Genomic DNA, 55,281 nt, shown 5'->3' with positions numbered 1-55,281 from the left:
GGCTGCTATCGCCGTGCCAGCCGTCGAGCAGCGGGGTCACGTCGATGTTGAGGATGTCGCCGTCCTTGAGCGTCTTGTCCGACGGGATGCCATGGCACACCACGTGGTTTATCGAGATGCAGCACGAATGCTGATAGCCGCGGTAGCCGAGCGTTGCGGGAACGGCGCCCGCATCGAGGGTCATCTCGCGCACCTTGTCGTCGATCGCGGCGGTGGTCACGCCCGGCTGCACCATGTCGGCGATCTCGTCGAGGATCTCGGCGGCGAGTCGTCCGGCCTTGCGCATGCCTTCGAACGCTTCTGCGCCATGCAGCTTGATGGTGCCGTCGCGCAGGACGGCCTGGTCGTCAGGTTCCACAGTCTGGTATTCGGTCATGCCCCTCCCATAGCGGGAGGGGGCGCGAAATGCGAGAAGATCTCAGTCTGGTATCGAAAAACTGGCGCGGTACTGCGGTTTGAGCGCGCGCATCACGGCGCCGTCGACGGGCAGGGTGATCTCGTAGCTGCCCTCGGCGTAGGGCCCCGCCTCGTAAGGCGCGATCTGGAAGCCGATGCGGTCGAAGGTGGCGCCGTTGGAGGAGCCCAGCAGCACCGTCTGGCGCACCGGATCGATGCACTCGCTGAAAGTGCCCTCGGGATCGAGCGGGCCGCCGCGCCTCTCGATGCGCTTGTCGTCGAGCACCTTGCAGAAGCGTTTGCGCAGGGCGCCCGAAAGCGCCTCGGGGCTGGTGAACAGGTCGGTCGCGCGCTGGAGCGTCCCGGTCTTGCGGTTCCACACCCGCGCATTGAAGCCGCTCATGCCGTGGGCGCCGCCGGTGAAAGTGTAGAACTCGGAGGAAAGCGAGAGCCAGTCGGGCAGGTCAGTGACCACCTGCCAGTTCGCGCCGAAGCTGTGGGGGCGGAAAGGATAGCCGCTCTTTTCCGCCTCCTCGCGGTCGCGCTCGGACGAAGTTGCAAGCTCGCGACGCGCGGCCTCGCGGCGCGCCTCGAACCAGGATTTGAGCTCGGGGATGGCGGCTGCCGCAGCGGGGTAGGCGAACTGGAACTCGTAGGTGTCGGTCTCGTCCTCGATGGCAAGGTCCGCGGCCTCGACGAGCGGGCTCTCCACCTCGCTCGCCGCGGCGCTGGGGGGCGCTTCGGGAGGTGCCGGTCGGACACTGGCGCCCGCGGCGGGTGGGCCTGCGGTCGCCTCCGTGTCCGGGGCCGCGGCCCCGCTGCATCCGCCGGCCATCAGTGCCAGCGCTCCTGCGCATCCCAGTGCCAGCTTCGCGCGCATTGTCCCTCGTTCCTGCCCTTGTCCGGTGTTCGTGGCGCCCGTTAAGGCGCTGAAGAGGGAGCATGAAGCACGCGGTGAGCTGAATCCAGCCTGAGCGTGCGCCCGCTGGGGACAGCGCACGCGCATTGGGCAATTGCCCTTTGCCGGACCTGCGGTCTAGATATGCGCCATGAGCGACAAGAACGCATTGATCCAGCCCGACCGCGGCCAGAGCGCGGTTTCCCTCCACCTCGTCGACAAGGAGGGGCTCGACGCCTTCCGCAAGGGACTGAACGCCGCCCAGCGCACCGTGCTCGAAGCGCAGCGCTTCGAGGGTGACGCGGGCGGCCATGCCATCCTTCCGGATGGCGAGGGCTGGATGGCCGTGGCCGGTGTCGCCGATGTCCAGAAGCTGTCTAGCTGGTGCATGGCCAAGCTGGCCGAGACGCTGCCCGCGGGCACCTATCGCCGTATCGGCGGCGAGCCGGGTGCGGCGATGTTCGGCTGGGTCACGGGGCAGTACCGTTTCGACCGTTACGTCTCCGAACCCAAGGACGAGGGGCCGCGCGTGCTTCTGACGGGCGAGGTCAAGGCGATCGAGCCGATCCTCGCCGAAGCCGAGGCGGTCATGCTGGTGCGCGACCTCGTCAACACGCCCGCCGAGGACATGGGTCCCGCCCAGCTCGAGGCCGAGGCGGAGAACCTGCACAAGGCCTACCGCGCCGAGATCCGCGTGACCCGGGGTGATATGCTCGAACATGAGTTCCCGATGGTCCACGCGGTGGGGCGCGCCGCGGCGCGCAGCCATGCGCCGCGCATGATCGAGCTGGAATGGGGCAACCCCAAGCACCCGCGCATTGCCATCGTGGGCAAGGGCGTGTGCTTCGATTCAGGGGGGCTCGACGTGAAGCCCAGTGCGGGCATGCTGCTCATGAAGAAGGACATGGGCGGCGCGGCCCACGCCCTCGCGCTGGCGCGCCTCATCATGCAGGCGCAGCTGCCGGTGCGCCTGCACCTGCTGGTCCCGGCGGTCGAGAACGCGATTGCGGGCAACAGCTTCCGGCCGGGCGACATCCTGAAGTCGCGCGCGGGGATCTCGGTCGAGATCGGCAATACCGACGCGGAAGGGCGCCTTGTCCTGGGCGATGCGCTCGCGCGCGCGGGCGAGAACGAGCCCGAACTGGTGATCGATTTTGCGACACTGACGGGCGCTGCGCGCGTGGCTCTGGGGCCGGACCTGCCCGCGCTCTTCGCGCGCGAGGATGCCACCGCCAATGCCCTGCTCGAAGCCGGGATCGCGACCGACGATGCCTGCTGGCGCCTGCCGCTCCACGAAGGGTACCGCGAGTACATGAAGTCGGATATTGCCGACATCAACAACGCAGGTTCCGGCGGGGGCTTTGCAGGCTCCACCACGGCCGCGTTGTTCCTGGACCGTTTCGTGCCCAAGGGCGTGGACTGGGTCCACTTCGACACCTTCGCCTGGCGCCCCTCGGCCAAGCCTGGCCGCAGCAAGGGCGGCGCGGCGCTGGGGCTGCGCGCGGCCTGGCAGATGCTCCGCAATCGCTATGAGGAGGCCGGTTAACGGCGTGTAACTCTCTGTTTAGCAGATGTTTCCAGACGTGGTTACCGCATCGTTAGTTATGTGAGATCAAAGTCAGGAGATGGCGAATCGGACTAGTCCCCGCGTGTCCAACACGCAGGGACAAGGAGCCATCCATGACATTCGAACCGACAGGAGCATTCCACGAGGTCGCCCTCGATGACCTGTTCTTCTCGACGACCGATTCCAAGGGGGTCATCGAGCAGGCGAACCAGGTGTTCGTCGAAATGGCGCGTCTAGATCGCGACGATCTGATCGGTGCGCCGCACAACCTCATCCGCCATCCCGACATGCCGGGCGGCGTCTTCCGTTTGATGTGGGAGACGATCGGGGCCCGCCGCGCGTTCAGCGGCTATGTCTTCAACCTGGCGGGTGACGGCAGCAGCTACTGGGCGCTGGCGACCGTCTCGCCGCTCGGCAAGGGGTATATCTCGGTGCGCGCGCGCCCGATTGACCTGGGCATTCGCGACACGGTCCACACCGTCTACGAGGCCGCCCGCGAGGCCGAGGTCCAGGCGATGGCTGAGGGCGAGAGCGCGGGCCGCGCGGCGCGCATCGGCGAAGAGGTGATCCTCGCCGAACTCGCCAAGCTGGGGTACCCGAGCTACGAGGCCTTCCAGAACGCCTTCCTCCCGCGCGAGCTGGAGCTGCGCTTCCAGGCCGGCGTCACCATCCCCACCCGCCCGTCCGCAAAGGGCGGCGCCCGCGCGCTGCTCGACGCGGGGACCGCGATCGAGGGGCAGGTGCGCACCCTGGCCGAGGGGCTGGCCAACGCCGATCACCTCGCCGAAGCGCTCGACGCGCGCGTCGCCAAGGCGGTCCATAGCCTGGGACGGCTGGAAGAGGCGGTTGCCAACGCGCGCTTCGTCGTCACCGGCAATGCCAAGGTCGAGCCGCACGTCGCCAAGGCGGCTCCGGCGCTGGAAGAGCAGTGCCACAAGGTCGCAGCGACGATGCAGGGCGTGCTCGATGCGGTCGACCAGACCTGCCTCCAGCGTCATGGCCTGCGCGCGTCGGTCAGCATCGCGCAGCTCCAGGCCGAATCGGTCTGCCGTTTCGCCGCCGACACCATCGATGGTCGTGAGGACCCGGAAACCTCGAGCGCGGCCACCCAGGCCCTTGTCCAGGCGCTCGAGAACGGCATCGATTCGATGCACACCAGCCTCGACGATGACCGCGACCAGGCCCGGCACATGAGCGCGCAGATCAAGGCTACCGAGAGCACGCTCAAGGTCACCACCCTCTTGCTGCGCAAGTGGCGCAGCCTGATCGAGAAGTCGGACATTCGCCATGAAATGGAAGCCCTTCTCCCGGTCCTCGACGACGCGCTGGCGGGTCTTGTCGACGAACTGGCAGGGCTTCACGATACCGCCGAAGCCTTTGCAGGTGGCGTCGTGGCCTTCGAGAGCGCCGAACTCCAGCGCAGCCTCGATACGATTCTCTCGCTCAACACGGTTGCCGCCTGAGACGCTCGGGCCCGACCATTCCCCCATCGAACCATCTCTCGCGCCGAGCGCTGCCCCTGACAGTGCGCGCAGCCGGGCCGAGGCACAGCTTTCAAGGATTTACACCATGGATTTCGAAGCCAAGCTCGCCGAACTCATGACCATCAACGGCGCCATCGCGGCCGCCCTCGTCGATAGCGCAAGCGGCATGACCATCGCGACCGTCGGCGAAATGCGCGACGGCGGGGACCTCGATCTGGCCGCAGCGGGCAGCAGCGAGGTGATGCGCGCGCAGATGAACGTGCAGGATCTCCTCAAGCTCAACGACCCGGTCGAGGACATGCTCATCACGCTGGGCGAACACTACCAGCTGATCCGCCCGCTCACGGACGATTCGGGCGCGGGCCTGTTCGCCTACCTGCTGCTCGACCGCAAACAGGCCAACCTCGCGCTTGCCCGCATCAAGCTGCGCTCGGTCGAAGCCGAACTCGCGATCTGAACCTGATCGAACCGCCCGGCGCACTTCGAAAGCGCCGGGCCACGCGTCCCTGCGTGAGGGAGGGGGCCGCATGACTGGACATGCGGCCCCCGACTTGTGTTCGGCGTTGGTGAGGTTTCGAGAAGGGTAGGATTTAGCAAAATGATGTATCCGAGGGCCATCGCTCTCGGGCTCCCCAAACTGTCGACCTCAAGGCTCTCGCACTGCCGTGGCTGAGAATGGTGAGGTCGCCCGGTATGGGGTCAAGGGGCGATGGCCCCTTGGAAAAGGTCTTCCTTCTTCCGTTCTCGCCCTTTTCGGGTTTGCGCCTTGGGTCCGCTGGTCGCATCCTCCTCATCCAACCCGGCGCGCACGCAACGAAGGAGAGCCGATCCCTATGCTGTACCGTTTGAAGGCCCAAGCCGGGCAGGGGGCGATTTGCGCTGCGGGCCCTGTGAAACTTGCGTATTTGCGATGAGCGGGATAAGCGCCCCAATCTTCCGTTTCACCGATGGCCTCAACGTGACCGAACACGACACTTATACACGCACTCTCCCGCTTGACGGCATGCTGGCGATGACCGGCCCTTCGGTGACGGCCGAACCGGGCTGTCTGCCGGTGCGCGGCGATCTTGCGCACATCAAGCTCGCAGGGCTGTGCTTCGTGCCGCACTACGCGGTGCCGGTCGCCTACACCGCGAAGGCGGGCGCGCAGCTGGTCTCGGCGCCCACCACGACGGGCGAAGTCCTGGCAGAGCTGGGCGAAGGCGCGGTCTTCAACGTGCTCGACATTGCAGGCGTCTGGAGCTGGGGGCAGATCGGTGAGGATGGCCTTGTCGGTTACGTGGCGCTCGATCAGATCGAAGCGCCTGAGGCAGGAGAATAAGCGCAGATGGCACAGACGGTCTTCATCGACGGCGCGGCCGGAACCACGGGTCTGGAGATCGCCGATCGCCTGAGTGCCCGCCCGGAGTTCGAGCTGGTCATTCTCGATGACGCGCGCCGCAAGGACGATGCCGCGCGCGCTGAGGTGCTCAACGATGCCGATTTCGTGATCCTGTGTCTGCCCGACGAGGCGGCGAAGGCCGCGGTTGCGATGATCCGCAACGACACCACGCGTGTGATCGACGCCTCTTCGGCGCACCGCACCGCGCCCGGCTGGGCTTACGGCTTTCCGGAGCTTGTCGGGCACGAGACGATTGCGGGCGCGCGTTTCGTCAGCAATCCGGGCTGTTACCCCACCGGCTTTCTCAGCCTCGTCGCGCCGCTCGTGCGCGCAGGCCTGCTGCCCGCCGACTGGCCCTATGTCTGCCACGCCGTCTCTGGCTACTCGGGTGGCGGCAAGGCGCTCATCGCGCGTTTCGAGGAAGAGGGCGACATTGCCTTTCGCGCCTATGGCCTGGCCATGGGCCACAAGCACCTGCCCGAGATGAAGGCGCATTCCGGGATCACCCACGATCCCGTCTTCGCGCCTGCCGTGGTGCCTGCGCACCGGGGCATGCTGGTTGAAGTTCCGCTGCACCTTGCGATGATGGACAAGGCGGGCAGCGCCGACACCCTGCGCGCCGCGCTGGCCGACTTCTATGCCGGTAGCCCGGTCGTCTCGGTGCTTGACGAAGAGCCGGGTGAACTGCTCCTGCGCAGCGCGATGGAGCCGAGCGACGCGCTCACCCTGCGCGTCTTCGGCGCGGCGGATGGAAGCCAGGCACGCATGGCCGCCATGCTCGACAACCTGGGCAAGGGGGCGAGCGGGGCGGCTGTGCAGAACCTCAACATCATGGCCGGTCTCGACGAGACCGCGGCCTTGCGTCTCTGACATTGGCGCCGGGTCCTTCGGGACCTTCTGGAAATAGTGTATCCCGTGCGGCCGACAGGGCTCTGCGCGTTAACCTTCGTGCGCGCAGGCGCCGGGGGCTGCGCGCGTGCGCCGAGCGCCCCTCTCTTTGCGATGATGTGCGATTGCACAATTTTCAGGCAGCAATTGCCTGAAACTTGCACACACTCTTGCGGGCCTTGCTGTTAAAACTTTGCGAAAAAGCCACCCTTGCGGGGCAAATCATGCAAATCCGGTCTTTTCGCGCCTGCGCAGTTGTCCTACGACTGTATGATATCCAATGGCACGATTCTTGTTAGGATCGGCAGCGAGGAATCTGGGTCCCGGACGGGATCCTCGTGAATGCAGTCCGGGCGCAAAGGCAAGAAGGTCCAGTCAGGCGTGAAGAAGATCGAAGCTATCATCAAGCCCTTCAAGCTCGACGAGGTCAAGGAGGCGCTGCACGAAGTGGGCGTATCCGGGATCACCGTGACCGAAGCCAAGGGCTTTGGCCGTCAGAAGGGACACACCGAACTCTATCGCGGCGCGGAATACGTCGTCGATTTCCTGCCCAAGGTGAAGCTGGAAGTCGTCGTTTCGGATACGCTGGCCGAGCGGGTGGTCGAAGCCATTGCCGATGCGGCACAGACCGGACGCATCGGCGACGGCAAGATCTTCGTCGTTCCCGTCGAGACCGCGATCCGCATCCGCACCGGAGAGCGCGACGACGAGGCTCTGTGAGCGCCACGAACCACACCGTCCGGACCATCAGGCTCCGGGCATAACCATTCTGGGCCGGTTCGCCGGTCGGATACTCGGGAAAGCTACCGGCAGGGGGCCCGGCGCGTTCCCGGACAGCGCATCCACCCCTATGCCTTTTCCCGAGGCGGAAAAGTAAGATTGGAGAACCACACATATGGCTACTGCAAAGGACGTCCTTGCCAAGATCAAGGACGAGGAGATCGAATGGGTTGATCTGCGCTTCACCGATCCCAAGGGCAAGTGGCAGCACCTGACGATGTGTGCGGGCGTCCTGGGTGAAGACGAGCTCGAAGACGGCCTGATGTTCGACGGTTCCTCGATCGAGGGCTGGAAGACGATCAACGAGTCGGACATGATCCTCAAGCCCGACCTTGAAGCCGTCTACACCGACCCGTTCTCGGCCACCCCGATGCTGATCGTGTTCTGCGACATCGTCGAGCCCTCGAACGGCGAACTCTACGCCCGTGACCCGCGCTCGACCGCGAAGCGCGCGGAAGCCTTCGTCAAGTCGGCCGGTTTCGGCGACACCGTGTTCGTCGGCCCCGAGGCCGAGTTCTTCATGTTCGACGACGTGAAGTTCTACGACGGCTACGACGGCAACGGCTTCAAGATCGACGACGTCGAGCTGCCGACCAACACCGGCCGCGACTACGACACCGGCAACCTGGGCCACCGTCCGCGCGCCAAGGGCGGCTACTTCCCCGTCGCGCCGGTCGACAGCTGCTCGGACATCCGCGCCGAGATGGTCACCACCATGCTCGAAATGGGCCTGCCCTGCGACAAGCACCACCACGAAGTGGCGGCTGCCCAGCACGAGCTCGGCCTGACCTTCGGCACGCTGACCACCACCGCTGACCGCATGCAGATCTACAAGTATGTCGTGCAGATGGTTGCGCAGGCCTACGGCAAGTCGGCCACCTTCATGCCCAAGCCGATCCAGACCGACAACGGTTCGGGCATGCACACGCACATCTCGATCTGGAACGACGGCGACAACACCTTCGCGGGCAACGGCTACGCTGGCCTCTCGGAGACCTGCCTGTACTTCATCGGCGGTGTCGTGAAGCACGCCAAGGCGCTCAACGCCTTCACCAACCCGACCACCAACAGCTACAAGCGCCTGGTCCCGGGTTACGAAGCTCCGGTTCTGCTCGCCTACTCGGCGCGCAACCGTTCGGCCTCGTGCCGCATCCCCTACGGTGCCGGCACCAAGTCGAAGCGCGTGGAATTCCGTTTCCCCGACGCGATGGCCAACCCCTACCTGTGCTACTCGGCGCTGCTGATGGCTGGCCTCGACGGCATCAAGAACAAGATCCACCCGGGCGAAGCCATGGACAAGAACCTCTACGACCTGCCGCCGGCAGAGCTCGCCGAAGTTCCGACCGTCTGCGGTTCGCTGCGTGAGGCTCTTGAAGCCCTGCAGGCCGACCACGCGTTCCTGCTCGAAGGTGACGTGTTCACCGCCGACCAGGTCGAAGCTTACCTCGAACTCAAGTGGCCCGAAGTGCTGCGTTGGGAAACCACGCCCTCGGCGGTCGAGTTCGACATGTACTACAGCGCCTGATCGCGCATTTCTCTCCCCTTCGCGGGAGGGGCAAATCGGTTCGCCGAGTGGGGCGCCTGGAGCAATCCGGGCGCCCTTTTTGCATGCCGTTTCGGGGCATGAAGAGGACCGGGGGCGAGCGTGCATCGCGACCTTGCGGGGAACAGGCGCGGCGATTGCCGCGTTGAAAGTCCCCGAAAGGAGATTTTCGATGCGGCAGGCGCAAACGATTTTGGCCGGAACGGTTGCGGGGTTTGCCCTCGTGGCTGGCGCGGCGCTCGCCCAGCCCGGGAACGGCAATGGCAACGGGAAGGGCAATGGCGGCGGCAACGGCGGCGGTCCGCCGGCCGCGCAGGAGCGTGGCAACGGCGGAGGAAATGGCGGGGGCGGCCCCGGAAACAACGGCGGCAACAACGGTGGCAATAAGGGCGGAGGTCCGGCCAAGGCCCAGAATCGGGGCGGCGGTCCCGACCGGAGCGCTGGCAATGGGCAGGGCAACGGCGGCGGTAAGGGACCGGGCGGCGGCGCCCCGCAAGCCCGCGCCGACAAGGGCCCGCAAGGCAACGGTCGGGGCGGCCCCGGGAACGGTAACGGCGGCGGCAACGGCAACGCTATCGCCAAGGGACCGGGCAACGGCCCTGCGCGCGGGAACGGAAATGGCAATGGCAATGGCAATGGCGGGGGCAACGGGAAAGCCCCGCCCATGGCGGGCGCACCGGGGAACGGCAACAGCGACGCGCGGCTGCGCGGCAATGCCCATCCCTCCAACGTGGCGCACCGGCCCGAGCGCGGCGACATTCGCCGTGTCAGTTACAGCGGTCCGGGCGGACGCGATTTCATCGTGCCCACCAACGAGCGCGTGCGTGTACTGACGCGGGATCGCACCATCGACTGGGGCCGGATCGACCGGCGCCGGGTCTACGATGGTTGCCCGCCGGGGCTCGCCAAGAAATACAATGGCTGTACCCCGCCCGGGCTCGACCGTGGGCCGCGCATGTCGTGGTCGCGCCCCGACTGGTACTGGAGCGGCTTCAACCGCGGCGGCAACTACCGCTATCTTGATGGCTACATGGTGCGCATGGGCTCGGGCTCCTCGATCCTCGATTACATCCCGCTGCTCGCGGGCGCGCTGGCGATCGGCAACGTCTGGCCGGGTTCGTACGACAGCGTGGCGATGCCGGACTACTACAACAGCTACTATGGCCTGGGTGGTGGCAACTCGTATCGCTACTACGATGACACGCTCTACCGCATGAACCCGGGCTCCTCGCGGATCGATTCGATCGCGGGGCTCCTGATGGGCAGCGACATCGCGGTCGGCCAGCCGATGCCGCGCGGCTATGACGTCTACAACGTCCCCTACGGCTATCGCGACCAGTATTACGACACCCCCGACGCACACTACCGCTACAGCGACGGCTATATCTACCAGCTCGATCCGACCTCGCGCCTGGTTCAGGCCGCCATCGAACTGCTCGTTTGAGCCCCCGAGGAGAGACCCCCAAGATGACACAGATTTCGCACCGCGTGTCCGGCCTTCGGGCCGGGACGCTCACGCTGATCGGCGCCTGCGGGCTGGCTCTGGCGGGCTGTTCGGGCGAGACCCCGGCGTCCGATGAAACCGGCGCGGCCGTGCTTGCCGAGCCGGCCTCGGACCCCGTGCCCGAACTCCTGGACGATACAGACGGCATGGAGACCGTGGCCGATGCGCTGGAGGATACCGGCCTTGCCGGTATCTTTGAGGGCAACGCCAGCTACACCCTGCTGGCCCCCGACGATGCCAGCTTTGCCGCGCTGGGCGAAGAGGGCGAGGCCCTCACGCAGGGCGAGGACAAGGCGGCCATGGCCGCGCTTCTCAAGCAGCACCTACTGCCGGGCTACCTCATGCCTCGTGACATCGAGGGCGCAATCGAGCGTAGCGACGAGGGCTCCGTCACCATCACCAGCCTGGCTGGGGAAGACCTGACCTTCCGCCGCAACGGCGATGCGATCGTCGTGACCTCGCCGGACGGCGCGGAGGCGACATTCAAGGGTGAGGCACTGGCGGGAGGCGCGAGCGTTGCGATCCCCGTGTCAGGGCTGCTGCGCAAGGCGGAGAGTTGAAGGCGAGCGGGGAAGAAGGAAGTGCTTTTCAAGGGGCCATCGCCCCTTGACCCCAAAATGGGCAAACTCACCTTACTCAGCCACGGCGGCGCGCGGGAGGTGAGCCAGACATTATGGGGAGCCCGAGGGCGATGGCCCTCGGAATCATCTTTCTTCTTGTCCCGCAGCCCAATTCCCAAGCTTCAGAAGCAGAGCACGGCCTCACCGATGGCATCCCACACGGTGGCGAGTTCCTCGTCGGTGATGCCATAGGGGGGCATCACGTAGACCGTGTTGCCCAGCGGGCGCAGCAGCACGCCGCGTTCGCGGAAGAAGGCCATGAGCCGGGGCGCCAGGTCATTCATGTAGCCGGTCGCCCCGTCACTCTTGAGGTCGAGCGCGGCAATCGTGCCGAGGCTCCGTGCGTTGTTGAAGTGGTAGACCTGCCCCAGTTTGTCGAGCCAGGATGCCTGCTTGGCGCTCAACTGTGCGATGCGTTCGCGCACGGGTTCCTCGCGCCAGATCGCCAGGTTCGCGGCGGCCGCGGCGCAGGCGAGCGGATTGGCGGTGTAGCTGGAGGAGTGGAAGAACATGCGCGCGCGGTCGGTGGAGAGGTGCGCTTCGTAAATCGCCTCGCTCGCCATCGTCACGGCGAGCGGCACCGCGCCGCCTGTCAGGCCCTTGGACAGGCACAGGATGTCGGGCTCGATGTCCGCCTGTTCGCACGCGAGCAGCGTGCCGGTGCGGCCCCAGCCGGTCATCACTTCGTCCGCAATGAAGAGCACGCCATGCTCTGCGCAGATCGCGCGCATCTGGCCCAGGACCTCGGCGCTGTAGAACAGCATACCGCCAGCCCCCAGCACGAGCGGCTCGACGATCAGCGCGGCGGTGTCGCCCATTCGGCAGAAGCTCTCAAGGGCTTCGAGCGTCGCCTCTTCGTGGCCCGCTGCGGGAAAGGGAATGCGTCCGACATCGAAGAGCAGCGGGTCGTAAGGCTGGTTGAACACGCCGCGCTCGCCCACCGACATCGCGCCGATGGTGTCGCCGTGGTAGGAATTTTCCATGACGAGGATGCGCGAGCGGGCCTCACCCTGCCAGTGCCAGTAGCCGAGCGCCATCTTGAGCGCGACCTCGACGCTGGTTGATCCGGAATCGGAGAAGAACACGCGAGTCAGGCTTTCGGGCATGATCTCGCGAAGGCCTCGGGCCACCTCTTCGGCGGGGCCATGGGTCCAGCCTGCAAAGATCATCTGGTCGAGCTTGCCCGCCTGCTCGGCGATTGCGGCCATGATCCGGGGGTTGCAGTGCCCGTGCGTCGTTACCCACCAGGACGAGATCGCATCGATCATGGAGCGCCCGTCGGCGAGGTGCAGCACCGCACCCTGCGCGCTGGAAACCTCGGGGATCGGCTCGCCCAGGCCGTGCTGGGTGAAGGGGTGCCAGATCGATGATGCGGGGGGCGTGGAGCTCATGGGGCGAAGTCCTCCAGGTTGAAGTTCGCAGCGAAGGCGGCAGCAAGCGCCTCGGGGCTGAGCGGATCGAGGCGTGGCAGGCGGCCCAGCCGCTTCGCGCCGCCCATGGCGCAGATGATCTCTTCGCTGTCCTTTACTTCCTCGCCCACGAAGGCAACCCCGAGCACAGGGATAGCGCGGGCGCGCAGCGCCTCGAGCGAGAGCAGCGTGTGGTTGATCGTGCCCAGCTGCGTGCGGGCCACCAGGATCACCGGCGCGCCCCAGCGCACGAACTGGTCCGCATAAGTCTCGCGCCGTGAGATGGGAACGTGGACGCCGCCCGCACCTTCGACCACCAGCGGGCCGGACACGGCGGGGAGGGACAGACGCGCCGGGTCGATCTCCACCCCGTCGATCTCGGCGGCGAGGTGGGGCGAGCAGGGGGTGGCGAGGCGGTAGGCTTCGGGCAGGATCTTTTCGCGCTCCAGACCGGAGAGCCCTGCGACGCGCAGCGCGTCGGTTTCGCCAAACGCGTCCTCGGGCTCGACCCCGGCCTGCACGGGTTTCCAGTAGTGCGCGCCAAGGGCGCCCGCCAGCGCGGCGGCGAAGACCGTCTTGCCGATTTCGGTGTCGGTGCCGGTGACAATCAGGGTGTGGCGGGCGGAAGGCAGGTCGGTCATCGGTACAATCACCTTGTCCGGATCGGGGGGCGGGTCAGGTGGATCGTCACGACTTCGTAGGTGGCCGTGGATCCGTTAATGTCGAATTGCGCCATGACCTCGCGAAGTTGCGTAGGGGTGAGCGGCGTGTGGGCGCCATGCGCGGTACCTGCGCCGATTGCCTTGACGCTGCGCAGGAAGGCGCGCGCGTCCGCGCTGCGCTGGACGTGGCGCGTGACGGTGACGTCGGCTCCGGGGATCTGCGTGTAAGCTTCGGGGGGCAGAAAGGCGGGGGTTCCTGGGACCAGGCCCAGCGCTTCGTGCGCAGCGCGCCACTCGGCAAACGTCTCGGGCCCCAGCGTGGTGACGACAAGATGGCCGCCCGGCGCCAGCCATCCGGCCATGCGGGCAAGCGCTGCGGGCGCGTCGGCAAACCACTGCAGGGCCAGGCTGGAGCAGAGAAGATCGAAAGGGCCGCCTTCGGGTGTTCCGGTCTCGCCGTCGAGCGCGGCGAAGCGGTGGCGCGCGCTTTCGCCCAGCGCCGCACGGCAGCGTGCGACCATAGCGGGTGAAAGGTCGGTGACGAGCCAGTCCCCGGTGACGTGGGCGGCCTGCAGTTCGCGGGTCAGGAAGCCGGTACCACAGCCGATTTCCAGGCCGCGAAGGTCGCGGGGCAGATCGAGCGCGGCGATGCGGGTCGCCAGTGCGCGGGCGACCTCGCGCTGGACCGGGGCGTGGGCTTCGTAGCCGTGGGCACCCGAAAAGGCGCGGGCGATCTGATCGCGGGGGACGCGCAAGGCCAGCCTCAGGCGACCAGTGCGCCGACCATGGCGCGCACCGTCTCGGCGCAGAAGGCCGGGTCCTCGACAGGCAGGAGATGGCCGCCTGCATGGCTCACCCGGCGCACCTCGCCGCGCGGAAAGACGCTTTCGCGCATCTCGCGAGGAAGGAGCGGATCGGCGCGGCCCTGGACCGAAGTGAGCGGGACGGCTGGGGGCGGGCATTCGCCGTCGCGCAGGCGCAGCAGGTCTTCGCGCAGGGGATCAGGGACGGGTGTGGGTACCAGCGCCGTATCGCCACAGGTCGCGCGAAATTCGGCGAGCACGGTTTCGGGGCTCTGGGTGAAGCGGCGCAGCATGCGGTCGATTACGCGCACCGGGATCCCGGCGCGTCCGGTGCGCGCGCTGAAACGGTCGAAGCCGTTGAAGGCGATGATGCCGACCAGCCCCGGAGGCGGATTGGTAAGGACCCGCATGGTGCCGAAGCTGTGGGTCACGGCAAGGCAGGGGCCTTCGATTTCGGCCGGGGTGGGCGCGCCGAAGTAGCCTCGGTCGTCGAACACGTGCGCATGCTCGGGCAGGAGGGCGGCGAGCGGCTCCCAGAATGCGGCGTCAAAGCCCCAGCCATGGGCGAAGAGAAGGTTCACAAGGCGTCCTTGAGCGCGCTCAGCAGCGCGTCGATGTCGTCGAAAGAATGGGCGGCGCGCAGCGCGATGCGCAGGCGGCTCGACCCGGGGGGAACGGTGGGCGGGCGGATCGCCGAGACGAGGAACCCGGCCGCGTCGAGCCGGGCCGAGAGCGCGAGGGTCTCGGCCTCCGGGCCGATCACGGCAGGCACGATCTGGGTGCTGGAGGCGCCGTGGTCGAGGCCGAGCGCGCCGAGCCCTTCGCGCAGCCGGTCGCCCAGAGCGGCCAGATGCGCGCGCTCGGCGTCCATGGAGGGCACGAGGTCGAGCGCGGCGTCGATGGCGCCCAGCACGGCAGGGGGCGGCGCGGTGGTGAAGATGAACCCGCTCGCCGCGTTGACGAGGTAGTCGATGAGCACGCGCGAGCCCGCGACATAGGCCCCAAAGCCGCCGAGCGCCTTGCTGAAGGTGCCCATGACAAGATCGATACGCCCGGGCACGTCGCCTGAGAGGCCCGCGCCGCCGGGACCCAGCACGCCGGTCGCGTGGGCCTCGTCGACATAGAGCGCGGCCTCGTGGCGCTGCGCGATGTCGGCCAGGCGGGCGAGGTCCGCGCGGTCGCCGTCCATCGAGAATACGCTTTCGGTCAGGATCAGGCGGGCAGGCGCCTCGCGGCCCTTGCTCTCCAGCAGGGTTTCGAGGTGGTCGAGGTCGTTGTGGCGAAAGCGCACCTGGCGCACGCCTGCACTGGCCAGTCCTGCGTGCATCGAGGCGTGGATCAGCCGGTCGGTGAAGACCACGCAGCCCGGCACGGCAGACAGCAGGGCGGGGATGACCGTGGCGTTGGCCTGCCAGCCGCTGGCGAAGACGAGCGCGGCCTCGGTGTGCTTGAAGCGGGCGATGCGCGTTTCCAGCGCCAGTTGCTCGGCGCTGGTGCCCGTGACGAGGCGCGAGGCCCCCGATCCGGTGCCGAGGCGCTCAGTCCAGGCGATGGCGCGCGCGCTCAGCTCGGGGTGGCGGGCCAGCCCCAGGTAATCGTTGCTGGAGAAGTCGACGAGGATGCGCCCCTCGCGCACGATCCGGCCGGCGCCATCGAGATGGGCCGGGCGCAAGGTGCGGCGCTGCCCGGCCGTGTCGATCCGCGCGAGGGCCTGTGTCAGAAAGGGGTCGAGCCGTGTCATCCTCGGTGCCGGTTATGGCAAGCGGGCCCAAGAGACAATGGCGTGGGGGGAACTTCCTGTTGCGCGGCCAGGCATCGCGGCCCGGCGGGAGAGGGGAAATCGCTTCGTCCCAAGTGGTTGTCATCGGAACCCCGCGTTCCGACATGGGTTGGCAAGGACATGGAAAAAGACAGGCGGCCTGCGCCTGCCTGTCGCACCAGAACAGGAACGAACAGTATGAACGTCTTCATCATCGGTGCCGCTGGCAAGGTCGGCTCGCGTCTTGTCCCCCTGCTGGCCGAGGCGGGCCATGTGCCGCTCGCCATGCACCGCAAGAGCGAACAGGCGCAGATCCTCGCCGACAAGGGCGGCAAGCCGGTGGCAGGCGATATCACCGCGCTCAGCGTCGATGAACTGGCCGAGCGCATGGAAGGTGCCGATGCGGTCGTGTTCTCGGCCGGTGCGGGCGGGGCGAGCTACGAGCTTACCCAGGCGGTGGACGGCGACGGGCTGGTCAAGGCGGTCGCAGCCGCGCGCAAGGCGGGCGCGACACGCTTCCTGCTGGTCTCGGCCTTCCCCGAAGCGGGGCGCGATGCCGAGCCCAAGGAGGGGTTCGAGAACTACATGCGCATCAAGAAGCTGACCGACGCGCATCTCTCACAGAGCGATCTCGACTGGGTGATTGTGCGCCCGGGCACGCTCAGTTCCGAGGGCGGCGATGGCAGGATCGCGCTGGGCCTCGCGCTTCCCTACGGCAACGTGTCGCGCGACCACGTGGCGCAGGTGCTCGCCGGAATCCTTGAACGCCCGCAGCTCTCGCGCACGATCCTGGAGCTGACCGATGGCGATACGCCGGTGGGCGACGCGCTCGACGCAATGGTCTGACCGAGGCTTTGCCCCTGCCTAAACCCACGGTCCGGCGCGTTTTTTGTACGGGATAGCGGTGAGGTGACGGGCGGGCGGGACGGACTGCGTGCGCCCTGCTTGTCGCTGCGGGGCACGATGCGCAACAGGGCCGCCAGCATGCGCGGGGGAGGCCGTGTGTGCCTCTTTGTGCATACCCGAAAAGGATACGAACCATGTCGCACCGCCACATCCTCGCCCTAGCCGCTGCAGCCCTGGGCGGATCGCTGCTGGCCGCCTCGCCCGCCGCGGCGCAGGTCACCGCCGAGGCGAATGTCGCCAAGTGGAAGGGCCAGTGGGGCGGCGAACTGGGCGTGGGCTACCCGATCCTGCGCGACGGCGGCTTTGCCGTGACGCCTTCGGTCGGCGCCTTCATCTACGACAAGGACCACCCGCGCTACACCTCGGACGATGGCGTGTGCTACCGCCGCATCGACGATGTCGCGGTGAACGATGACCACTGCGACGGCACCGGCCTCAAGGCCTATGGCCGCCTTGAAGCCAGCTACAGCCTGCCGATGGTCACGCTGGGCGTGGGCGCGCGCTACATGGGCGATTCGGTGCGGGCTTATGGTACGGCCTCGATGCCGGTCATGCCGATGCTCGACGCCAAGGTGAACGTGGGCGACGGCTATGTCGCAGGCGGCCTGCAGGCGCGCTTCTAAGAACCCGATAGGGATCGGCAACGCCGGTCCTTGCGAACTGCCTGTCCCACCGCGCGCGGCCACCGAGGCACCTGCGGGGTGGGGCAGGTAGAAGGTTTCCGAGGGCCATCGCCCTCGGGCTCCCGGAACTGTCCACCTCACCTTTACCGCGCTGCCTTGGCTGAGAAAGGTGAGGTCGCCCGTTTTGGGGTCAAGGGGCGATGGCTCCTTGAAATAAAATTCAGCCTTCCATCAAGTCGAGATAGGCAACGACATCGTTGTCGGTGGCGATGAACAGGCCTTCCTGCGTCGCCTCGTCCTGCTGCGCGGCGATCTGCATGGCCTGCGTCAAAGTGCCGTAGAACAGCGTTTCGGCGGCGCCCCCCTCCATCGCATCGCTCAAGTGGTAGAGGCGCACGGTCGCCTCGAGGTAGGTCGTGCGCATCAGTCGGTGTCCTTTTCGCGGCGGGCGCCGTCCACAGTGCGCTCCAGCCGGGCAATCTCCGAGGAGGTCTTCGCGCGCGTGGCCTTGCTGGCGCCGTGGCGCGCGCGCGCTTCCTCGGCCTGCGCACGGGCATCGGCGCGGGCCTTCGCCTTGCGGGCCATGCGAAGGTTGACGATCTCGGCCATGTGCGGGGGCTTTTACGCCTCGACGGCGGCGGTTGTCACGCCCAGATCGGGCACGCCGACCGAGCGCTTGCCGGCAAAGTCGGTGCGCACCACGATCAGCCCGTCCTTTTCCAGATAGTCGAGCAGGCGCTGGATGCGGCGCGGCGAACTGGTGCCGTAGATCTTGGCGAGCCGGTCATCGTCGGGGCATGGCTCGTTGTCCATGGCCGCGCGGGCGATCACGTAGAACGGGGCGAGCGCGTCGTCGGGGACGTGCTTGGCCAGGTTCACAAGGTCGAACCAGCGTTCGTCCTCGGGGTCCTCGATCCCGGCGACAGCGGCGGCAAAGCCCCGGCGGAACATCGTCGCATCAAGGCTGCGCACCGAAATGCCCTTCATCCGGCAGCGGATCGTGAAGTCCTGGAACAGCGTGGTCGAGGACTGGAACAGGCTGTCCTCGTCCTTGGCCATCTCGTTCAGGATCTCGAGCATGGCGGCGCGGTTTTCCTCCGGCTCGGGCTCGGGGCGTTCGGCGCGCGGGGGCAGGGCCTCGGCGGCGGGGCCCGACGCGATGCTCTGGTCAAGCTCCTCCATTTCCATGCGGCGGCGCACGGGCCGCACGAAGTCGGGCTTTTCCGGCTCGACGTGGAGGTTGTCGTGGAGCAGCTCGCGCATGTCCTCGGTGGAGGCTTCCGGGAGCGGCATGAGGCCGGGCGTTACCGACTTGGCGCCGGTCTTGACCGAACCGATCTGCGTCTTGACCGGGCGGCGCGAGATCGCCGGGCCAAGCCCGAGGAACTGGCCGCGTCCCAGGTCCCGGATTTCCTCGGCCTGGCGGCGCTCCATGCCGAGCAGGTCCGCCGCGCGGGCCATGTCGATGTCGAGGAAAGTGCGGCCCATCAGGAAGTTGGACGCCTCGGCCGCCACGTTCTTGGCGAGCTTGGCAAGGCGCTGCGTGGCGATGACGCCCGCAAGGCCGCGCTTGCGCCCACGGCACATGAGGTTGGTCATCGCGCCCAGCGAAATGCGGCGCGCCTCTTCGGAGACTTCGCCTGCGGCGGCAGGAGCGAACATCTGCGCCTCGTCGACGACGACAAGCGCGGGATACCACTGGTCGCGCGGGGCGTCGAACAGGGCGTTCAGGAACTGCGCTGCGCACTTCATCTGGCTGTCGATTTCCAGCTCGTCGAGCGCGAGCACGACCGAGGCCCGGTGCTGGCGGATACGCGCGCCGAGCTTGACGATCTCGGCTTCGCCATAGGCCGCGCCGTCGATCACGACATGGCCGAATTCTTCGGCCAGGCTGACGAAGTCGCCTTCGGGATCGATCACGATCTGCTGGACAAGGCTGGCGCTCTCTTCGAGCAGGCGGCGCAGCAGATGCGACTTTCCGGACCCGGAATTGCCCTGCACCAGCAGGCGGGTCGCCAGAAGTTCCTTGATGTCGATCTCTGTCGGCTGGCCGTGTGGCCCGTCGCCGATGACGATATTCGCGCTCACGGGAGCCCTATTGGCAAATGCGGGTGGGGGGAGGCAAGGGGCGCCTGGCCGGTTTTCCAGAAGAGCGGCGGTTTCTTGCGGGCGAGGATTTGTTTTGACATAAAAATGGATCAATTGGCTGGGCCCGCCCTCAAGGTCCACCGAGCCGGAAAGGAACGCCATGCGCCTCGCTCTCATTGGAACCCCGCGCAGCCTGGGGCCGGTGCGCCCGGAACTGGAAGCCGTCCTGCCCGAGGACGTCAGTCGTATCGCCTTTCCCTCACGGGTGGGGGTGTTCCCGTCCGATCCGGCGGCGCGCGACATGCAGGCGCTCGGGCATTTTGAAGCGGGGCTCACGGCCGTTGAGGCCGGGGCCGATGCGCTCGTCCTCGACACGCTGGGGGACTATGGTCTCACGGCCTTGCGCAGCGGCGCTGGCGTGCCTGTCGTCGGCGCGGGCGAGGCGGGCATGGCGCGCGCGGCGGCCCTGGGACGCTTTGCCATCGTCACCGTCTGGCCTGCCTCGATGAACTTCATCCCCTGTGATCTGCTGCGGCTCTACGACCATGCCGGGGTCTGCACAGGTATCTACAACGTGGGCGAGGAGGCCGACCTGGCCGATCTCTCGGGCCCAGATGGCTATCTCGGTCGGATCGGGGAGGGCGCAGGCGATATCCTTGCGCGCGTCCGCTCCAGCATGGCGCGGGCCGTGGCGGACGGGGCCGAGGCGATCCTGCTGGGCTGCACCTGCATGTCGTCCATCGCGGAACGACTGGCCGAGGGGGCCCCGGTCCCGGTCATCAATCCATTGGCCGAAGCGGCGCTGCGGGCGGTGGAGGCCGCGCGCGAAGGGACGCCTTGCCCGGCACAGACGGCGCGCCTGCCCGCCGTGCGCGCGATGGTCGATGCGCTTGCCGACCTGCCCGAGGAAGCCTGCCCGGTCTGCGTCCTGTCCGAGAGGCTTTGAAGGGCGGGGCAGCTGCCCCCGACCACCGATCCCCGACCAAGGTCTATCGTCCCATGGTACAATTGGCGCATGGCGCCTCGCGTCCCAATGTGGCCTTCGAAAAATCGCGCAAGAGCGATGCGGTCAAGTTGGAGATATGGGGATGCTGGAACAGGCCATGAGCAAGTTCTCGGGCGCAACGCTTATCCGGGACAAGTTCGACAATTTCATCGGCGGCAAATGGGTCGCGCCCGTCAAGGGACAGTACTTCGACAATGTCTCGCCGGTCACCGGACAGGTGGTGTGCCAGGTGGCGCGCGGTACGGCTGAGGACATCGAGCTTGCGCTCGATGCCGCGCACGCGGCGAAGGACGCCTGGGGCAAAGCCTCTTCGACCGAGCGTTCCAACACGCTTCTGAAGATCGCCGACCGGCTGGAAGCCAACCTCGACAAGCTCGCGCTGGTCGAGACCATCGACAACGGCAAGCCGATCCGCGAGACGACCGCCGCCGACGTGCCGCTGGCGATTGACCACTTCCGCTACTTTGCGGCCTGCGTGCGCGCCCAGGAAGGCTCCATCGGCGAGATCGACCACGACACCGTCGCCTACCACTTCCACGAGCCGCTGGGCGTCGTGGGCCAGATCATTCCGTGGAACTTCCCGCTGCTGATGGCGGCCTGGAAGCTTGCTCCGGCGCTGGCGGCTGGCAACTGCGTGGTGCTCAAGCCCGCCGAGCAGACCCCGATGTCGATCCTGGTGCTCGCCGAGATGATCGCCGACATCCTGCCCGCAGGTGTCCTCAACATCGTCAACGGCTTTGGCGTCGAGGCGGGCAAGCCGCTCGCCACGAACAAGCGCATCGCCAAGATCGCGTTTACCGGGGAGACAACCACCGGCCGCCTCATCATGCAGTACGCGAGCGAGAACCTCATCCCCTGCACGCTGGAGCTGGGCGGCAAGAGCCCCAACATCTTCTTCGAGGATGTCATGGCGCAGGACGATGATTTCCTCGACAAGGCGCTCGAAGGCTTCGCCATGTTCGCGCTCAATCAGGGCGAGGTCTGCACCTGCCCGAGCCGCGCGCTGGTGCACGAATCGATCTACGATGCCTTCATCGAGAAGGCGATCAAGCGCGTCGAGGCGATCAAGCTGGGCAGCCCGCTCGACCCCGCCACGATGATCGGCGCGCAGGCCTCGAACGACCAGATGGAGAAGATCCTCTCGTACATCCAGATCGGCAAGGACGAGGGTGCCAAGGTCCTCACCGGCGGTGAGCGCGCGCTTCACGAGGGCGACATGGCGCAGGGCTACTACGTGCAGCCCACCGTGCTCGAAGGCCACAACAAGATGCGCATCTTCCAGGAGGAGATCTTCGGGCCGGTGCTCTCGGTGACCAAGTTCTCGACCGAGGAAGAGGCGCTGAGCATCGCCAACGACACGCTCTATGGTCTGGGCGCCGGTGTCTGGACCCGCGACGGGACGCGCGCCTACCGCTTTGGCCGCGGCATCCAGGCCGGGCGCGTGTGGACCAACTGCTACCACATGTACCCCGCCCACGCGGCCTTCGGCGGCTTCAAGCAGTCGGGCATCGGGCGCGAGAACCACAAGATGATGCTGGACCACTACCAGCAGACCAAGAACCTGCTTGTCAGCTACAGCCCCAAGGCGCTCGGCTTCTTCTGATCCGAACGTCCTGGGCAAGCCCCCCAAGGAGCCCGACAGAGCTCCGCTCCCGGCGCCCATCTCTCACTCCACCAGTCCAGTGGCGCCGGGTCTCTCGGGTCGGTGGGTGGCCCTCGGGTCATCCACCGTCTTTTTTGAGAGGCAGACAGGAAGACAGATTTTTCAAGGGGCCATCGCCCCTTGACCCCAAACCAGGCGACCTCACCTCGCTCCCGCAACGGTGCGCACGGGAGATAAGGGTGACGTTTCTGGGAGCCCGAGGGCGATGGCCCTCGGAATCGCTTTTTGAAACTTAGGGAGCGCAGCGATGAGCGACACGACACCTCCCCCGCGCATTTGCGCAACCCCCGAGGCGCAGGATTGGATCCTGCGGCTGCGCGCCCAGCATGGTCCGCTCATGTTCCACCAGTCGGGCGGATGCTGCGACGGTTCGGCGCCGATGTGCTTTGTCGCGGGTGAGTTTCGCGTGGGCGGGCAGGACGTGCTGCTGGGCACGCTGGTGGGCGATACCCCGGTCTGGATCGGGGCGGCGCAGTTCGAATACTGGCGCCACACGCAGGTGACCATCGATGTCGTGCCCGGGCGCGGTTCGGGCATGAGCCTGGAGGCGCCCGAGGGGGTTCGCTTCGTGATCCGCAGCCGTGTTTTTACCGATGCGGAGAACGCCGCGCTGGAGGCGGCCGGAGAACCGCCGCGCGGCGATGCGGCGGTGCCCTGACGCATCGCCATGCGGGCGTCTGCGCCATGTCGCAAATCCCTTGGCCTGCGGGCTTTCCCGGCGTAAGACTAAGGTCTGCAAAACGATTGCACGGTTCTTTCCGGGCCGCGCAGGGTTGCAAGGGCCTCCCACCGAACGAGGAGGCCTGATGGGAGAGATAGTCAAGGCATGCAGATCCAGCTGGAGCATGGCGATACGCCCCTTCTGACCTGTTCCTCGCGCGCGGCCGATGCCGCCAGCGTCGTGGCCGACCTTGCCGCCGCTGTCGGCACGATGGAGCTGGCCGGCGCGCTCCTGTTCTGCTCCAACCGTTTCCCGCGCGACGAACTTGCCAAGGCCTTGCGCGAAGGGCTGCCCGGCGTGCCGCTGATCGGTTGCACCAGTGCCGGAGAGCTGACCGACCGGGGCTACGACACCGAGACGGTGGTGCTCGTCGGCTTTCCAGCGGAGAGTTTCTCGATGGTCTCGTTGCGCTTCGATGCGCTCGACCATTTCGACCCGCAGGAAGCGCAGGGCGCGATCCGCCAGCTTGTCGCGGGCGCGCGGCTCGACCATGCCGCGGTTCAGGACGTGCACCAGGTTGCGCTGTTCTTCGTCGATGGCCTCTCGCACCGCGAGGAGCTTCTGACGATGACCGCGCAGCATGCGCTGGGCGATATCCAGCTGATCGGCGGGTCGAGCGGGGATGGTCTCTCCTTCAGCCAGACCGGGGTCCTTCACGAAGGGCGCTTTCACGGAGACTGCGCGGTGATCGCGGTGCTCACCAGCCGCCGCCCGATGCACGTCTTTTGCGAAAGCCCCTATCGGCCCGGCCCCGCGCGCATGGTCATCACCGAGGCCGATCCCCAGACCCGCACTGTCTACGAGATCAACGCCGCGCCCGCCGCCGAGGAATACGTGCGCCTCACCGGGCAGGCACCGGAGACGCTGGACGCGCACTTCTTCGCCGCGCACCCGCCCATGGTGCGCACGGGCGGGCAGTACCATGTGCGCTCGATCCAGTCGGCCAACCCGGACGGTTCGCTCACTTTCTACTGCGCCATCGACACCGGCGTCGTCCTCACCATTGGCGAGCCGATTGAGCGCATCGCCTGGATGAACGAGCTGATCGGAAAGGTGTCCCAGCGCATCGGCACGATCGATCACGTCATCGGCTTCGACTGCGTGCTCAACCGGCTGGATGCCGAGGACCGGCAGATCGTGCGCGAATTGTCGCGGCTCTACGTCGACAACAAGATCATCGGTTTCAACACCTATGGTGAGCAATTCCTCGCAGCGCACATGAACCAGACCTTCAGTGGTCTGGCGATAGGGCGCTGACACGGGACGGGAGACACAGGAGCGGGAGAGAGACCAGCCATGCTGCGCGAAAAGGCGGGGGGAACACCGGCAAAAGGGGCGAACGCCCCGGAGGAGACGGCCGAAGACCGGGACGCCGAACTGGCGCGGCTGCGCACGCGCGTGAAGCAGCTGGAGAAGATCAACGCCGCGCTGATCGACCGGGTGGAGCGCTCGACCGACCTGCAGGGCGGGGCCTTCTCGATGTTCGAGACGGCGATCTCGCTTGAAGCCATGGTGCGCGACCGCACCGGCGCGCTGGAGATCGCGCTGGAGCGTCTGAACACGGTCAACGCCGAGCTCGCCCAGGCCCACGCCGATGCGACGGCCGCGCGTGTCCTCCTGCGCGACGCCATCGAATCGCTTTCGGACGGCTTTGCTCTGTTCGACGATGAAGACCGGATGATCCTGTGCAACCGGGCCTTCCTGAAGATCTTTCCTTATTTCGAAGCGATCTCCGACCGCGCGCCGGAATTCTCCGAACTGGCCTCGCGGCTCGCGCGCTCGGGCGCGACGGTGGCCTCGCGCGTGGCGCCCGAGCGCTGGCTGAAGGACCGTGTTGCGCAGCATCGCCGCGCGCAGGGCGCCCATGTCCAGGCGCTGTCGGACGGACGCTGGATCCAGATCAACGAGCTGCGCACCAGCCAGGGCGGGACCGTCGGGATCTACACCGACATCACCTCGGTGAAGGCCGAGGATGCGCGCCAGCGCGCGCGCGAACTGGCCGAACGCAACCTCGCACTCCAGGCCACGCTCGACACATTGTCCGAAGGCGTTTGCCTGTTCGATGCGACCGGGCATCTTCAGGCCTGGAACGAGGGCGTCCTCGCGATGCTGGGCCTCGACGGCGAAGCCGGCGAAGGGGCGCCCGAGATCGAGAACCACGAAATGCTGCGCAGCTGGTGCCTCGAACGCCAGGGGCTCGACCGGGCCGAGGCGCTCGACTGGCGCGAAGAGGGCGAGGCGCGCTCGCTCGGCCAGCTCGAAACGATGTGCATGATGGGCGAGCGCCACGTGGTGATCCGCTCGGTGCCGCTCAAGAACGGGGGCATGGTCTTCACCTTCGACGATGTCACCGACCATGTCCGTTTCCAGCGCTCGCTGACCGAGACCGCCGAGACGCTGGAACGCCGTGTGGAGGAGCGCACCGCCGAACTGGTCGAGGTCAACCGCCAACTGGTCGATGCCAAGAACGAGGCCGAGACCGCCAACCGCTCCAAGACGAGCTTCATTGCCTCGGCCAGCCACGACTTGCTTCAGCCGTTGAACGCGGCGCGCCTCTTCGTCTCGGCGATGGATGGCATGGCCATGCCCGAACGCGCGACGAGCCTTGTCCAGCAGGCCTCGACCGCGCTCGATTCGGTGGAGGAGCTGCTCGAAGCCCTGTTCGAGATCTCGCGCCTTGATGCGGGCGCCGTCCAGCCCGAGATCCAGCCGCTCGCGCTTGACCCGATCCTGACGGCGCTGCGCATCGAGTTCGCCCCGCTGGCCCAGGCCGGTGGGCTCGACTTCGCCATCCCGGAGACGGACCTTTGGGTGCGTTCCGACCCGCGCCTCCTGCGCCGGGTGCTGCAGAACTTCGTCTCCAACGCGATCCGCTACACTGAAGTGGGGCGCGTCTGCGTGGAAGTCGAACATACGAAGGACGAAGTCAGCGTGCGGGTGCGCGATACCGGGCCGGGCATTGCGCAAGAGGACTGCGCGCAGATCTTCGAGGAATTCCGCCGGGTCGGCAAGACGCAGAAGATCCCCGGCAAAGGCTTGGGCCTGGCCATCGTGCGCCGCGTGACGGCGGTGTTGGGGCACGCCATCGAACTGGAGACCGCGCCCGGGCAAGGGGCCTGCTTCACGATCCGCGCGCCGCGCTGCGCGCCCGAAGCGCGCGCGCCCGAACTGCCCGCCAGCGCGCAAGGCGCGCGCGCGGAGGAAGGCGGGCTGGTGCTTGTCGTCGACAACGACCCCGCAATCCTGCGCGGCATGGAGGCCCTGCTGGAGAACTGGGGGCTCGATGTCGTGGCGGTCTCGGACCCCGGCGATCCGGCGGCTGCGGCCGCGCTGGAGCAGGGGCCGGTGCTGATGATCGTGGATTTCCACCTCGACGAAGGCCGCACGGGCGACGAGGCGGTGGCGATCCTGCGCGGCCAGACCGAGCGCGAGATTCCCGCCATCCTGATCACCGCCGACCGGGGCGATGAAGTGGCCGAGCTGGCCGCAGCGCAAGGGTTGCCTGTGCTCAACAAGCCGGTGAAACCGGCACGCCTGCGCGCCCTGCTGCGCCAGCTCGACGTGCTCTGAACGCTTAGCTGAGCTCAGGTCAGCGCGGCGAAGGCGGTGCGCCAGTCCTCGGGCAGCGGGGTCGGGCGGCGGCTGTCCCGGTCGACATAGACGTGGGTGTAATGCGCCTCGGCGGCAGGCGCGTCCTCGCCCGCGACGAAGAGACCGAGATGATAGGTGACGCTGGAGGAGCCGAGCCGCGCCACGCGCAGGCCCACTTCCAGCTTCTGCGGGAATTGCACCGAGGCGGCGTAGCGGCACCCTGTCTCGACGACGAGCCCGATGGGCCCTGTCGGCGCTTCGCTTTCGAGGTCGAGCAGGCCCGCCTCGATCAGCCAGGTGTTCACCACCGTGTCGAACCACGAATAATAGATCACGTTGTTGGCGTGGCCGTAGATGTCGTTGTCGCGCCAGCGCGTGGCGACGGGGACAAAGGCGCGGTAGTAGGCGCGCTCGCGCAAGGGTTCACGGCTCATGGGAGGGGGCTACCAGTCATGCGGCCGGAGGCAAAGAGGATCAGAATAGATTATCCGAGGGCCATCGCCCTCGGGCTCCCCGAACTATCCACCTCACCTTTCGCGCGCCACCGTGGCTGAGAAAGGTGAGGTCGCCCAGTTTGGGGTCAAGGGGCGATGGCCCCTTGAATCAATCTTCTTCCTACTACCCGCGAAAGCCGATTTTACCCGCCATGATCACGGCCTGCGTGCGCGAAAAGACGTTCATCTTCTGCAGGATCGCCGAGACGTGCGCTTTCACTGTCGTCATCGAGACGTCGAGTTCAAAGGCGATCTGCTTGTTGAGGCGGCCGGCGACAAGGTGGCCCAGGACCACGCGTTGCTGGGGGGTGAGCGTTTCGATCCGGGCGCGGATCAGGTCTTCCTCGGCGGCCTGGGTCTCGTCGCATTCGAGTTCGGGCATGTAGATCTCGCCCGAGAGGACGAGTTGCAATGCCTCGACGATGGCCGTGCGCTTGAGCGACTTGGGCACGAACCCGGCGGCTCCCGCAGCGAGCGCGTCGCGCACCACGTTGCGGTCGGTGACGCCCGAGACCATGACCACGGGGGTGGCCGGAAAACGGTCGCGCAGCGCCTCGAGGCCGGAGAGGTGCGAGACGTCGGGAATGTTGAGATCGAGAAGGACGAGATCGACATCGTCGGCCGTGTCCAGCGCCTCGAGCGCGCTCTGCAGGCTGTCGGCCTCCAGAATTTCGCAGGTGGGAAAGGCGTCGTCGAAGATCGAGCGCAGGCCATCGCGCACGAGCGAATGGTCGTCGACGATCAGGACCTTGTCGGGGCTCGTCAGTTCGCCCATTGCGCGTTCCATTCCTGCCAGTGCGTTCATGTTCCTATCCCGGGGAGGGAGGGAGCGCCAGCCTCGGGATGATCCCTTGTGCCAGCGCTCCGGTTACCGTTCTGTTGCGTCTTACTTGGGCAGCTTGAACACCCAGAGCATGCCGCCCTGGCTGATGTCCTTGAAGGTCTTGGCGACTTCGCCGCCCCACAGCGGCACCGCGCCGCCCCAGCCCGACATTACCGCGACATACTGTTCGCCATCCTGCTCCCAGGTGACGGGCGAGCCGACCACGCCCGAGCCGGTCTGGAACTTCCACAGTTCGGTGCCGGTCTTGGCGTCGAAAGCCTTCAGGTAGCCCTCGGGCGTGCCGGTGAAGACGAGGTTGCCCTTGGTGGTCAGCACGCCGCCCCAGAGCGGGGCTGCGTTCTTGTATTCCCACACGATCTTGCCGGTCTTGGGGTCCATCGCGCGCAGGGCCCCGATGTGGTCGTCCGCGATCGGCTTGATGGTGAAGCCTGCACCGAGGTAAGCCGCGCCCTTCTTGTAGGCGATGGGCTCGTTCCAGATGTCCATGCCCCAGTCGTTGCTGGGGATGTAGAACAGGCCGGTGTCCTGCGAATAGGCCATCGGCATCCAGTTCTTGCCGCCCAGGAACGAGGGCGAGGAGAACACGACCTTGCCTTTTTCCGCGCCGTTGGGGGCACCGGGGCGGCCCTCGCCGATGTAGTTGGGGCGGCCGGTCTTGAGGTTGATGCCGTCGGCCCAGGTCGTCTGCATGACGAACTTGTGCGCGCCCAGCAGCTTGCCGTTGGTCCGGTCGAGTACGTAGAAATAGCCGTTGCGGTCGGCCTTGGCGCCCAGCTTCATCGGCTTGCCGTTCATCGTCGCGTCGAACGGGATGAATTCGTTCACGCCGTCGAAGTCCCAGCCATCGTGCGGAGTGGTCTGGTAGTGCCACTTGATGACGCCGGTGTCGGCATCGATGGCGAGCGTCGAGGAGGTGTAGAGGTTGTCTCCCGGACGCAGGTGGCTGTTCCAGGGGGCCGGGTTGCCGGTGCCGAAGTAAAGGAGGTTGGTGCCCGGATCGTAGGTGCCGCCCAGCCAGGTGGCGCCGCCGCCGGTCTTCCACAGATCGCCTTCCCAGGTCGCGTTGAGCTTGCCGGTCATGCCATTGGGCGCACCGTTCAAGGTGCCCATGTGGCCCTCGATCACGGGGCGTTCCCAGACCAGTTCGCCGGTGTCGACGTTGCGCGCCTGGACCGCGCCGACCACGCCGAATTCACCGCCCGAGTTGCCGGTAATGACCATGTCCTTGACGATCAGCGGCGCGGCCGTGGCCGAGTAGCCTTCCTGGTAGTCGGCGGTCTTCTTGTTCCAGATGACCTTGCCGGTCTCGCGGTTGAGCGCGATCAGACGCGCGTCGAGCGTGGCAAAGATGATCTTCTCGCCGTGGATCGCGGCGCCGCGGTTGACGACGTCACAGCAGGGCATGATGCCGTCGGGGAGGCGCGCGGTGTATTCCCACTTCTTCTCGCCGGTGCGCGCGTCGAAGGCGAACAGGCGCGAATAGGAGCCGGTGACGTAGATGGTACCGTCATAGACCAGCGGCTGGGCTTCCTGCCCGCGCTGTTTTTCCCCGCCAAGCGAGGCGGCGAAGACGGGGACGAGCTTGCTGACGTTATCCGAATTGAGCGCGTCGAGGCCGGAAAAGCGCTGCTGCCAGGGGCCCATGCCATAGCTCAGAACGTCGCCCGCGCTGGCCGCGTCGTTCATCAGGTCGCTGCTGGTCGGCCCGTGGTGATCGGCCTGGGCCGGGGCTGCGACCAGCGCGGTGGCGGCCGCAAGGCCGGCCAGAAAATGTGAAAAACGCCGCTTCATCCTATCCCTCCGTTATTGGGGTGACCTTGCCGGGGATTCGTTGCTCGGGATGTGCCCCCATGATCTCCGGTCGTCGGCGGTCAGCCTAGACCTCGCAGGGGCGCAAACAATTGCACCTTGGGATGAGGGGTATGGCGATAGGGTGTGCGCCAAGTCCCGGGAAAGTCCCGATTCCGAAGCGGTCAGATGGTGTGCGGGAGGGTTCCGGGACAGGCCCGGGAGGGGGCGGTTCGGGGGGCGCCGGTCGCAGTCGGCACCCCCGTCCCCCCGTTCACGCTGCGCTCTGGCTTGCCAATGCGGGCTGCCAGTTCACACCGTGCCTGGAAAACAGGGCGGCCATGCGGCCATCGGCGATCATCGCGTTCATCTCGTCCTCGAGCGCGAAGCCGAGCGAGCGGGAGTTCTCCTTGACCGCGATGCCGATGTCCCAGCCGGGCGAGAGCATCATCGGCAGGGGCCCATGGCGTTTTTGGATGCCCGCCTCGGGCGCGTCGGCCATGGCGGCTTCGATCTGCGCGCGGCTGGCCACCGCGAAGTCCGCCTCGCCCGTGCCGAGCGCGGAAATCGCCTCGTAGCCGGTGCGTTTGTGGACGAGATCGCGCGTCAGGACCCCTCCGGCGTGGCCGAGAAGGTAGAAGTCGGGGATCGAATCGAGTTCGGCTGCGATCGGGTGGCCCTTGAACTGCGCGGGCACGACCTCGCAGTTGCCCGCATCCGGGCTGCAGGCCGCGCCGAAACTTTCGCGGTAGTAGGGCGCCATGAAGACGACGTTGTCCTCCTGCTGCATCAAGGTGCGGTCGAAGGGGACGTGCAGCATGACGTCGCACGGCTGGAAGCCGAGCAGGCCCCCGCGCCAGACCACGTTGCGCAAGTCGTCGGAGACTTCCTCGTCGGCGATGAACAGCGCGATGTCGGCGCGAAGGCCCAGGCTCTCGGCAAGCGCGCGGGCAAGGTCCGCGTCGATCCCGGCAGGTTTGCCGCTGTCATCCCAGGACCAGGGCCGGTTGTCGGTATAGAGCCCGACGCGCAGCACGCCGGCCTCGCGCACCTTGGCAAGCGGGGCGGCCCAAAGCGACGAAGGCCGCAGGGCCGCTGGCATGGCCAGCGCCCCTGCGGCGGCGAAAAGGCTCTTCAGGAGAGTCCTGCGACCACTCTCCATCGGGCTTACTCGTCGGTGTACTTGGTTTCGAGCCAGGCGCGGATAGCCCAGCCTGCCTTCTGGCCCAGCACCTCGCCGAAGGGCGGCATATAGACCTTGCCGTCGTGGCTGGAGCCGTTGCGAAAGCGCTCGACGAACCATTCATCGCCCGAGGGGCCAAGTTCGAGGTAGCGCAAGTCCGGCGCAATGCCGCCCGAAATGGCTTCAAGGCCGTGGCAGCGCGCGCAGTTCTGGCCATAGGCGCTCTCGCCGATGGCGATGGCCTTGGCGTTGCCCGTATAAGGGTTCTCGGCGATCCAGTTGTCGTTGCCGCCCTCGATGTCGGGCAGGGCGGACGTGTCGACCGCCTGGGGGGTCACGTTGCCGTGGGCGAGCAGGCTGGTGCCCGCGGTGAGCGAAGCAATGGCCGCCGCCGCGACCAGGGCCGCGCGGCCTGTACGTATCGTCATGGTGTCAGTCATCCTCTGCGACCTCAGGGCTCGGTCAGGCGTCCCCGAATGCTGTCCATGATCTAGCGCAAGCCTTTAACTTTCCCCAATTGGACCATGGTACAAGACCAAGGTGCAATGGGCCCGGGGCGCGCAAATGCCTAGGTTTGCACGGCAAATGGAGAGGATCATGGACATGTCACCGAGCCGCGCGTTCCTTGCGTTTCTGACCCTTGGAACCGCGCTTGCAGCGAATGCCCCTGCCGGTGCGGGGACGCGGGCCTATATCAGCAACGAGCGCAGCTCGACGGTCTCGGTCGTCGATCTGGAGCGCCGGGCGGTCGTGGCCGAATGGCCGGTCGGCCAGCGCCCGCGCGGGATCGCGCTGACACGCGACGGCAAATACCTCCTCATCTGCGCCAGCCTCGACAACGCGGTGGAAGTGCGCGACCCGGCGACGGGCGAACTTTTGCGCACGCTTCCCTCGGGCGCGGACCCGGAGCAGTTCTTTCCGGCCTTCGACGGGCGCACCCTGTTCGTGGCCAACGAGGACAACGCGGCGGCCACCGCGGTCGATCTGGTGGAAGGCAAGGTCGCCTGGCAGGTCGCGGTGGGCGAGGAGCCCGAAGGCATCGCGCAGAGCCCGGACGGCTCATGGCTGCTGGTAACGAGCGAGGAGGACAACACTGTCGCCTGGGTCGATGTCGCCAGCCATAAGGTCCGCCTGGAAATGGAGACCGACGCGCGCCCGCGCCATGTCGAGTTCACCCCCGATGGCACACAGGTCTGGATCGGCGCGGAAATGGCGGGCACGGTCCACATCGCCGATGTCGCAACGCGCACGATTACGCGCACCATCGCCTTCGCGCCGCCCGGTGTCCCTGCTTACAAGGTCATGCCCTGCGGCATCCGTTTCACGCCTGATGGCAGGACCGCGCTGGTCGCGCTGGGACGCGCGAATGCGGTGGCGGTGGTCGATGTCGCGAGCGGGGAGGTACGCGGCTATGTCCCAGTGGGCGAACGCCCCTGGCATCTGGCGATCCTGCCCGATGGCGGGCGCGCACTTGTCGCCAACGGGGCGAGCGACACGCTCTCGCTCATCGACATTGCCGCGCTGGAGGTCATCGCCACGATCCCGGCAGGCAAGGGGCCCTGGGGCGTCGCGCTGGGCCACTGAGGGCACGGTTCGCACCGAAGCGGGGCAGTTCGTCCCAAAGTCCAATTTCGCACATTCCCATCCGCTCCCATGCTGAGAACAGTCGCAGGAAAAGACGACACATAAACCTCAGGAGGGGATGAACGATGATCGGCAAGATCATGCTGCGCAGCACCGCTGCGCTGGGGGCTATCGCCATGTCCACGACGCCGGTCTTTGCCGGTACGGGCGAGACCCTGCTCAAGCGTCTGCACGAAAAAGGTATCCTGACCGACGAGGAGTACAACGAACTCCTTGCCGAAGAGGCCGCCGAGGCCGAGGCAACCCCTGCTCCGGCCGTGGCCGTGCAGGGCGGCGAAGACGACACCGGGCTTCTCGTCAAGCGGACCCAAAGCGGTATTGGCTTCGAAGTCGGCCCGGCCACGATCCAGTTCGCAGGCTCGGTCAACGGCTTCTATGTCCATGACAATCCCGATACGCCCTCGGCCACCACGTCGGTCGTGGGCGGCATCGCCAGCGTGGGCACGAAGAATTCGAGCGCGGTGCGCAACGGCCTTCTTCCCGGCTTCCTGACGGTCTCGGTTTCCACCCAGCAGGCGGGCTGGGACATCAACGCCTTCTTCGGCCTCTATCCCGGCATCAACTCGGCCGCCTGGGGGACGCTGGGCGCCAACAACGGCGGCCAGCCCACCGCGCTCGCCACCTCGGGCATCGACGCGCGCCAGACCTACATGAGCTTTGGCAAGGCCAGCTTCGGCACGGTCAAGCTGGGCCGCGACATCGGCCTGTTCGGTTCCGACGCGATCCTCAACGACATTACGCTGCTCTCCTCGGGCTCGCCCGGTGGTAACGTGGCGCCCGCCAACACGACGCTGGGCCGTATCGGCTCGGGCTACATCTACACCGATTTCCAGCCGCAGATCACCTATACCAGCCCCAAGCTGGGCGGTTTCCAGGCCGCGGTCGGCGTGTTCCAGCCGCTCTCCTCGCTGACCGGCCCGGCGCAGGCCAACTCCGAGCCCGGCTTCCAGGGCAAGCTGACCTACGATGGCCAGTTCGGCGGCGTCGGTGCGCACCTGTGGGCGTCCGGCATCACCCAGAAGCACGACATGCTGACGGGCGGCGATTACACCGGGCGCGGGCTCGACATGGGCGCCAAGGTCACGGCGGGCCCCATCGCAGTGACCGGCTACTATTACACCGCCAAGGGGCTGGGCACGACCGTGCTGGGCCTGTTCGACACCGATGCGCAAGGCAATCCGCGCTCGAGTGATGGCTTCTACGTCCAGGGCCTCGCCACCTTCGGCAAGTTCGCGGTGGGCGGCAGCTATGGCGAGAGTTCGCTTGATTTTGCCAACCCGGCCGATGCGCTTGCCAACCCCGATCTGGTCAAGACCAACTCCAGCTACGTGGGCCAGGTGCGCTACAGCCTGACCCGCTGGGTGACGCTGATCGGCGAGTACATCCACTCCAAGGCCGAAGCCCATTCGGGCAACGAGGCCGAGAGCGATGCGCTCGCCATGGGCGGCATCCTCTTCTTCTAGGCGTTTCCCACGGAGCACCACCGAACCGGGGGCGCTGTGCGTCCCCGGTATCTTCCCGGAAGGCCGGTTGTCCTCATGACAGGCCTTCCGGGACCACATTGCTCAGACATACCCCATATCGTCACCCGGAAAAGGTCGCAGCCATGGATGACTTCACCCCCGAGCGGCGCGCGTGCGCCGTGCAGACGGCTGCCAGTGCGCTGGCGCTGGCCCTGCTTGCCTCCCCTCTCCTTGCCTCGCCCGCCCATGCCGAGGATGCGGACGACGCCGCGTTCGCGGGCGAGATCCTCGTGACCGGGCGTGGTCTTTCCCAGACGCCCGGACGCCCGGCCTATTCGACCCGCACCCTGAAACGCCGGGACATCGTCTCGTCGGCCTCGGGCCGGGTCGAGGACGTGCTCTCCTCGGTTGCGGGCTTTCAGCAGTTCCGCCGCTCGGACAGCCGCTCGTCCAACCCGTCCGCGCAAGGGGTGACCTTGCGCGCGCTGGGCGGCAACGCCACCAGCCGCGCGCTCGTCCTCCTGGACGGGGTGCCGATGGCCGATCCCTTCTTCGGGTATATTCCGCTCACCGCCCTCTCGCCCGATACCCTGGGCACAGTGCGGGTAACGCGGGGCGGGGGCTCGGGCCCCTTTGGTGGCGGCGCGCTTTCGGGCACGATCGAACTGGAGAGCGCGGATGCCGAGCAACTGGGCCTCGTCACCGCCAGTGCCCTTGGCAACCAACGCGGCGAGAGCGAACTGAGCGCGGCCATCGCGCCCCAGCTGGGCCGCGGCTTTGCGGTCCTCTCCGGCCGCTGGGATCGGGGCAAGGGCTTCTGGACGACCCCGCGCGACCAGCGCGCCGATGCGAGCGTGCGGGCGCGCTACGAATCCTGGTCGCTGTCCTTGCGCACCGTCGCCCCCATCAGCGAGGACGTGGAGCTGCAAGCGCGCGGCCTGATCTTTCGCGATGATCGCACCTTGCGCTTTGCCGGCGCCGACAGCGCGACAGAGGGGCAGGACGCGAGCCTGCGTCTCGTCGGGCGCGGCGCCTGGCAGTTCGACGCGCTGGCCTATGTCCAGGCGCGCAATTTCGCCAACACGGTCATTTCCTCCAGCCGCTTCACCCCCGTGCTCGACCAGTACAAGACCCCCGCGACGGGGATCGGTGGCAAGTTCGAGCTGCGCCCGCCCATAGGCGATGCGCACACCTTACGTCTTGGCACCGACTGGCGGCGTTCCTCGGGCACGATGAACGAGATTGCGATCAGCGCCTTTTCGGGCAACGTGACCGAGCGGCGCCAGGCAGGCGGGGTGAACAGCGACCTCGGGCTCTTTGCCGAGGACGACTGGCGCCTTGGCGCGCTGACCCTCACCGGGGGGCTGCGCGCGGATCGCACCATCATTTCAGGCGGCTATTACGCGACGCGCGATGCGCAAGGAATGCCGACCGGGCGCACCGACTATGCCAGACAGGCCGACTGGACGGTGACCTGGCGTAGCGGCGCGCGGCTGGCGCTGAGCGAGGCGCTGGCCGTGCGCGGAGCGGCCTATTCGGGCCTGCGCATGCCCACGCTCAACGAACTCTACCGCCCCTTCGTGGTCTTCCCTGTCGTCACCCAGGCCAACGCGCAGCTGCGCAGCGAGAAGCTGGAGGGCTACGAAGCCGGCCTCGACCTCACGCCCATGTCGGGGATGAAATTCACCCTGACCGCTTTTGACAACCGGGTGAAGCACGCCATCGCCAACGTCACGCTGGAGCCCAACCTGCGCCAGCGCCAGAACCTGCCCGCCATCAAGTCGCAGGGAATCGAGCTGGGCGCCCATATCGCGCACGGGATCGTGCGGTTCGACGGCTCGTTGCTGTGGAACGCGAGCAAGGTGGATGGGCAGGGCGCCTCGGCCGATCTCGATGGTTTCCGCCCCTCGCAGACCCCGAACTTCGCCGCGTCGGCCACACTCGGACTGGTGCCGGGTGCGGGGTGGCGCCTCGCGGCGACGCTGCGCCATGTCGGCGCGCAGTACGAGGATGACCGGGAAAGCAACGTGCTGCCCGCCGCCACCACGCTCGACCTCTTCGCGCAGGTTCCGCTTGGCGCGAAGGCCAGTCTGGTGCTGCGCGCCGAGAACGTGACCGACGAAACCATCGTGACGCGCAACCAGGGAGGGTCTATGGATCTGGGAGTGCCCCGCACGCTGTGGGCGGGGCTGCGATGGGGGATGTGAGGCCATGGGGACAGTACGCTACAACGCAGGTGCGCGCACGCTGCACTGGCTGATTGCGCTGCTGATTATCGCCAATATCGCAGGTGGCCTGCTGCATGAGGCGCTGGACGGGGTCATCTCGATCATGCCGCTGCACAAGGCGGTAGGGATGAGCGTTCTGGTCCTCTCGCTGGTGCGGCTGGGCTGGCGCATGGCCTGGGCCGCGCCCGCCTATCCCGCGACGATGACCCGGGCCGAAGTCGGCCTCGCGCATCTGGTCCACGTCGTGCTCTATGTCTTCATGATCGCGATGCCGCTGACGGGCTGGATCATGTCCTCGGCCAGCCCCTATCCGCTGACCTGGTTCGGCCTGTTCGACATCCCGCGCCTGCCGGTGGTGAAGGATAGCTTCATGGCAGGCCTGGGCCACGAAGCGCACGAAATCGGCGGCTACCTCCTGATCGCACTGGTCGCCGGCCATGCGCTTGCGGCCCTGCGCCACCATTTCATGCTCAAGGACGATATCCTCAAGCGCATGCTCTGAACGGCAATCCGTGTGCAAGCGATTGCATAAGTGATTGCATATCAACTTTTCTTGTGTGCCCCGAAGACGTTGACTTAGGGTGTCGCAACGGTGCCGGTCGTGACCTGATCGGCGCGCCGCGTCATCGATGGCGCGGGCGGGTTCGGCGAGCAGCAAGGAGAGTGCGAGGACATGATTCCCAAGGCCATGACTGCGGCCGTGCTGGCGGCCCTGGTGCCCATGACGGCCTTTGCGCAGATCAAGGATATTCGCAGCTACTCATCGGTCCCGCCCGAAAAGCTGACATCGATCATGGTCCTGGGAACGCCGCATCTCAGTGCTCTTGAGGATGTCACGCCTTCGCACGTCGAAACGGTCGTCGACCAGATTGTGGCCGCGAAGGCGCGCGTCATCGGCATAGAGCGCCTCTCCGCGCTCGAGATCGTGACCATGCAGGCCAGCCCTGTTCTCGTACCGGCCCTCGAGCAGTTCGTGGGGCCCAGGTTGCTGAAAATCGCCGCTGCCGCCCAGTCCCGGACGGGCATGGGTGCTCTCGAAGCGGCGCAGGTGACCTCTGCGTGGACGCGCGGTGCCGCGGATCTGACGCAGGAGGAATCCCGGGAGCGTTTGGACATCGCCCTGGCTGCCTACCAGCCCGAAACGGCCCTGCTCTATCGTGAGCACCTCCCTGCAAATGCGCTTGACCAGGAAGCGGCGCGCTATCTCGACACGCACCGTTCCTCGATGAACGAGCGGGTGAGCGTGGCCTTGGCCGCGGCCAGGAGGCTGGGCCTTGCGAAACTCTGGTCGATCGATTCGCACCTGGACAAGCGCCTGATCCTGCCCCGAATGGAGGAGCTTCAAGCCGCCTTTGCCAAGGCACCGCCGGTCACGCAGATGCCCCATTTCGTGGAGCAGGAAGAGATCACCAACCGCGCTATCGCAAAGGGCGATCTCCTGCCCGTCTATTGCCATATCAACGCGCAGAGCTTTGGAGCTGCGGATGTGCGCGGGCAGTTCGACTTGCCCAATCGCCTGGAGTTCGAGGGCGATATGGGGCGTATTCGGGAGGCCGCCTGGGATGAGCGGAACCACCGCATCGCCGCGCATGTGCGCCACGCCAGCGCCTCGGCGGTGGGCGGGGCGATGGTCGTCCTGATCGGGGTGGGCCACAAGCCTTTCCTCGACGAGCTTCTCCTTACCAGCCTCGACAGCACCACGCAGAATGAAGTCCTCGCCTGCGATTGACGCCTGCCCGCTGGGGAGTATGGCCGGGACCTATCAGAGAGCGGGGAGCAGCTCGGCCTCAAGCCCGGGGTAGAGATGGCTGACGCTGCGCTCCAGTTCATAGCGCGCAGCCTTGAGCGAGGCGAAGCGGGGTGGGATCGCCGCGCGTCCGGCCTCGACCATCGACAGGCCGCTGGTGACGGCCTCGCGTAAGGAGGTCTCCAGCCAGTCCAGCCAGTCTCGAGTCTGCGCGATGGCGCCTGCGCCCGTATCGGGCGGGCCATGGCCGGGCAGGAGCTTCCGGTGGGGGAGCGCCTGCAGTGTCTCCAGCGCACGGCGCCAGCGGCCAAGGTCGGCGTGCGGCGTGGAAGGCGCACGGTCGTGGAAGACGAGATCGCCGGTAAGCAGCGTGCCCGTAGCATGGTCGAGCAGGGCGAGATCGCCTCCGCTGTGCCCGTCCAGCGCCAGAAGCTGGAAGGTGCGCCCGCCAAAGGTTACTTCGCCCGCGGTCACATCGCCCCGGGGCAGCGCGATCTGGGTGCCCTTCATCCAGTCGGCAAGCAGGCGGTACATCGCATCGGAAAACCCCTCCACGTCGCGCAGCAGGCCCTCGCGCGTGGCAGGAAGGGCATGGACGATGGCGGGATCGAACGCGGCCGCGCCCATCGCGTGGTCAGGGTGGAGGTGGCTGACATAGACACGCGCGACCTCCCGCCCGGTCGTGCGACGGGCCAGCGTGGCGAGCGCCGTCCCATGGGCAAGCGAGACGCCCGGATCGAACAGGACGGTGCCCGCATCGGTTGCAAGGAACGCGCTGTTGGCAATGGCGCCGCCGTTTTCGAACAGGATCGGCGCGTCGGCGCCGCGCACCATCCAGACACCATCGCCGATTGCCTCGGCCCGGGGGGCATAGCTCCCGGCGAAGACTTCGGCTCTGGCAAGAGCGGGGGCAAGAGCAGGGGCAAGCGCGGGGAGCGCCATCGCCCCTGTCACCACGTGGCGGCGCGAGAGAATCATGGCGTGGGCCCCGCGATCAGGGCCTCGAACTCGCGGCCCGAGGTGTCGCGCGCGATGACCCGGTAGCGCGCTTCGCGCCCGGCCAGAAGGAGCGTGAAGGTCGGGTCCTCGGCGACCGCGCCCGAGACGGTGACATGGGCCTGTTCGCGCCCGTCCTCGCCCAGCACGCGCAGCGTCTCCAGGTTGTAGGCGGGAATGTTCTCGACGAGCCCTGTGTCCATCGGGTGGCGCAAGGTCAGGCGCAGGCGCGTTTCCTCGCCTTCGGCCCAGGTCCGCCCGCGCATGTCGCCCAGGTGCTCGGCCCAGTCGCCCTTCACCCGGCTGACCGGCGGGGCCGAGCAGCCCCCACCTGCCGCGTCGATCCACTGCCCCGCGACATGCCAGGTGCCGTCCCTGGTCTGCACAGCCGCGCGCACCGGCGTGCGCTGGTCGAGCTTGATGCGCGTTGCCAGGAATGCGCGCGCGGCCAGCGGGCGATAGTCGATGGCGAGCGGGATCGGGTTAAGATCGGCGAAGATCAAGAGGCGGGTGACATCGGGCACCGCGCGGGCATCAACCATGACCGGGAACACCCGCTGGTTCTCGGCAATGCCCGGGATCGCAAGACCTACCTGCGCATCGAAGACGACGCGTGCGTCTGCGAAAAGGCGTTCGGCATGATAGGTCCACATCGGCGAGCCGAGCGGATCTGTGGGCAGGTCCGTTGCCGTTGCCGCACGGGCCGGGGCGACCTGGCCCATGAGGGCCGAGAGAAGAGCAAGGCGCTTCATACCAATAGGCAATGTAGGCAGGCGCCTCGCCTCCCCATATTGCACCTTGGACCGAGACGGGAGGCACGATGGCCGGACATGCGTGGCAAAGGGCAATGGCGGTAGGTGCGCTGGCTCTGCTGACGCCCGCCTGTGCGCCCTTGCCCGGGCAGTCTTCGCCCGAGCGTGTTCTGTCCGAAGAGGGCCTTTTCGATGCAGAGGGCTACCGCACGGCGCGCTTCCGGGCCCCGGTTGCGCGCGATCCCGCTCCGGCACGGGGGATGGCTGAGGCCGAGGTGCTGACGTTGCAGCCGGGGCGCGATGCGCTGTTCCTCGATGTGCTGCCCGTGACAGGCGGCTGGCGCGATCCGGCGACGGGACGCTGGCATCTTTCCGAACCCCACCGCACTGTGCCCGGCGCGCTCTGGCACCCCGAGACGGGGCGCAGTCCGCCCGATGCACGGCTCTGGGCGGCGCTGCGCGGCGCCATCACCGAGGCGCGCCGGGAGGACGCGCACCTGCCCGTCGTCGTGTTCTGCCGCTCGGATTGCTGGATGAGCTGGAATGTCGCCCGCCGCCTCGCGCGCGAGGGCGTGGGGCAGGTCTACTGGTACGAGGAGGGCATCGAGGGCTGGCACGCGGCAGGACGTGAGCTGGTGGAGGTGGCTCCTGTGACCGTGCGGCCCTGATCTTGAAGGAAGCAGAAAAGTAGGTCCGAGGGCCATCGCCCTCGGGCTCCCCGAACCAGGCGACCTCACCTTTGCCGCGCTGCTCTGGCGGAGAATGGTGAGGTTGCCGATTCCGGGGTCAAGGGGCGATGGCCCCTTGAAAAAGATCCTCCTTCCTTGTCCTTTTTCTCAGCGCTGCTTCTTGAGGTAGTCGATGATCTCCTGGCGCTTGGCCGCGTCCTTGATGCCGGGGAAGCTCATGCGGTTGCCCGGGACCAGCTTGCGCGGGTTTTCCAGCCACTGGTGCAAGGTGGCCTCGTCCATAGTAAGCCCGGCGTTCCTGAGCGCGTCCGAATAGCCGAAGCTGCCCTGGCCCATCGGGTGGCCAAAGGTGCCGAAGAGGTTGGGCCCCAGCTTGTCGGGCGCGCCTTTTTCCGCGTTGTGGCACACCGCGCAGCGCCCGAAGGCGGCGGGCGGGCCTGCTGCAGCGACAGGTTCCGGGCTTGGCGTCGGTGTAGGTGCGGGTTTGGGAGCCGGTGCCGCCTTGGTTTCGGTGGGCGCCGGAGTTGGAGTTGGGCTCGGCTCCGGGCTGGCCTCGGCTTGCGGGGCGGGACTTTCGCTAGGCAGGCTGGTGGGCAGGCTTTCCGGTTCGACGGGGCTCTCGGGCGAGGTGGCACTTGCGCTGGGTTCCGGCGTGGTCGGAGCCTCGCCCTCCTGGCCGCCCGAACAGGCGCAGAGGGCCAGCGCAAGGCCAAGGCCAAGGGCGATGGACGAGGTTACAGAGCCTCGCGAATGGGCGCGTGGATGGCGCATGGTGAAAAAATCTCCCCGTTCATGATCTTTGCGCAGGGTTTCGCATGGAAGGCGCGGCGCTCGATATTGCACTTTGGTCCGCGTCGCCGGGGCAGCCTGAAACTTTTTTTGCGGAGCAATTTTGACCTGAAATGGCGGAAATGCAGGAGTTTTTACCGTGCCGGTGAGGCGAGGGCGCAGGCGCTGCAAAAATAATCGAAACGAATCACTTGCCGGGTCCGGAAAGCCTTGCTAGGGGCGCGCTCCTGCCGAGGGACGCTTTGAAAAGCTCCTCTGATTTAGCGGTCGTGGCGGAATTGGTAGACGCGCAACGTTGAGGTCGTTGTGGGCGAAAGCCCGTGGAAGTTCGAGTCTTCTCGACCGCACCAGGCAGATTTCTGAAAAGAAACGGATAAAAGCCTTCGGGCACCCCTCCCGGGAAACCGGAAGGCCGGTGCCTTTCGGCGTGTCTGCGTGGCGCGCGTGGTGCGTGCAGGGGGGGGCGTCAGGAGGCGCTGAGGGCGGTGTCCTGAACGGTTGCCACCTCGCGCGCGCGCGCCTCAAGTTGATGGCGCACGATGGCGTAGCTCTGCTCGTTTCCGACATCGATGGCCTGGGTGCCGTCCGGCGTGATGACCGCCTCCACACGGGCCTTCAGGCGACGCGAGGCGCGCGCAAGAGCGCCGCTGCGCGTCTCCAGCCCCAATGCCAGCAGGAGCAGGCCCACAAGGCCCATGGCGCGCGCAATGCGCAAGGCCACCCGCACCGAGGCGCGGCGCCCGCGAAAGATCGTGGCAGCTCCCAGGAAGTCCGCGCTGCGCACGCCGTAGAGGTCGCAGGGCGCGAGGTGCCCGTCACGCAAGGTCAGGTAATGCGGTGAGCCGCTGGGGTGGACCGCTTCGACCGCCTCGCGCGGGGCGAGCGCGAGCGCGATGTCGGCACTCTCCAGTGCCGTGACCAGTTGGTCGATGGTCTCGCCGCTCAGGAGCGCATGATCAGCGGTGGTGACGAGAAGCGGGCCATCCCATCCTTGCGCGGCGGCGCGAATGCTCTGGGCAACGTCCTCGCGCGCTTCGATGAGGGTGACCGCGCCCCGGCCGGGCAGGCGGGTGAGTACGTCCCAGACCGGATCGAAGGCCTCCTGCTCGATGCAGATGGCCAGGCTGCCGATCTTGGGGTGCTGCGCGCCGGTCTGCAGGACATGGGCGATCAGCGGGCGTCCGGCGAGGGGGATCAGGCTGCGGTGGCTGACGCCGAAGCGCTCGGACAGCGGGTCAGAAGACGGGCAGCGCTGCCCGGCCAGAACGATCAGGCGGACAGGGCCGGTCTCGGCCACGGTCGTCGGGAGTGGGGGGTGGGAAGGCATGCCCGCTCCCTATGGCGCGGGCGTATGACAGCGGCGTGACCTGCTGACCCGGCAATTCCGGGCGCGGGTGAACGCTTAGTCGGGCTTCCAGCCGATCTCGGCGGTGGTCGCGGCCTTGGGGATGTCGGTCAGGGCCTCGTTGATGGTGATGACTTCACCGGCCGCCAGCTTGCGCGTGGGGGGCACGATTTCCTTTTCGTAGATGATCCGCTCGCGCGCGTCGCGCAGGACGACCAGCAGCGAGGGCACGTAGCGGGTCTCGCTGCCGATGTTGCCGATCGTGCCGCTGACGCTGAAGAAGTCGCTGCCATCGGCAAGGCGCTGGCGGTCCTGGCGTTTGCGCGGAAAATCGAGCTGGAGGTCGGGTTCGCCCTGCCGGAAGGTCTCGTGCGGGGTGGGAATCCAGTTGGGCAGGCCGCCCCAGGCGATGGCGCCGGTCAGGCCCAGTGTTACTACCGCGAAGATCGAGGCTGCGTAGGTGCCGATCTTCGCCCAGTTGCGGCGGGGCTGGAAGGGCGGCGCGAAATCGAAGCTGGAGCTGCGCTCGTCGGCGTAGTGGACCGTGTTCTCGGTGTCGTCGTAGACCGCCGCCGGGGGCTTTCGCAGCGAAGCAGGCGTCGCCATCTCGGCGCGTTCCGCATCGGCCCGGACCTTGGGCTTCGCGGCTGGTCTGGGTGCTGCGCGTGGTGTCGGGGCGGGCGCAGGTGCCGGTGTGGGCGCTGCGGGAGCGGGGGCTGGCGTTGCGGCAACCGGCTCTGGAGCGGGCGGGGGAGGCGCAGCCTCGGGTTCCGGCGCCGGCTGAGGGCTTGGCGCAGGTGCGGCAGCTGGGGGCTGGGCAATGGGAGCCGGTGCCGCTGCCGGGCGGGGCTGTGGAGCGGGCGCGGCCAGATCCTCGGGGGAAGAGCCGTCCTGGTACCAGCTGTGCTTGCACTTGGCGCAGCGGACCGTGCGGCCTTCCACGCCGATAGCGTTATCCGGTACGGCGTAACGCGTAGAGCAGGCTGGGCAGGCGATAATCATACGAGTACCTCATAAGCACCATTCGCGCAGGGACGACAAGCACCCGACTTGTGGGTACGGGGCGTATTGCCCTTTTTTCCACATGGATTGCTCGCTATAGCGCGCGTGGCCGCATCTTTTCGGCCCTGCCAGGACTATTCACAAGAAGACGAATGACTGCCGAGGGCGAAATCATCCACTTCGACAATGTCGGGCTGCGCTATGGCACCGAACGCGAGGTGCTGAGCGACCTGACGTTTACCCTCTATGCAGGGCGCTTCTACTTTCTGACGGGCGCCAGCGGTGCGGGCAAGACGTCGCTGCTGAAACTGCTCTATCTCGCCCAGCGCCCTTCGCGCGGCGCGGTGCGCATGTTCGGCAACGACGCTATCACGCTTTCACGTGCCAGCCTGCCCGCGCTGCGCCGCCGGATCGGCGTGGTCTTTCAGGACTTCCGGCTTGTCCCCCACCTTTCCGCCTTCGACAACGTGGCCCTGCCGCTGCGCGTGGCGGGCCACGGAGAGAAGGACATCGCGGGCCCCGTGCGCGACATCCTCGAATGGGTGGGCCTCTCCGAGCGGATCGACGCGGTGCCCGCCACGCTTTCGGGCGGCGAGCAGCAGCGTATCGCCATTGCCCGCGCGGTGATCGGGCGCCCGGCGGTTCTTGTTGCCGACGAGCCGACCGGCAACGTCGATCCCGAGATGGCGCTCAAGCTTCTGCGCCTGTTCGAGATGCTCAACCGCCAGGGCACGACCGTAGTGGTCGCCACCCACGATCTCGATCTTCTGCGCAAGGTGCCCGACAGCCTGATCATGCGCCTGGAGCGGGGGCGGCTCGCCGACCCGACCGGCGCGCTGCGCCATCCTCCGGCCCGTCGCACATGAGCGGAGCACGCACATGAGCCGCGATGGGACGACACGGCGCGAGCGGCGCCTGGGCCCCTCGATGCTGCACGGTATGCGGCGTCTGGGCGGGGGCGGCGCAGAGCTGATCCCGCAGGGGCGCATGTCCGGGCCCATGCCCTGGGTGATCGCGATCATGGTCGCCCTGACCGCGATCGCGCTCGCCGCTGGGCTTTCCATCGGCAACGCGGTCTCGGCCGCGAAGGCCGAGATCGAGGGCGGCGTCACCATCCAGATCATCGAGCCGCGCGAGGACACCCGGGACCGGCAGACGCGCGAGGTAGCGAAGGCCGTGCAGCAGCTCCCCGGCGTCAGTGGCCTGCGCATCGTGCCGCGCGAGGAGCTCGACAGCCTGATCGAGCCGTGGCTGGGCAGCGGCATCGCGGAAGCGACCGGCTCGGCCATTCCTGTCCCTGCGCTGATCGACGTGCGCCTTGCCACCGGCGCGACGCCGCAGCGGGTCGAGACGATCCGCGCGGCCGCACGGAAGGTGACGGAGGCGGCCCGCGTCGATGCCCAGTCGAGCTGGCTGCGCCCGGTGTTTGAGGCGATGGTCTCGCTCCAGATCCTCGCCATCGCGCTTGTGGCGCTGCTTACCCTGGCGCTGGCGGCCGCGGTGCTTCTGGCGGCGCGCTCGGCGCTGGGCGCCAACCGCGACGTGATCGAGATCGTCCACCTCCTGGGCGGAACCGACAAGCAGGTGGCGCGGGTCTTCCAGCGTTCGATCGGCTTTGATGCCGCGGGCGGCGGCGCTGTCGGGCTGGCCCTGGCGCTGGTCGTCATCGTGCTCCTGGCCCGCCGGTTCGAGGGGCTGGGGGCAGGGCTGGTTGATAACGGCGCGCTGGTCTGGAGCGACTGGCTCCTGCTGGCGCTGGTGCCGATCCTCGCCACGCTTCTCGCCATGATCACGGCCCGCTTCACCGTGCTTCACGCCCTGCGCAAGATGCTCTAGGGCAAAGAGCACTGGTACACGCGGGCAAGTGTCGCCATAAGGCCCGCGAAAGCATTCATCCGCTATTTCCAACAAGGTCATGTTTCGTCGCACCGCCGCCTTTGTCGTGCTTGTCTGGTTCTTCGGCTTCGTCTGGTTCGCCGTGACGCTGCCCGGGCCGATGGCAGGTGCGCCCAAAAGTGACGCGATCATCGTGCTGACGGGAAGCAAGGGGCGCATCGAACATGCGCTTGACGGGCTGGAGAAGGGCGCCGCGCCGCGTCTGTTCGTCTCCGGCGTCGATCCCGAGGTGCGCCCGGTTGAATTCGCGGCCGAATTCAAGGTGCCTGCGCGCACCATGGCGTGCTGCGTGGACCTGGGTTTCGAGGCCTATGACACCCGCTCGAACGGGGTCGAGACCGCGCGCTGGGTGGAGCGGCACAAGGTGCGCACGATCCGTCTGGTGACGGCCGACTGGCACATGCGCCGTGCCGAACTGGAATTGCTGCGCGAACTGCCCGAAGGCGTCGAGGTGCGGCGCGATGCGGTTCGCTCGCGCCCCAGCTTCAGCGCCCTGTTCCTCGAATATCACAAGCTCCTCTGGCGCCTCGCCAGCAATCTGTGGGAGCAATGGAGCCCCTGATGGAAACCCGTTTCGCAGACGTCGTGCGCAGCCTTGCGTTCTACGCCATCTTCTATCCCGGCTCGGTGATCATGGTTTTCCTGGCTCTGCCGTTCGCGGCGCTGGGGGAGCGCCAGATCTGGCTGCTGGCGTACAGTTGGAGCGCCTTTCACCGCTTCTGCTGCCGCTGGCTGCTGGGCATCCGGGTGGAGATAAAGGGGGAATTTCCCGAAGACGGTGTGCTGGTGGCGATGCGCCACGAGAGCTTCTTTGAGGCGATCGAACTGCCGTTGCTGACGCCCTGGCCCACGCCTTTTCCCAAGTCCGAACTTCTCAAGATACCGGGCTGGGGCTGGGCTCTCTCGCGTTTTGGCGTGGTCGCGGTCGAACGCGCGGGCGGAGCGGCGTCTCTTCGCCGGATGATCACGACCGCGCGCGGGTTCGCGGCCAGGGGACGCCAGCTGGTGATCTTCCCGGAAGGCACGCGCATGCCGACGGGTGCCACCGCGCAGCTGCGTTCGGGATTTGCCGGAACCTACAAGATGCTCGGCCTTCCGGTCGTCCCCGTCGCGGTCGACAGTGGGCGGCTCTATCATCGCGTCTGGAAGAAGGCGGGGACGATCACCTACACGCTGGGCGAACGCATCGAGCCGGGTCTGCCCCGCGGCGAGATCGAGGCGCGCGTCGGCGCGGCGATCACCACACACCACTAAAGGTAGGACGAAGATTTCCGAGGGCCATTGCCCTCGGGTTCCCCAAACTGTCGAGCTCACCTATGGCGCGCCGCGGTGGCGGATAATGGTGAGGTCGCCAATTTTCGGGGTCAAGGGGCGATGGCCCCTTGAATCATCCCTTCACGGCCCTTCAGGGGGCGGAGCTTCGGCCTCCCGCTCGATCCTCCGGCGCGCCTCCTCCAGCGTCCGCTCGCCCTGGAAGCGCAGGCCCTCGCTGTCGAGCTGGATATCGAGAGGCAACCCGTTGAGGTCGGTGGTGATGATCGCGGTGCCGTCCTCGATGCGCAGGCGATTGCCTTCGCCCAGCGGCAGGCCGCCGTCGGGGATCTGGTCGAGCCCTTCGATGTCGAGCGGCTGCACCGGGCCTTCGGGGCGCGGCTTGGGGGCAGCGGGCGCGGCGCGCTCGCCCAGCGCCTGCTGCATGAAGCTGCGCCAGATGCGCGCGGGGGTCGAGCCGCCCGACACGCGCCCGAGCGGGGAATTGTCGTCGTTGCCGACCCATACGCCCACCACGTAATCGCCCGCATAGCCTACGAACAGAGCGTCGCGGTTTTCCTGGCTCGTGCCGGTCTTGCCAAAGTTGGGCGAGCGCAGCATCGCCGCGCGCCCCGTTCCCCGGTTGATCGCGGCGCGCAGCATCTTCTCCATTGCCGCGTGCTGCGACTTGGAGAGGCTGTGCTTGCCATCGAGCAGGCGTGCAAACCAGCCCTTCTCTTCGACCGGGAAGGCGCGCGGTTCGACCGGGAAGCTGTTGGCGGCAACGCCGGCATAGGCGGCCGTCAGTTCGATCAGTGGCATCGTTGCGGTCCCCAGCGCCAGGCTGGGATCGCCTTCGGGGAGGTCTTCTGTGACCCCAAGGCGCCGCGCAGTCTTGATGACCTTCTCATCGCCCACCTGCTGGAACAGGCGCACGGCCGCGACATTGCTCGACCGCGCGAAGGCGTCCTCCAGCGTGATCGTGGGCGAGTAGTGCCCCCCTGAGTTCTTGGGGCGGTAGCCGCCGGTCTCGATGGCCGCGTTCGAGATCGTGTCCTCGGGGCTCCAGCCGTTCTGGAGCGCGGCAAGATAGACGAACAGCTTGAAGGTGGAGCCGGGCTGCCGCTTGGCCTGCGTCGCGCGGTTGAACGGGCTCTTGGCGTAGTCCTTGCCCCCGATCATCGCGACGACTTCCCCATTGCGGCGCATGGCGACGAGCGCGACCTGGGCGGAGCCCAGTGCGGCGCTGTCGATGGCGCGCCGGGCGGCCAGTTGCAGCCGCGCATCGAGCGTCGTCGTCAGCGTCTGCGCGGCATAGCCCTGTTCGGTCAGGCTGCGTGCCTGGGGCAGTGCCCAGTCGGCGAAGTAGGTGCCGGTGGGAAGGTCGTTGCCGTCGCGCACGTCGAGCGGGGGAGGGGGAATGGCGGCAGCTTCCTCGCGCGTCATGTAGCCGGCATCGACCATCGCGGCGAGGACCACGCGCATGCGCTTTTCGGCGGCCTCGTAGTGGTTGGTGGGCGCGAGGCTCGAGGGCGCCTTCATCAGTCCGGCCAGCATCGCCGCCTGCCCGGGGAGCAGGCGTTCGGGGCGACGGTGGAAGTAGTGCATCGAGGCTGCGCGCAGGCCGTAGGTGTTGTCGCCGTAATAGGCGTTCGAAAGGTAGCGCTCGAGGATCTCGTCCTTGCTCAGCCAGGCCTCCAGCCAGAACGCGATGAGCGCCTCGCGCGCCTTGCGCGTCAGGCTCTGTTCGGGCGAGAGGAAGGTGAACTTGGCGAGCTGCTGGGTGATCGTGCTGCCGCCCTGCGTGGTCCCGGTCGTAAGGTTGGTCCAGGCCGCGCGCGCGATGCCGTAGGGGTCGATCCCCCAGTGTTCGTAGAAGCGCCGGTCCTCGGTCGCGATGAAGGCCTGCTTGACGTGGTCGGGCAGGTCGGCGGCCTTCACGGGCGCGGCGACAATGGCCCCGTTGCGCGCGATCGGTGTGCCGTCGGCGGCCAGCAGCGTGATCTGCGGGGGCGAGACGGGCTGGAGCGACTTGGAGAGCGGGGCGGTAAAGGCCAGCCAGCCGATCAGGAGCAGGAAGGCAAAGAGGACGCCAGCGACCCCGCGCGAGATCCACCACCAGCGCGAACGCCCGGCGCGCGGCGTTTCGGGCGCAGCGTCCGCGCCCGGGGCATTGTCGGAAAGAGGCTGGGTGTCCGCGACCGGCTCAGTCGGTTCGGGAGCGCGCTTGAATCTGAACATGGCCTCGTCACGAATACACGATCGGGCGCGCAGGCGCACCACCTCGTCTTGCGCGATACCGTGGAGAACCTTTCGCGCAGCCGAACAGCCCCGCCACGCAAGAGAGCTTGACGCCCTCGCAAAATGGCGTAATGGGCACCTCTTGTGCGGCGCAATAGCGCCTGCGGGCGGTTAGCTCAGTTGGTAGAGCATCTCGTTTACACCGAGAGGGTCGGGGGTTCGAGCCCCTCACCGCCCACCATGGATTACACCTCATCACATCTCACTGAGCGTTGTAACCCGCAGAAAACTGCGATATTTTTAGGGCCTTCCTGCTCATCGCGTCCGCCGCCATCTCATGACTGCCCATCCTTTTGGGGCATATTTGGGGGCCTCGCGATTCTCAATTCGGGACGAGGCCCCCAATCATGTCGCTCACCGACTTTACCATCAAGAACGCGAAACCCCAGGCGAAAACCTACAAGCTGGGTGACGGCGCCGGTTTGTACCTTCAGGTCAACCCGTCCGGAAGCAAGCTGTGGCGGATGAAATACCGCTGGGAGAAGCGCGAGAAGAAGCTGGCCATTGGCCCTTATCCGCTCATCTCGCTGGCCGAGGCACGCGCCAGACGCGACCAGGCCCGCCTGCAACTTCTCGAAGGCATTGATCCTTCGCGCGAGAAGATCCTCGCCAACTATCTGGCACAGGCCAGCGGTGATGATCCTTTCGGCAAGGTTGCCCAGGAGTTCATCGACAAGCGGCGGCGTGAGGGCATGTCGGAATCGACGGCAACGAAAAGCGAATACTACATCACCCGGCTTGGCTCGGCGATCTCGCGGCTGCCGATCGGCGCAATCACCACGATCGAAATTCTCGTCGCGCTGCGGCGGATCGAGGCCAAGGGCAATTACGAGACGGCCAAGCGCGTCCTGCAGCTTGCCGGGCGCGTCTTTCGCTATGGGGTCGCAACCGCCCGGATTGTCTCCGATCCCACGCGCGACCTGCGCGGCGCGCTCATCGCGCCTCGTCCCAAGCATTACGGTGCGATCGTCGAGGCCGACCGGGTCGGTGAACTGCTGCGCGCCATCGACGGCTACGACGGGCAGGAACTGACCCGGCTTGCCATGCAGATCCTCCCGCACGTCTTTGTGCGCCCAGGCGAACTGCGCCATGCGGAATGGCACGAAGTCGACTTCGATGCCGCGATCTGGACCATTCCGACCGAGAAGATGAAGATGCGCCGTGCGCATCAGGTGCCCCTCTCACGCCAGTCCATCGAGATCCTGTGCCGGGTCGAGGAGATTTCAGGGCCGACTGGCTATGTCTTCCCCTCGATCCGCAGTCGGCGGCGACCGATGAGCGAGAACACGATCAATGCGGCCCTGCGCCGTCTTGGTTTCTCGGGCGACGAGATGACGGCGCATGGCTTTCGGGCGATGGCAAGCACGCTCCTGAATGAATCAGGGCAGTGGTCGCCCGATGCCATCGAGCGCGCGCTGGCCCATGGCGACAGCAACAAGGTGCGTGCTGCCTATCATCGCGGCATGCACTGGAAAGAGCGCGTCGAAATGGCGCAGTGGTGGTCCGACAATCTCGATACGCTCCGCAAGGCCGGTGCGAAACGGACTGCTGGCGCGCAGCGGCCTGGGTCTGCTAAGGCGTCACAAGCGCGCCGTAGTGACAGGGGGCGGGAGGACATCCGCCCTCGCGACCGCGACAGGAGATCTGCTTACTGATCCCAGGCCGGATACGGTTTGCTGCGAAGGGCGTGATGCAGTGTTGGAACCCGGTAGCTCCTATACTCGTTCTTGTTTTGTCAACCGAGACAATCTATATCAATTGAGCTGATAACAGAAAGCGTGGGTCCGATGACCAGGGTAGCGAAGAAAGTGCTGACGACAGTCAACGCTCCTTATGGGGCGAACCTTTCTGCGCACCAGCTTGCCGAAAAACTTGTCAGCTCAGATAGCGTGGACACTTTTGACGCGTCGGTTTTCGCCTTCTTTTCAGAGGTTAATCCCCCCCTGCAGAAGGCATTTATCGCGGATATGGGTGTGGACGAAGGCAAAGTCCATGTCATCGCGAATGCATTCGCGCAAAAGTCCGGATTTCCACTGGCGCTTGCTGCCTGACTTAGCGAATCATGCAGCAGCCTAGCCAGTGGGGCACGCTGTTTGATGCGGCGGTGGCGACGATTGAAAAAGCCGAAAGTGTAATCGGGCACAGGTTTCTGTGGAGCTTCGGTGGCGGAACGGCCCTGATGCTGCAGATCGATCATCGTGAAAGCCATGATGTGGATCTGTTTCTCGATGACCCACAAGTGCTGCCTTTCCTGAATCCGATCACGCAGGACTACACCATAGATCGCGAGCCGGACGACTATGAGGTCGATGGCGCGCGAATGATCAAGTTGATTTACGATGACGTTGGCGAAATAGACTTCATTTGCTGCGCTGATATCACTGAAAATAGTGCAAAATCGACCGAAATCCGCGGTGTGAAGGTCAAGCTAGAAACACCCGCAGAGATCGTCGGTAAGAAGGTCTTCTACAGGGGAGCGAGCCTGCAGCCACGTGACATGTTTGATATTGCCGCTGTAGCCCAAGCTTTAGGGACTGAGTATGTACTCGGCGCACTGCAGGAGGCTGGCGCGGACAAATGCAAGACTGCCCTAGCAGCTGCGCACCGTTTTGATGCGGACGCTGCGTACAAAGTGATCTCCCGGCTGATGCATCGCGAGAGCACGAAAGATCTCGTTCCTTCGGCTCGTCAGACTACAATCGATTTGCTGACGCAGGCATGTGATCACTGAAAAGTGCCTTGGCGATAAAAAATGGCGCTTATTCAACGCACACATTAAAAATGCAGCTGATCGATCTGGTCGAGAACCTCTCGTGCTCAATCTCATATGTTACGCTCGCACCACATGTACCTCGGGAAATCAGGCTGCGAGCCAAACCTGATTGAGAATCTGTGCGGCGAGAGCGGACTTGTCCTGCGGAAGGAAGCGCCCGTAGTGCTTGGCGACCATGTCGGGCGTGTCCTGGATCGCGTAGCTCGCGCGCTCGTATGACCCCGTCTGCTTGAGGATGTGGGTTGCAAGGACGTCGCGGATGTTGTGCGGCCCGTGCGGAAGCAGTCCCTTGATCACGCCTCTTTGTGTGTAGGGATTGTAGATGCCGTAGCGCTGTATCACGAGTCGCCAGGCCTCGTAGAAGGTGTTCTGGTCGTATTCTGCGGTTCGACTGGTGACCTTGGTGGTCTTGACGAAGAAGGTGCCCGGATCGGCGATTGTGCCGAGCAGCACCGGGCGGTGGCGACGGATAAATTCGTCGATGTGCCGGTGCAGGCCTCCCAGATCCGGCAAGACGAGGCGGAACGGGCGGCCATCGAAGAACGAGGACCCCGCGTTCTTGAAGGCGTTGGCGGGGATGACGACTTCCCAGCCATGGTCGCGTTCGCTCCAGCGGATCTCGCCACGCTTCAGCGCTTCGAGCTGACGCTCGGACCGGGGCAGCCGGTCACGCGGGCAGACCATCAACTGACGCAGGTTCTTCTGCCGCAATCCCAGATGCAGGCCGAGGCGAATGAGCAGGAACGCGCGCGCAGCTTCCGCCGCCGCGCGCGGATAGCGATCGGGATCGGGCGCCAGCCGCAGAACTTCGTCGGCGATCTTGCGGTACTCGCCCACCGGGCTGTCCGCTTCGAGAACGGGCAGGATGGGCTCGAACGGATCGCGATGCACGCGCGCGACGCGCTCGATTTCCTTGGCCCGGGCGACGGCGTGCGCGTGGAGCCGGTCGCAGGCCGTATCCCAGTCCTGCCGCGTGGCCTCAACGTCGGCCGCGCTCAGTAGGCCCTCGATAGGCAGAAGCCGCATTGCCAGTTCGGGCATCTGGCGCAACCATCCGGTACGCTTGCGGGTCAGTGCCGCTCCGAGGCGCAGCATGTCCACTTCCCAGCGGGTGAAGAAGCCGCGCCGTGCCTCGCGCCACTGGATGTACCAGTCCCAGGTTCGCGGAAAAACGAGCAGGGCCAGCGTGAGCTGCTCTGCGGGAACGCCGAGACCCGCGACGGCGTCATCCGGGGCTGCGTGCATGGCGCCGAACAGAAGGCCCAGGTGCTCCACCTTCTGTTGAATGGTCTCCTCGTTCCAGACCCCGTTCCGGTGAAAGCCGATGTCGGTGAGCGTGCTCGACTTGAATCGGATGAGTTCCGCCAGTTCGGCGGTGAGGCGCGGCGGAGCCTCCTTCGCCGTGCGGGTAAGGCTGGTGCCGGGATGCGCGTCGCCGCCTTCGCTCTGGTCATTTATCGGTGCCGGTCGGCCTTGAGGCTTGCGTCCGGTCAGCGAAGGGAACCGCAGGCCATAGCGCAGCTTGGCGGCATCGGCCTGATAGCGTCGATATTCGGTCGAACCGGAAATGATGACGGTGCGGACCCATTCGAGGATTTCCGCCCGCTCCTTGCGCGAGCGCTGGGCGAAATCGTCCGGCAAATGCCAGGACAGGCGGCGCTGTTCGGCCGGGGCAATGCCGCGCACCGCGTGATCGGCGGGCGCGCGCCCAAGATGCGGCAGCTTCGCCTTGAAATAGCCGTGAGGTAGCCCGTAGCGCGCCTCGATGCGCGCAAGCACGTCCAGGCTCGCGACGTTGCGGGGCAGACGCTTGCCCAGGCTCCAGCCTTTGAGCGTGTCGGCATGGAAGGTCTCGCCGGGGCGAATGATCGCGCGATGGAGAAGAAGGCTCGTTTCGTTGAAGCGTTTCATGTGAAGGCGCAGCGCTTCGTCGAAGCTGTCCGGTTCCTCCCATTCCTGGAACAGGGCAACGGGATGTTCGGCCGGTTGCCTGCGCTTGGCTCCCCGTTTTTCCTGACTGGGCTTTGGGGCCGCTGTTGGTTTCTGGGAGCTGGGGCGGGGCATGGGATTCTTTCGGCCAGGGTGTGAGGCTTGCCGGGCGAGTGAAGCCCGATCGCGAGGGCGCGGGCCTATTCCTCAACGAGGTGACTAAGTCACTATGCTGGAATGAAAATTCAGAGAGTATCTTGGGGTTCGATGTTAGTAGCAGGTTGTAGGCGGGGGCTGACCCGCGCCTGCGGCGCGGCCGGGCTCTATTTCGCTCGCTCTCAACCGAGCCACCGGCTGCGCCGCCGTCTCGTCGGCAGAGCCGTGACGATCCCTGTCAGGTTGCGGACTGCCCTTGGCATCCCGTCAATGGTCCCCGCGCATGAGGCGCGGCGGCGTTGAGCCTTGACGGCTCCGTGGTGGCGGGGGGCGTCGCTGCCCTCTAGCCCCGCCTCGACGGCGCGCAACCCGTCCGCTGCGCTGCCGGGTGCTCCTCTTCGTTTCGCCCCTTCGGGTGCGCCCCGCCTTCAGCCGGCGGGGCTTCTGGTCTGCTCCTGCCGCCCCCCGCCACCCTGGCGCCGGTCAATGGCGGTTGAGGAAAGGAGCAGGAGTTATGGCCGACCGTCAGAGCCTTTATGGCGAGGTTACCGCACGTGTGATCGCCGAGCTGGAAGAAGGACGCCTTCCGTGGGTGCAGCCTTGGGACAAGGCCCGGTGCGTATGTACGATGCCGCACAACGCGGTGTCCGGACGGGAGTACTCCGGAATTAATGTGCTGATCTTGTGGTGCGAGGCCGTGGAGCGTCAGTTCACGTCGCAGCGCTGGCTTACCTACAAGCAGGCCGAGAAGGCAGGCGGGCATGTCCGGCGGGGCGAGAAAGGCACAGTCATTTGTTATGCCGACCGCTTCACCCCCAAGGACGAGGCCGCGAAGGCCGCTGGAGAGGACCGCGAGGCACGCACGATTGCCTTCCTGAAGCGCTTCACGGCGTTCAATCTCGATCAGATCGAGGGGCTGCCCGAAAAGTATGCGGAAGAAGCGGTGGCGCCTGATCCCGTGATGGCGATAGCCGAGGTGGACAGGCTGATCACCGCCAGCGGTGCCGACTTCCGGATCGGCGGGAGCGAAGCGTTCTATTCGCCCAAGCAAGACTATGTGCAGGTGCCCCCGCAGGCGGCCTTCCATGAGCCGGTGAACTGGTTTCGCACGGCACTGCACGAGCTTGGCCATTGGGCTGGCGGCAAGGGACGGCTGGAGCGCGATCAGAGCGGCAAGTTCGGTTCGGCCTTGTACGCCAAGGAGGAACTGGTCGCCGAAATGACCTCCGCCTTTGCCTGCGCGTCGCTGGGCATCGAGCCCACGGTTCGCCATTCCGATTACATTGGGGCGTGGCTTGAAGTCCTGCGCGCCGACGAGAAGGCGATCTTCCGGGCGGCAAGTGCAGCCAGCAAGGGCGCTGACTACCTCCTTGCTTTCGGGGAGGACGTGGCATGATGCGGCGTTTCTATCAGCTGGAGCAGGCTATCCGCGAAGCGTTCCTGCGCGATGCCTTCCCCGAGTACGAGGATCCGCAGTTGCGGCGGATAGCGCGGGCCGTTCATTCGCTGCCCCGCTTCCACCGTCAGCTGTTCTGCCTCGTGCGCTACGAGAACTGGTCCTACGACGAGATCGCCGCGCGCTTCGATATCAGCGTGCGCAGGGTGGAGATCGAGATGGGCCGTACCTTCTTCATGTTGAGCCAGTCGCTGGATCGGCAGAAGCGCAAGGGCTGGTGAGCAAACGGGCGCGCCCGCTGGTGCGGGCGCGCCCGACTCCAG

At 66.6% G+C, this 55,281-nt stretch carries 53 protein-coding genes, 2 tRNA genes and 1 pseudogene (1 of these 56 only partly in view); 33 read left to right on the top strand and 23 right to left on the bottom strand.

Features of this window, described 5'->3' with window-relative positions:
- Both map and LC060_RS16690 read right to left on the bottom strand, forming a co-directional pair.
- Window positions 1-376: the 5' portion of a type I methionyl aminopeptidase gene (gene map / locus LC060_RS16695; protein WP_226637614.1), read on the bottom strand. The gene continues 455 nt to the left of window position 1, outside the view; the window shows 376 of its 831 coding nt (coding positions 1-376); its start codon is at window positions 374-376; the stop codon falls past the left edge of the window.
- 42 nt (window positions 377-418) lie between these two features.
- Complete coding sequence (locus LC060_RS16690; RefSeq protein ID WP_226637612.1) at window positions 419-1,276, bottom strand: DUF3298 and DUF4163 domain-containing protein; 858 nt, start codon at window positions 1,274-1,276, stop codon at window positions 419-421.
- A gap of 169 nt (window positions 1,277-1,445) precedes the next feature.
- On the opposite strand from LC060_RS16690, the gene LC060_RS16685 reads away from it, so the two are divergent.
- The 9 genes from LC060_RS16685 (at window position 1,446) to LC060_RS16645 (ending at window position 11,001) form a co-directional block, all read left to right on the top strand.
- Entirely contained in the window at window positions 1,446-2,840 is a 1,395-nt protein-coding gene (locus LC060_RS16685; protein ID WP_226637609.1) for a leucyl aminopeptidase family protein, read from the top strand.
- 134 nt (window positions 2,841-2,974) lie between these two features.
- On the top strand, window positions 2,975-4,324 hold the full coding sequence (locus LC060_RS16680; RefSeq protein WP_226637607.1) for a PAS domain-containing protein: 1,350 nt from the start codon (window positions 2,975-2,977) through the stop codon (window positions 4,322-4,324).
- Window positions 4,325-4,430: 106 nt separating this feature from the next.
- Window positions 4,431-4,802: a hypothetical protein gene (locus LC060_RS16675; RefSeq protein WP_039390392.1), complete on the top strand. Its 372-nt coding sequence runs from the start codon at window positions 4,431-4,433 to the stop codon at window positions 4,800-4,802.
- Between the two features lie 453 nt (window positions 4,803-5,255).
- Window positions 5,256-5,666 carry an SH3 domain-containing protein gene (locus tag LC060_RS16670; protein ID WP_226637605.1) on the top strand — a complete coding sequence of 137 codons (411 nt, stop codon included), beginning with the start codon at window positions 5,256-5,258 and terminating at the stop codon, window positions 5,664-5,666.
- A 6-nt stretch (window positions 5,667-5,672) separates the two neighbouring features.
- The gene (argC, locus tag LC060_RS16665; protein WP_226637602.1) at window positions 5,673-6,596 is read left to right on the top strand and encodes an N-acetyl-gamma-glutamyl-phosphate reductase; all 924 of its coding nucleotides are present in this window, start codon (window positions 5,673-5,675) and stop codon (window positions 6,594-6,596) included.
- Window positions 6,597-6,995: 399 nt separating this feature from the next.
- Complete coding sequence (locus LC060_RS16660; RefSeq protein WP_039392137.1) at window positions 6,996-7,334, top strand: P-II family nitrogen regulator; 339 nt, start codon at window positions 6,996-6,998, stop codon at window positions 7,332-7,334.
- A 175-nt stretch (window positions 7,335-7,509) separates the two neighbouring features.
- Window positions 7,510-8,919, top strand: a complete 1,410-nt coding sequence (gene glnA / locus LC060_RS16655) for a type I glutamate--ammonia ligase (protein ID WP_148627682.1) — start codon at window positions 7,510-7,512, stop codon at window positions 8,917-8,919.
- Window positions 8,920-9,109: 190 nt separating this feature from the next.
- Window positions 9,110-10,381: a hypothetical protein gene (locus LC060_RS16650; RefSeq protein WP_226638250.1), complete on the top strand. Its 1,272-nt coding sequence runs from the start codon at window positions 9,110-9,112 to the stop codon at window positions 10,379-10,381.
- 23 nt (window positions 10,382-10,404) lie between these two features.
- Window positions 10,405-11,001, top strand: coding sequence for a fasciclin domain-containing protein (locus LC060_RS16645; protein ID WP_226637599.1), 597 nt, complete (start codon window positions 10,405-10,407; stop codon window positions 10,999-11,001).
- A 182-nt stretch (window positions 11,002-11,183) separates the two neighbouring features.
- On the opposite strand, the gene LC060_RS16640 is transcribed toward LC060_RS16645, so the two are convergent.
- Genes LC060_RS16640 through bioF form a run of 5 tightly spaced genes read right to left on the bottom strand, consistent with a single transcriptional unit; the run spans window position 11,184 to window position 15,676 of the window.
- Complete coding sequence (locus tag LC060_RS16640; protein WP_226637597.1) at window positions 11,184-12,452, bottom strand: adenosylmethionine--8-amino-7-oxononanoate transaminase; 1,269 nt, start codon at window positions 12,450-12,452, stop codon at window positions 11,184-11,186.
- On the bottom strand, window positions 12,449-13,111 hold the full coding sequence (gene bioD / locus LC060_RS16635; protein WP_226637595.1) for a dethiobiotin synthase: 663 nt from the start codon (window positions 13,109-13,111) through the stop codon (window positions 12,449-12,451). The genes LC060_RS16640 and bioD overlap by 4 nt, the downstream gene beginning before the upstream one ends.
- 8 nt (window positions 13,112-13,119) lie before the next feature.
- Window positions 13,120-13,887, bottom strand: a complete 768-nt coding sequence (locus tag LC060_RS16630; RefSeq protein ID WP_226637594.1) for a methyltransferase — start codon at window positions 13,885-13,887, stop codon at window positions 13,120-13,122.
- An 8-nt stretch (window positions 13,888-13,895) separates the two neighbouring features.
- Window positions 13,896-14,516: an alpha/beta fold hydrolase gene (locus LC060_RS16625; RefSeq protein ID WP_226637592.1), complete on the bottom strand. Its 621-nt coding sequence runs from the start codon at window positions 14,514-14,516 to the stop codon at window positions 13,896-13,898.
- Window positions 14,513-15,676 carry an 8-amino-7-oxononanoate synthase gene (gene bioF / locus LC060_RS16620; RefSeq protein WP_226637589.1) on the bottom strand — a complete coding sequence of 388 codons (1,164 nt, stop codon included), beginning with the start codon at window positions 15,674-15,676 and terminating at the stop codon, window positions 14,513-14,515. The genes LC060_RS16625 and bioF overlap by 4 nt, the downstream gene beginning before the upstream one ends.
- Before the next feature lie 216 nt (window positions 15,677-15,892).
- On the opposite strand from bioF, the gene LC060_RS16615 reads away from it, so the two are divergent.
- A complete protein-coding gene (locus tag LC060_RS16615; RefSeq protein ID WP_226637587.1) occupies window positions 15,893-16,540 on the top strand; it encodes an NAD(P)H-binding protein in 648 nt (215 codons plus the stop codon).
- Between the two features lie 194 nt (window positions 16,541-16,734).
- Window positions 16,735-17,223 (top strand): hypothetical protein, encoded by a 489-nt coding sequence (locus LC060_RS16610; RefSeq protein WP_226637585.1) that lies wholly within the window; start codon window positions 16,735-16,737, stop codon window positions 17,221-17,223.
- Between the two features lie 220 nt (window positions 17,224-17,443).
- Here the strand turns inward: LC060_RS16610 and LC060_RS16605 are convergent, their stop codons facing one another.
- From LC060_RS16605 to LC060_RS16595, 3 genes are read right to left on the bottom strand one after another with little or no spacing between them, the layout of a single operon-like run.
- Window positions 17,444-17,647: a hypothetical protein gene (locus LC060_RS16605; protein ID WP_226637582.1), complete on the bottom strand. Its 204-nt coding sequence runs from the start codon at window positions 17,645-17,647 to the stop codon at window positions 17,444-17,446.
- Window positions 17,647-17,832: a DUF4169 family protein gene (locus tag LC060_RS16600; RefSeq protein ID WP_226637580.1), complete on the bottom strand. Its 186-nt coding sequence runs from the start codon at window positions 17,830-17,832 to the stop codon at window positions 17,647-17,649. The genes LC060_RS16605 and LC060_RS16600 overlap by 1 nt, the downstream gene beginning before the upstream one ends.
- 12 nt (window positions 17,833-17,844) lie before the next feature.
- Window positions 17,845-19,311, bottom strand: coding sequence for a helicase HerA domain-containing protein (locus LC060_RS16595; protein ID WP_226637578.1), 1,467 nt, complete (start codon window positions 19,309-19,311; stop codon window positions 17,845-17,847).
- A 160-nt stretch (window positions 19,312-19,471) separates the two neighbouring features.
- On the opposite strand from LC060_RS16595, the gene LC060_RS16590 reads away from it, so the two are divergent.
- The 5 genes from LC060_RS16590 (at window position 19,472) to LC060_RS16570 (ending at window position 26,271) form a co-directional block, all read left to right on the top strand.
- The gene (locus tag LC060_RS16590) at window positions 19,472-20,257 is read left to right on the top strand and encodes an aspartate/glutamate racemase family protein (RefSeq protein ID WP_226637576.1); all 786 of its coding nucleotides are present in this window, start codon (window positions 19,472-19,474) and stop codon (window positions 20,255-20,257) included.
- A 142-nt stretch (window positions 20,258-20,399) separates the two neighbouring features.
- The gene (gene adh, locus LC060_RS16585; RefSeq protein ID WP_226637574.1) at window positions 20,400-21,920 is read left to right on the top strand and encodes an aldehyde dehydrogenase; all 1,521 of its coding nucleotides are present in this window, start codon (window positions 20,400-20,402) and stop codon (window positions 21,918-21,920) included.
- A gap of 307 nt (window positions 21,921-22,227) precedes the next feature.
- Window positions 22,228-22,638 (top strand): DUF779 domain-containing protein, encoded by a 411-nt coding sequence (locus LC060_RS16580; protein WP_226637572.1) that lies wholly within the window; start codon window positions 22,228-22,230, stop codon window positions 22,636-22,638.
- Window positions 22,639-22,806: 168 nt separating this feature from the next.
- The gene (locus tag LC060_RS16575; RefSeq protein ID WP_226637570.1) at window positions 22,807-23,958 is read left to right on the top strand and encodes an FIST N-terminal domain-containing protein; all 1,152 of its coding nucleotides are present in this window, start codon (window positions 22,807-22,809) and stop codon (window positions 23,956-23,958) included.
- Window positions 23,959-23,997: 39 nt separating this feature from the next.
- Complete coding sequence (locus LC060_RS16570) at window positions 23,998-26,271, top strand: PAS-domain containing protein (RefSeq protein ID WP_226637568.1); 2,274 nt, start codon at window positions 23,998-24,000, stop codon at window positions 26,269-26,271.
- 14 nt (window positions 26,272-26,285) lie between these two features.
- Here the strand turns inward: LC060_RS16570 and LC060_RS16565 are convergent, their stop codons facing one another.
- From LC060_RS16565 to pedF, 5 genes are all read right to left on the bottom strand, one after another.
- Entirely contained in the window at window positions 26,286-26,726 is a 441-nt protein-coding gene (locus tag LC060_RS16565) for an acyl-CoA thioesterase (protein WP_226637566.1), read from the bottom strand.
- Window positions 26,727-26,910: 184 nt separating this feature from the next.
- Window positions 26,911-27,591, bottom strand: coding sequence for a response regulator transcription factor (locus LC060_RS16560; protein ID WP_226637564.1), 681 nt, complete (start codon window positions 27,589-27,591; stop codon window positions 26,911-26,913).
- Window positions 27,592-27,672: 81 nt separating this feature from the next.
- On the bottom strand, window positions 27,673-29,421 hold the full coding sequence (locus LC060_RS16555; RefSeq protein ID WP_226637562.1) for a methanol/ethanol family PQQ-dependent dehydrogenase: 1,749 nt from the start codon (window positions 29,419-29,421) through the stop codon (window positions 27,673-27,675).
- A 271-nt stretch (window positions 29,422-29,692) separates the two neighbouring features.
- Complete coding sequence (locus LC060_RS16550) at window positions 29,693-30,520, bottom strand: substrate-binding periplasmic protein (protein ID WP_226637560.1); 828 nt, start codon at window positions 30,518-30,520, stop codon at window positions 29,693-29,695.
- Window positions 30,521-30,585: 65 nt separating this feature from the next.
- Window positions 30,586-31,029, bottom strand: a complete 444-nt coding sequence (gene pedF, locus LC060_RS16545; protein WP_226637558.1) for a cytochrome c-550 PedF — start codon at window positions 31,027-31,029, stop codon at window positions 30,586-30,588.
- Window positions 31,030-31,204: 175 nt separating this feature from the next.
- Between pedF and LC060_RS16540 the strand changes: the two genes are divergently transcribed.
- The 5 genes from LC060_RS16540 to LC060_RS16520 all read left to right on the top strand — a co-directional run bounded on the left by LC060_RS16540 (window position 31,205) and on the right by LC060_RS16520 (window position 37,665).
- Complete coding sequence (locus tag LC060_RS16540; protein WP_226638228.1) at window positions 31,205-32,185, top strand: PQQ-dependent catabolism-associated beta-propeller protein; 981 nt, start codon at window positions 31,205-31,207, stop codon at window positions 32,183-32,185.
- 125 nt (window positions 32,186-32,310) lie between these two features.
- On the top strand, window positions 32,311-33,708 hold the full coding sequence (locus LC060_RS16535; protein ID WP_226637556.1) for a porin: 1,398 nt from the start codon (window positions 32,311-32,313) through the stop codon (window positions 33,706-33,708).
- A gap of 143 nt (window positions 33,709-33,851) precedes the next feature.
- Window positions 33,852-35,915: a TonB-dependent receptor plug domain-containing protein gene (locus LC060_RS16530; protein WP_226637554.1), complete on the top strand. Its 2,064-nt coding sequence runs from the start codon at window positions 33,852-33,854 to the stop codon at window positions 35,913-35,915.
- 4 nt (window positions 35,916-35,919) lie between these two features.
- On the top strand, window positions 35,920-36,438 hold the full coding sequence (locus LC060_RS16525) for a cytochrome b (protein ID WP_226637552.1): 519 nt from the start codon (window positions 35,920-35,922) through the stop codon (window positions 36,436-36,438).
- Between the two features lie 171 nt (window positions 36,439-36,609).
- Window positions 36,610-37,665, top strand: a complete 1,056-nt coding sequence (locus tag LC060_RS16520; protein WP_226637550.1) for a DUF5694 domain-containing protein — start codon at window positions 36,610-36,612, stop codon at window positions 37,663-37,665.
- Between the two features lie 33 nt (window positions 37,666-37,698).
- Here LC060_RS16520 and LC060_RS16515 read toward each other — a convergent pair whose 3' ends face one another.
- Together LC060_RS16515 and LC060_RS16510 are read right to left on the bottom strand one after the other, a co-directional pair.
- Window positions 37,699-38,661, bottom strand: coding sequence for a quinoprotein relay system zinc metallohydrolase 1 (locus LC060_RS16515; RefSeq protein WP_226637548.1), 963 nt, complete (start codon window positions 38,659-38,661; stop codon window positions 37,699-37,701).
- On the bottom strand, window positions 38,658-39,431 hold the full coding sequence (locus LC060_RS16510; RefSeq protein ID WP_226637546.1) for a quinoprotein dehydrogenase-associated SoxYZ-like carrier: 774 nt from the start codon (window positions 39,429-39,431) through the stop codon (window positions 38,658-38,660). The genes LC060_RS16515 and LC060_RS16510 overlap by 4 nt, the downstream gene beginning before the upstream one ends.
- Before the next feature lie 68 nt (window positions 39,432-39,499).
- On the opposite strand from LC060_RS16510, the gene LC060_RS16505 reads away from it, so the two are divergent.
- A complete protein-coding gene (locus LC060_RS16505; protein WP_226637544.1) occupies window positions 39,500-40,099 on the top strand; it encodes a rhodanese-like domain-containing protein in 600 nt (199 codons plus the stop codon).
- Window positions 40,100-40,267: 168 nt separating this feature from the next.
- Here the strand turns inward: LC060_RS16505 and LC060_RS16500 are convergent, their stop codons facing one another.
- Window positions 40,268-40,891, bottom strand: coding sequence for a c-type cytochrome (locus tag LC060_RS16500; RefSeq protein ID WP_226637541.1), 624 nt, complete (start codon window positions 40,889-40,891; stop codon window positions 40,268-40,270).
- 281 nt (window positions 40,892-41,172) lie between these two features.
- On the opposite strand from LC060_RS16500, the gene LC060_RS16495 reads away from it, so the two are divergent.
- Window positions 41,173-41,259, top strand: a tRNA-Leu gene (locus tag LC060_RS16495).
- A 116-nt stretch (window positions 41,260-41,375) separates the two neighbouring features.
- On the opposite strand, the gene LC060_RS16490 is transcribed toward LC060_RS16495, so the two are convergent.
- From LC060_RS16490 to LC060_RS16480, 3 genes and pseudogenes are all read right to left on the bottom strand, one after another.
- Window positions 41,376-42,236, bottom strand: coding sequence for an NTP transferase domain-containing protein (locus tag LC060_RS16490; protein ID WP_226637539.1), 861 nt, complete (start codon window positions 42,234-42,236; stop codon window positions 41,376-41,378).
- Window positions 42,237-42,311: 75 nt separating this feature from the next.
- A complete protein-coding gene (locus LC060_RS16485; protein WP_226638249.1) occupies window positions 42,312-42,860 on the bottom strand; it encodes a DUF3426 domain-containing protein in 549 nt (182 codons plus the stop codon).
- A 297-nt stretch (window positions 42,861-43,157) separates the two neighbouring features.
- Window positions 43,158-43,256: pseudogene (locus tag LC060_RS16480) on the bottom strand (MJ0042-type zinc finger domain-containing protein); the annotation flags it as partial.
- A 152-nt stretch (window positions 43,257-43,408) separates the two neighbouring features.
- On the opposite strand from LC060_RS16480, the gene ftsE reads away from it, so the two are divergent.
- The 4 genes from ftsE (at window position 43,409) to LC060_RS16460 (ending at window position 46,406) form a co-directional block, all read left to right on the top strand.
- Window positions 43,409-44,122 carry a cell division ATP-binding protein FtsE gene (gene ftsE / locus LC060_RS16475; protein WP_039390437.1) on the top strand — a complete coding sequence of 238 codons (714 nt, stop codon included), beginning with the start codon at window positions 43,409-43,411 and terminating at the stop codon, window positions 44,120-44,122.
- A 61-nt stretch (window positions 44,123-44,183) separates the two neighbouring features.
- Window positions 44,184-45,092 carry a cell division protein FtsX gene (locus tag LC060_RS16470; RefSeq protein ID WP_413465136.1) on the top strand — a complete coding sequence of 303 codons (909 nt, stop codon included), beginning with the start codon at window positions 44,184-44,186 and terminating at the stop codon, window positions 45,090-45,092.
- 79 nt (window positions 45,093-45,171) lie between these two features.
- Window positions 45,172-45,714 carry a YdcF family protein gene (locus LC060_RS16465; protein ID WP_226637535.1) on the top strand — a complete coding sequence of 181 codons (543 nt, stop codon included), beginning with the start codon at window positions 45,172-45,174 and terminating at the stop codon, window positions 45,712-45,714.
- Complete coding sequence (locus tag LC060_RS16460; protein ID WP_226637532.1) at window positions 45,714-46,406, top strand: lysophospholipid acyltransferase family protein; 693 nt, start codon at window positions 45,714-45,716, stop codon at window positions 46,404-46,406. Before LC060_RS16465 ends, LC060_RS16460 begins: the two co-directional genes overlap by 1 nt.
- Window positions 46,407-46,547: 141 nt before the next feature.
- Here the strand turns inward: LC060_RS16460 and LC060_RS16455 are convergent, their stop codons facing one another.
- Window positions 46,548-48,644: a transglycosylase domain-containing protein gene (locus LC060_RS16455; protein WP_226637530.1), complete on the bottom strand. Its 2,097-nt coding sequence runs from the start codon at window positions 48,642-48,644 to the stop codon at window positions 46,548-46,550.
- A 165-nt stretch (window positions 48,645-48,809) separates the two neighbouring features.
- Here LC060_RS16455 and LC060_RS16450 point away from each other — a divergent pair.
- From LC060_RS16450 to LC060_RS16435, 4 genes are all read left to right on the top strand, one after another.
- Window positions 48,810-48,885 (top strand) — tRNA-Val (locus tag LC060_RS16450).
- Window positions 48,886-49,051: 166 nt separating this feature from the next.
- The gene (locus LC060_RS16445; RefSeq protein WP_148626377.1) at window positions 49,052-50,359 is read left to right on the top strand and encodes a tyrosine-type recombinase/integrase; all 1,308 of its coding nucleotides are present in this window, start codon (window positions 49,052-49,054) and stop codon (window positions 50,357-50,359) included.
- 132 nt (window positions 50,360-50,491) lie between these two features.
- Window positions 50,492-50,755: a hypothetical protein gene (locus LC060_RS16440; protein WP_148626378.1), complete on the top strand. Its 264-nt coding sequence runs from the start codon at window positions 50,492-50,494 to the stop codon at window positions 50,753-50,755.
- An 11-nt stretch (window positions 50,756-50,766) separates the two neighbouring features.
- Window positions 50,767-51,435 carry a nucleotidyl transferase AbiEii/AbiGii toxin family protein gene (locus LC060_RS16435; protein ID WP_148626379.1) on the top strand — a complete coding sequence of 223 codons (669 nt, stop codon included), beginning with the start codon at window positions 50,767-50,769 and terminating at the stop codon, window positions 51,433-51,435.
- A 129-nt stretch (window positions 51,436-51,564) separates the two neighbouring features.
- On the opposite strand, the gene LC060_RS16430 is transcribed toward LC060_RS16435, so the two are convergent.
- The gene (locus LC060_RS16430; protein WP_226637522.1) at window positions 51,565-53,541 is read right to left on the bottom strand and encodes a hypothetical protein; all 1,977 of its coding nucleotides are present in this window, start codon (window positions 53,539-53,541) and stop codon (window positions 51,565-51,567) included.
- A 535-nt stretch (window positions 53,542-54,076) separates the two neighbouring features.
- Between LC060_RS16430 and LC060_RS16425 the strand changes: the two genes are divergently transcribed.
- Window positions 54,077-54,958: an ArdC family protein gene (locus tag LC060_RS16425; protein ID WP_226637520.1), complete on the top strand. Its 882-nt coding sequence runs from the start codon at window positions 54,077-54,079 to the stop codon at window positions 54,956-54,958.
- Window positions 54,955-55,239 carry a sigma factor-like helix-turn-helix DNA-binding protein gene (locus LC060_RS16420; RefSeq protein WP_226637512.1) on the top strand — a complete coding sequence of 95 codons (285 nt, stop codon included), beginning with the start codon at window positions 54,955-54,957 and terminating at the stop codon, window positions 55,237-55,239. Before LC060_RS16425 ends, LC060_RS16420 begins: the two co-directional genes overlap by 4 nt.
- The last annotated feature ends 42 nt before the right edge of the window (window positions 55,240-55,281 follow it).

Origin of the sequence: Novosphingobium profundi (assembly GCF_020524485.1) — a bacterium.
Taxonomy (GTDB): Bacteria; Pseudomonadota; Alphaproteobacteria; order Sphingomonadales; family Sphingomonadaceae; genus Novosphingobium; species Novosphingobium profundi_A.
Note: the sequence above shows the minus strand (reverse complement) of the source record. Positions and strands in the feature narration are given on the sequence as shown.

Coding starts and splice junctions, on each gene's coding strand:
- LC060_RS16690 (WP_226637612.1), bottom strand. CDS start 1,276: ATGCGCGCGAAGCTGGCACTGGGATGCGCAGGAGCGCTGGCACTGATG.
- LC060_RS16685 (WP_226637609.1), top strand. CDS start 1,446: ATGAGCGACAAGAACGCATTGATCCAGCCCGACCGCGGCCAGAGCGCG.
- LC060_RS16680 (WP_226637607.1), top strand. CDS start 2,975: ATGACATTCGAACCGACAGGAGCATTCCACGAGGTCGCCCTCGATGAC.
- LC060_RS16675 (WP_039390392.1), top strand. CDS start 4,431: ATGGATTTCGAAGCCAAGCTCGCCGAACTCATGACCATCAACGGCGCC.
- LC060_RS16670 (WP_226637605.1), top strand. CDS start 5,256: ATGAGCGGGATAAGCGCCCCAATCTTCCGTTTCACCGATGGCCTCAAC.
- argC (WP_226637602.1), top strand. CDS start 5,673: ATGGCACAGACGGTCTTCATCGACGGCGCGGCCGGAACCACGGGTCTG.
- glnA (WP_148627682.1), top strand. CDS start 7,510: ATGGCTACTGCAAAGGACGTCCTTGCCAAGATCAAGGACGAGGAGATC.
- LC060_RS16650 (WP_226638250.1), top strand. CDS start 9,110: ATGCGGCAGGCGCAAACGATTTTGGCCGGAACGGTTGCGGGGTTTGCC.
- LC060_RS16645 (WP_226637599.1), top strand. CDS start 10,405: ATGACACAGATTTCGCACCGCGTGTCCGGCCTTCGGGCCGGGACGCTC.
- LC060_RS16640 (WP_226637597.1), bottom strand. CDS start 12,452: ATGAGCTCCACGCCCCCCGCATCATCGATCTGGCACCCCTTCACCCAG.
- bioD (WP_226637595.1), bottom strand. CDS start 13,111: ATGACCGACCTGCCTTCCGCCCGCCACACCCTGATTGTCACCGGCACC.
- bioF (WP_226637589.1), bottom strand. CDS start 15,676: ATGACACGGCTCGACCCCTTTCTGACACAGGCCCTCGCGCGGATCGAC.
- LC060_RS16615 (WP_226637587.1), top strand. CDS start 15,893: ATGAACGTCTTCATCATCGGTGCCGCTGGCAAGGTCGGCTCGCGTCTT.
- LC060_RS16610 (WP_226637585.1), top strand. CDS start 16,735: ATGTCGCACCGCCACATCCTCGCCCTAGCCGCTGCAGCCCTGGGCGGA.
- LC060_RS16605 (WP_226637582.1), bottom strand. CDS start 17,647: ATGCGCACGACCTACCTCGAGGCGACCGTGCGCCTCTACCACTTGAGC.
- LC060_RS16600 (WP_226637580.1), bottom strand. CDS start 17,832: ATGGCCGAGATCGTCAACCTTCGCATGGCCCGCAAGGCGAAGGCCCGC.
- LC060_RS16590 (WP_226637576.1), top strand. CDS start 19,472: ATGCGCCTCGCTCTCATTGGAACCCCGCGCAGCCTGGGGCCGGTGCGC.
- adh (WP_226637574.1), top strand. CDS start 20,400: ATGCTGGAACAGGCCATGAGCAAGTTCTCGGGCGCAACGCTTATCCGG.
- LC060_RS16580 (WP_226637572.1), top strand. CDS start 22,228: ATGAGCGACACGACACCTCCCCCGCGCATTTGCGCAACCCCCGAGGCG.
- LC060_RS16575 (WP_226637570.1), top strand. CDS start 22,807: ATGCAGATCCAGCTGGAGCATGGCGATACGCCCCTTCTGACCTGTTCC.
- LC060_RS16570 (WP_226637568.1), top strand. CDS start 23,998: ATGCTGCGCGAAAAGGCGGGGGGAACACCGGCAAAAGGGGCGAACGCC.
- LC060_RS16565 (WP_226637566.1), bottom strand. CDS start 26,726: ATGAGCCGTGAACCCTTGCGCGAGCGCGCCTACTACCGCGCCTTTGTC.
- LC060_RS16560 (WP_226637564.1), bottom strand. CDS start 27,591: ATGAACGCACTGGCAGGAATGGAACGCGCAATGGGCGAACTGACGAGC.
- LC060_RS16555 (WP_226637562.1), bottom strand. CDS start 29,421: ATGAAGCGGCGTTTTTCACATTTTCTGGCCGGCCTTGCGGCCGCCACC.
- LC060_RS16550 (WP_226637560.1), bottom strand. CDS start 30,520: ATGCCAGCGGCCCTGCGGCCTTCGTCGCTTTGGGCCGCCCCGCTTGCC.
- pedF (WP_226637558.1), bottom strand. CDS start 31,029: ATGACGATACGTACAGGCCGCGCGGCCCTGGTCGCGGCGGCGGCCATT.
- LC060_RS16540 (WP_226638228.1), top strand. CDS start 31,205: ATGTCACCGAGCCGCGCGTTCCTTGCGTTTCTGACCCTTGGAACCGCG.
- LC060_RS16535 (WP_226637556.1), top strand. CDS start 32,311: ATGATCGGCAAGATCATGCTGCGCAGCACCGCTGCGCTGGGGGCTATC.
- LC060_RS16530 (WP_226637554.1), top strand. CDS start 33,852: ATGGATGACTTCACCCCCGAGCGGCGCGCGTGCGCCGTGCAGACGGCT.
- LC060_RS16525 (WP_226637552.1), top strand. CDS start 35,920: ATGGGGACAGTACGCTACAACGCAGGTGCGCGCACGCTGCACTGGCTG.
- LC060_RS16520 (WP_226637550.1), top strand. CDS start 36,610: ATGATTCCCAAGGCCATGACTGCGGCCGTGCTGGCGGCCCTGGTGCCC.
- LC060_RS16515 (WP_226637548.1), bottom strand. CDS start 38,661: ATGATTCTCTCGCGCCGCCACGTGGTGACAGGGGCGATGGCGCTCCCC.
- LC060_RS16510 (WP_226637546.1), bottom strand. CDS start 39,431: ATGAAGCGCCTTGCTCTTCTCTCGGCCCTCATGGGCCAGGTCGCCCCG.
- LC060_RS16505 (WP_226637544.1), top strand. CDS start 39,500: ATGGCCGGACATGCGTGGCAAAGGGCAATGGCGGTAGGTGCGCTGGCT.
- LC060_RS16500 (WP_226637541.1), bottom strand. CDS start 40,891: ATGCGCCATCCACGCGCCCATTCGCGAGGCTCTGTAACCTCGTCCATC.
- LC060_RS16490 (WP_226637539.1), bottom strand. CDS start 42,236: ATGCCTTCCCACCCCCCACTCCCGACGACCGTGGCCGAGACCGGCCCT.
- LC060_RS16485 (WP_226638249.1), bottom strand. CDS start 42,860: ATGGCGACGCCTGCTTCGCTGCGAAAGCCCCCGGCGGCGGTCTACGAC.
- ftsE (WP_039390437.1), top strand. CDS start 43,409: ATGACTGCCGAGGGCGAAATCATCCACTTCGACAATGTCGGGCTGCGC.
- LC060_RS16470 (WP_413465136.1), top strand. CDS start 44,184: ATGCTGCACGGTATGCGGCGTCTGGGCGGGGGCGGCGCAGAGCTGATC.
- LC060_RS16465 (WP_226637535.1), top strand. CDS start 45,172: ATGTTTCGTCGCACCGCCGCCTTTGTCGTGCTTGTCTGGTTCTTCGGC.
- LC060_RS16460 (WP_226637532.1), top strand. CDS start 45,714: ATGGAAACCCGTTTCGCAGACGTCGTGCGCAGCCTTGCGTTCTACGCC.
- LC060_RS16455 (WP_226637530.1), bottom strand. CDS start 48,644: ATGTTCAGATTCAAGCGCGCTCCCGAACCGACTGAGCCGGTCGCGGAC.
- LC060_RS16445 (WP_148626377.1), top strand. CDS start 49,052: ATGTCGCTCACCGACTTTACCATCAAGAACGCGAAACCCCAGGCGAAA.
- LC060_RS16440 (WP_148626378.1), top strand. CDS start 50,492: ATGACCAGGGTAGCGAAGAAAGTGCTGACGACAGTCAACGCTCCTTAT.
- LC060_RS16435 (WP_148626379.1), top strand. CDS start 50,767: ATGCAGCAGCCTAGCCAGTGGGGCACGCTGTTTGATGCGGCGGTGGCG.
- LC060_RS16430 (WP_226637522.1), bottom strand. CDS start 53,541: ATGCCCCGCCCCAGCTCCCAGAAACCAACAGCGGCCCCAAAGCCCAGT.
- LC060_RS16425 (WP_226637520.1), top strand. CDS start 54,077: ATGGCCGACCGTCAGAGCCTTTATGGCGAGGTTACCGCACGTGTGATC.
- LC060_RS16420 (WP_226637512.1), top strand. CDS start 54,955: ATGATGCGGCGTTTCTATCAGCTGGAGCAGGCTATCCGCGAAGCGTTC.